Origin of the sequence: Massilia psychrophila (genome assembly GCF_002760665.1) — a bacterium.
GTDB lineage: Bacteria > Pseudomonadota > Gammaproteobacteria > Burkholderiales > Burkholderiaceae_D > JAFCUW01.
The window spans coordinates 1-57,671 of the sequence record NZ_PDOB01000017.1 but is presented as its reverse complement, the minus strand read 5'-3'; the positions used below and the strand labels follow the sequence as shown (position 1 = coordinate 57,671).

The following is a 57,671-nucleotide window of genomic DNA, read 5'->3' as shown; positions in this document are numbered from 1 at the left end:
GCCCGCACGCGCGTGTTCCGGTTCGCGCGCCCGATATCGACGGCGTAAGATCAGGGCAGGTGTCGCTGTATAGGGGGTAGTCGATCTGCAAACGCTTCACACAACGCGCTGCATGACAAACTGCAAGATCGTCGATCTCGATAGAGGGGCGCTGCGGGAGAAAGGCAAGCCGCCCGGCTCCCGGCTATTACCGGGTGGTCTCGCTGTCGATCGGCGCCGACGCGTAGGTCGCAGTCCTGAAAGTCGGCCGGTACAGGTGGTCGTGCTGACCAATGCCGGCCTGATGTACAACTTGAACCTTGAAGGCACGAAGATCATGCCGGCCGATTTGTAGCCGGCTTGTCCAAACGCGTGGCCGTGCAGGGTACGCCGCGCTTTTGGTTACACTTGATCGTAACGCCTTATCGTTACACCTTATGCGTGCGCTAGCTTCAGCGCCGCTTCGAGGTCGGCAATCAGATCGCCCGCGTCCTCGATACCGACCGACAGGCGCAGCAGGTCGCTCGGTGCCGGCGTGCCCGGGCCCTCGACGCTGGCGCGGTGTTCGATCAGGCTCTCGACACCGCCGAGCGAGGTCGCGCGCTTCCACAATTGCACCTTGGCGGCAGTCGCGATCGCCGCCGCTTCGCCGCTGCGCTCGTTTGTTCCCTTGACCCGGATCGACAGCATGCCGCCGAAGCCGCCCTGCATCTGGGCGGCGGCGACAGAGTGGCCGGCGAACGATGGCAGCCCCGGATAGAGCACCTCGGCAACGTGCGGGTGGGTGTCGAAATACTCGGCGATGCGCTGGGCCGACGCGCAGGCGGTGCGCACGCGCGGAAACAGCGTGCGCATGCCGCGCGTCAGCAGCCAGGCTTCGAACGGGCCCAGCACGCCGCCGAGCTGGGCCCGGATGGCGCGAATGCGCTGCCAGGTTGGCGAGTCGGCGCGCACCGTGAGGCTGCCCGCGATGACGTCCGAGTGGCCGTTGAGGTATTTGGTCGCCGCATGCATGACGATGTCCGCGCCCAGGGTCAGAGGCTGGCTCAGCACCGGCGTGCCGACGGTCGAATCGACCGCCACCAGCGCGCCGGCCGCGTGGGCGATGCGACAGGTGGCGGCGATATCGGTGATGGTCCACAGCGGATTGGCCGGGGTTTCGATCCACACCAGTTTGGTTTTGCCGGGCTGGATCGCCGCCTGCAGCGCGGCGGCCGAATCCATCTCGATGAACTCGACCACCAGGCCCCAGTCGGTGGCGAAGTTTTTCAGCCAGTTGCGCAGCGACCAGTACATCACCTTCGGCGCCACCACATGGTCGCCCGGCGCCAGCGCCAGGAAGACGGCGGTCGCCGCCGCCATGCCGGAGGCGAACAACAAGCTCTGGTGTCCCGCTTCGAGCGCGGTGATGAGCGCCTCGGCCTGGTCGTAGGATGGATTCTGGTCGCGCGAATAGACGCGGCCGGAACGATACTGGTTGTCCTCGTCGCGCAGGTAGGTGGTGGCGGTGTGAATCGGCGGCGCGATTGCCCGGGTGGCTTCGTCGACCCAGCCCAACGCTTGGGCGGCGAGACTTTCCGGCTTCATGTTCTTGGCATCCATGCTGTTCCTGGTAAAAGAGATAAAAAGAGATAAAAAGAGAAAGAAGGGTGCAGGCGCGAACGGGAAACCATCGCGGCAATGCGTTTTTCGTCATTGTAATCGAGAACGTTTTTCGGCCGGCAGTCTCTGAAATCGTCCGGGCAGCAGGTCGGGCCTGCATCGCTGCAGTTTGGAGCAGACACCCCATGTTCCGTATTATCGAAGGAACACCACCGCATTCAGGTATTCTGTCAGCAATCCTATTTTCCTTCCCTTTCATGAACCATCCCGATCTCCAGGCGAAAACCTTCATCCTGCTGCTGGTCCTCGCCACCATCGCTTTCGGATGGATCCTGATGCCGTATTTCGGCGCCATCTTCTGGGGTGCCGTGCTGGCGATCCTGTTTGCGCCGTTTCACCGGCGGATGCTGAGCAAGTTAAGCAAGCGACCCGGCCTGGCCGCCCTGGCCACGCTGGCAATTTGCCTGTTGCTGGTCATTTTGCCGTTGATCCTGATCGCCATTTCGCTGGCACAGGAAGGCACGGCCCTGTATCAAAAAGTGGTCTCGGGCGATATCGATATCGCCGCCTTCCTGCAGAAAATCTTTGCCGCCTTGCCCGCATGGATGCATGACATCATGGGCCGGTTCGGCATGGACAGCATGGGCACGCTGCAGGCCAAACTGTCGGACGCGGCACTGGAGGGCAGCCGGTTCATCGCCACCAATATGCTCAACGTCGGCATGAATGCCTTCGACTTCGTCGTCAGCTTTTTCGTCATGGTGTATCTGCTGTTTTTCCTGCTCAAGGATGGCAATGTGCTGGCCAGGCGCATCCAGCGTGCCGTTCCGCTCAGCGGGGAGAACAAGCGGGAATTGTTCGAAAAGTTCACCACGGTGATACGGGCCACGGTAAAAGGCAATTTCCTCGTCGCCGCCGCGCAAGGCGCCATGGGCGGGCTGGCCTTCTGGATGCTGGGGATCCAGGCCCCGCTGCTGTGGGCGGTAGTGATGGCCTTCCTGTCGCTGCTGCCGGCGGTCGGCGCCGCACTGGTCTGGGGCCCGGTGGCGTTGTACCTGTTCGCCATCGGCGCCTTCTGGAAAGGCGCGATCCTTACCGCCTTCGGCGTGCTGGTGATCGGCATGATCGACAATGTGCTGCGCCCGGTCCTGGTCGGCAAGGACATCAAGATGCCCGATTACCTCGTGCTCATCTCCACCATCGGCGGCATGGCCATTTTCGGACTGAATGGCTTTGTCATCGGACCGGTGGTGGCCGCCTTGTTCATCGCGCTGTGGGACATTTTTTCGTCCCAGAAAAGCAACTCCAGCGCAAGCTGACGCAGGTGGCGGCGGCGCCTGCAATGCCCGGGCCGACTGTTAGCTGCTATCTGCTATCTGCTAGCTGCTGGCCGCGGTTGCCGCGACGGTGCCGACCGATGCCTTCGCGGTGGACATTTTGCCGGACCTTTCTGGTGCCGGCGGCAGTCCAATGCCATGAAGCCGGTCCGCACGAGGCGGTCGGCGCGCGCCGCGCCGACGCATTTCTCTGCGTGTTTTCTACTTGTCGAAAGGCATGTCCATGTTCACCCCTCACCCCGCCCGTTCTCCCGTTGCCAACGCCGGTTACCAGCGCGTCTTCAAGCCCGGCAAACTGACGCTGGGAATGTTTTTCCCGATCGAAGCGTTCGACAGCGACATGCCGTCCATGCACAACCAGGTCGCGCTCGCCCAGCAGGCCGAGCGCGCGGGATTTGCCAGCCTGGCGTTTCGCGACGTGCCCTTGCGCGACCCGCATTTCGGCGATTCGGGCCAGGTATTCGACGTCTGGACATATCTTGGCTACATTGCCGGCCAGACCCGCGAGATCGCCTTGCTGACAGCGTCGGTGGTGCTGCCGTTGCGCCATCCGATCCATGTCGCCAAGGCCGCCGCCAGCGTCGACCAGTTGTGCGGCGGGCGATTCCTGATGGGCGTGGCATCCGGCGACAGGCCGGTCGAATTCCCCGCCTTCGGCGTCGATTTCGACACCCGCGGCGCCACCTTCCGCGAAACCATGGAATTGCTCAAGATATATTGGGGAAATTATTTCCCGCACGTCGAGAGCCGCTTCGGTCACTTGGCCGGCGCCGACGTGATTCCTAAACCGCTCGCTTCGCATGTGCCTTTGCTGGTGACCGGGCACAGCCAGCAAGACCTCGGCTGGATCGCCGCCAATGCCGACGGCTGGATAACCTACCCGCGCGCCCTTGCCAGCCAGGAGCAGGTCGTCAGGCATTGGCGCGAAGCGGTGGCGGCGCTGGCGCCGGGCCAATACAAGCCGCTGGTGCAGTCGTATTTCATCGACCTGGCCGACGATCCGCATGCGCCGCAGACACCGATCCACCTCGGTCACCGCCAGGGCAGGCATGCGTTGAGCGCGTATCTGCGCGCCTTGACGGCGATCGGGGTCGACCACTTGGTGCTCAACCTGAAATACGGCAAGCGCCCGGCGGTCGAAGTGCTGCAGGAACTGGCCGAATTCGTCGTTGCCGAATTCGCCTGACGTCTGTCTGCTGTCGCCGCACGAACGAACGCAATCGACCCGCGATCGCCATGGTGGTGGTGGCGGCAGGGCGCATGGGCGTGATTGGCGCTTGCGTTCCGAAAAAATAGTTTCTTACCGAATATTCTGGAACCCCTTGCCGCGACATTGTTTTTTCAGCGGATATAAATATGTCTTCCTGTGTGATTTCGCATGAACTGAGTACACCGGGTATTGGTCAAATAGCCAGCAACGGCCCGCGGTTGGCAATACGGGCCGTTCCCCCAAGAGCGACTTACACCAAAAAGGAATACAGACATGAACAAAAACATTTTCGCCGTGGCTGCGCTGGCCGCCTGTGCAGGCGCTGCATCGGCTCAGAGCGGCGTCACGATCTACGGCACCGTCGATGCCGGCTTGGTGCGTGAAACCGGCGGCGCCGCCGGCGACGTCAGCAAACTGACCAGCGGCGTCGGCACCTACTCGCGCCTCGGCTTTCGTGGCGTCGAAGACCTGGGCGGCGGCATGTCCGCCATCTTCACGCTCGAATCGGGCTTCCGGGTCGACACCGGCGAGCAAGCCGAGAGCGGCAACCTGTTCAGCCGTCAGGCCTATCTTGGTCTCAAGAGCCCGATCGGAACCCTGACCCTGGGTCGCCAGAACACGCCGTATCACAACACGCTGGTGCAGGTAGGCGATCCGTTCGGCACTGGCTTCGCCGGCACGTCGCGTAACCAGTTCCCCGATTGGGGTACCAACGTTCGCGCCAGCAACGTGCTGATGTACTCGGCGCCGGAAACCATGGGCTTTTCCGGCGACATCATGTACAGCCCGGGCGAACAGGCCGGCAGCGCAACGGCGGGCCGCCAGATGGGCGCCTCGGTCAGCTTTGCGCGCGGCCCGCTGAACGTCCGCTTCGCGTACAACAACAAGAACTCGACGTCTCCAAACCCGGTTCTGAGCGGGGTTGGCACCAACAGGCTGGTCGCTGCCAACTATGACTTTGGCGTGGTCAAGGCCTACGTCGCTTATGGCGTGGACAAAGGCAACAGCAGCGCGCCGCTGGGCAACAACAACAATCCGTTCGGCGCAGCGGTGGCGCCGTTAGCCTCGACCGATGGCAACGAAGTACTGCTTGGACTGACCGCGCCGATCGGCACGGGCAGCCTGATCGCATCGGTGATGCGCAAGAACGACAAGACGTCTTTCAACCAGGATTCGCGCGCCTGGGGTATCGGCTACCTGTATCCGGTGTCGAAGCGTACCCACCTGTACACGGCTTACGGTTCGATTAACAACAAGAACGGGGCAGGCTACACGGTGGCAAACAACACCGAGCCGGGCACGGGCGATCGCGCCTTCAACCTGGGGGTGCGGCACTCGTTTTAAGCGGGCAAGTTGCACCGGCACCAGCATCATCGGCAGAACGGATGACGATGATGCTGGCGCCGGGCGTCATCACGGTGTGTGGCATCGGCACCTCCGCGTCCAATGCTGGCGCGCCACCGCGTGCGTAACTGACGCAATGTGCCGGATCGTGCCGTTGCACGGCGCCAATCCGCGTCCCTGTGCAATTCGCTCGGCAGCAGATCGGGCTTGACCGGGTAGCGGCCAAGGCTCGTCAGGGACGGCTGCATCAGGTGCTTACGCATCACAGGCGTAGCTCAAAAATCGAGTGATGTCCGATCACTTTATTGGTGTGTACCGGATTTCCTTCAATGCAAACAGCCATTGCTTGCACTGCGCCCGCGTGCTGACCGTACTGTAGTCTTGTTGCACGATAAGCAATGACTAGTCAGGATCATGGGATGACCAGCGCGACCGTGACGCGGGCGGGCGCGGCCTGCAAACGGTCGACCTGCGCGTCAGCAGCCACGCCGTGAGCGCAATCGAAGCGGCGCTGCCTGGTCTGCCCGGAAAATTGTTGGGCATGTCGACCTTGTCGCATTGCCGGGCGGTGACCAGCAACGCGACAAGGTCGACATGCTTGGCTACCTGTTCTACCTGTTCTACCTGTTCTACCTGGGCGAGCGTGGCGCCACGGACCTGGAGTACGCCACCGATCCAGGCAATCCCGACGACCGGCTGCGGCTGCGCCACGACAAGGCGATGACGCCGCAAGCGCTGGCGGCCACATTCAAACAAGGAGAAACAGCATGAGCAAAGTCGGATTCATTGGTCTGGGCATCATGGGCGCGCCGATGGCGGCCCACATCCTCAAGGGCGGCCACGCACTGTACGTGCACGACATCAAGCCGCTGCCAGCCGACTTGGCCGGGCAGGGCGCCGTCACCTGCGGATCAGGCAGGGAAGTGGCGCAGCAGGCCGACATCGTCATCATCATGGTGCCGGACACCCCGCACGTGGCGGCGGTGCTGTTCGACGACGGCGGCGTGGCGCAGGGACTCACAAGCGGCAAGATCGTCGTCGACATGAGCTCGATCTCGCCGATCGAGACCAAGCAGTTCGCCTTCAAAATCAATGCGCTCGGCTGCGATTACCTCGACGCCCCAGTGTCGGGCGGCGAAGTGGGCGCGCGCGCCGCCAGCCTGACCATCATGGTGGGTGGCCCGGAACGGGCGTTCGCGCTGGTCAAGCCGCTGTTCGAGCTGATGGGGAAAAACATCACCCTGGTGGGCGGCAACGGCGACGGCCAGACCACCAAGGTGGCCAACCAGATCATCGTCGCGCTCATCATCGAGGCGGTCGGCGAAGCGCTGCTGTTCGCTGCGCGCATGGGCGCCGACCCGGCCAAGGTGCGCCAGGCGCTGATGGGCGGGTTTGCCGCCTCGCGCATTCTCGAAGTGCACGGCGAGCGCATGATCAACCGCACCTTCGAGCCAGGCTTTCGGATTGAACTGCACCAGAAGGACCTGAACCTTGCGCTCTCGAGCGCGCGGGCGATGGGGCTGTCGCTGCCCAATACCGCCACCGCCCAGGAATTGTTTAACAGCTGCACGGCGCACGGCGGCAAAGCATGGGATCATTCGGCCTTGGTGCGCGCCCTCGAGATGATGGCCAATTACGAAATCGGCGCGCCCGTTCCTCAATGATTTTTCGGAGTTGTGCATGAGCGATCCACGTATTGAACCCGGCGTTGAACCGCGTCAGCTGCTGCGAGCCATGTTCGACGCCGCTGTCGAAGCGGCGCAGTCCTCCCACTGCCTGCCGCCGCACCTGCCGCCGCCGCCGCGCGGGCGCACCCTGGTGGTCGGCGCCGGCAAGGCCTCGGCAGAAATGGCCCGCGTTCTCGAGCAGAACTGGGCCGGCGAACTATCCGGGCTGGTGGTCACACGCTACGGCTACGCGGTGCCGTGCGCGCGCATCGAGATCGTCGAGGCGGCCCATCCGGTACCGGACCAGGCAGGGCTGGCGGCGGCGCGCCGCATCCTCGGCCTGGTCGCCGGTTTAAGCGCCGACGACCTGGTGATCTGCCTCATTTCCGGCGGCGGCTCGTCGCTGCTGGTGCTGCCGGACGACGACTTGCAGCTGGCCGACAAGCAGGAGATCAACAAGGCACTGCTCAAAAGCGGCGCCACCATCGGCGAGATGAACTGCGTGCGGCGCCACCTGTCTGCCATCAAGGGCGGCCGGCTGGCGGCGGCATGTTTTCCGGCCAAAGTCGTCACCTTGCTCATTTCCGACGTGCCGGGCGACGATCCGGCCGACATCGCCAGCGGGCCGACCACGTTTGACCGCACCAGCTGCGCCGACGCGCTGGCGATCCTGCGCCGTTACGCCATCGCGGTGCCGGACAAGGTCACCGCGCTGTTGGAAAGCGGGCGCGGCGAATCGGTCAAGCCGGGCGATGCGCGCCTGGCCAACAGCGAAACGCGGATGATCGCCACGCCGCAGATGGCGCTCGAAGCGGCGGCAGCAACGGCGCGCGCGGCCGGCGTGCCGGCGTATATTCTGGGCGACAGCATCGAAGGCGAGGCGCGCGACGTCGGCATCGTCATGGCAGGCGTCGCATTGCAGGTGGCGCGCCACCATCAGCCGTTCACGCCGCCTTGCATCTTGCTGTCGGGCGGCGAAACCACCGTCACCGTGCGCGGCGCTGGCCGCGGCGGGCGCAACGTCGAGTTCCTGCTCTCGCTTGGCGTGGCCTTGAACGGCCAGCCCGGCATTTACGCAATCGCCTGCGACACCGACGGCGTCGATGGACAGGAAGAAATTGCCGGCGCTTATCTCGCACCCGATACGCTGGCGCGCGCATGGGAGAAGGGCATCAAGCCACGCGAGCGCCTGGCCGACAACGACGGCCATGGCTTTTTCCAGGCACTGGGTGACTCGGTCATCTGCGGGCCGACCCTGACCAACGTTAACGACTTCCGGGCGATCTATATTTCGGGCTGACCTACTTTAGCTGCGCTACATCAGGCCCTCGGCTGGACTGTCTGGCAGCTTGGCGCTGGCGCTCGCGCCGTTCGATTGGTACGATGTTGCTCTGCGCGCTACACTGTTGTCGCTCCGGTACAGGTTTTTACCGGAACCAAACGAAACGAAACGAAACTGAAGGAGGCTGGCATGCAAGACAATATGCGCCAGGCGCCGTTTGGCCAGATGCCGGACGGCGCCACCGTTAACCAGTTCACCTTGACCAATGTGCATGGCATGGTGGCGAAGATCATCGATTTCGGCGCCATCGTCACCGAACTGCACGTGCCGGGGCGCGATGGCGTTGCGGCCGATGTCGTGCTCGGCTTCGATACGCTCGAACCCTACGTGGCCGACAATGCGTACTTCGGCGCGCTGATTGGCCGCTACGGCAACCGCATCGCCGGTGCCTGTTTTGAACTCGACGGCGAAACGTTCGAGCTCGACGCCAACGACGGCGCCAACAACCTGCACGGCGGGGTGCAAGGCTTCCACAAGGTCAAGTGGACCGCTCATCCCGATGAGGAAGGGCTGACCTTGCACTACACCAGCGTCGACGGCGAGATGGGTTTCCCGGGCACGCTCGAGGTGACGGTACGCTACGAGCTGACGGACGACAATGAGCTGGTGATGCGCTGCTCCGCGCTGACCGACCGCGCCACGCCGGTCAACCTGACCCAGCACAGCTACTTCAACCTTGCCGGCGCGGGCGACATCCTGACGCACGAACTGATGATCCGGGCCGACATGTTCACCCCGGTCGACAGTGCGCTGATCCCGACTGGGGTGCTGGCGCCGGTGGCCGGCACGCCGTTCGACTTCCGTTCCGCGCGTCCGATCGGCGAGTGCATCGCGTACAGTGACAGTGACAGTGACAGTGACAGTGGCGGCGACGGCGACGGCGATGACGAGGGCAAACAGCAGCTGCGCCATGGCGAGGGCTACGACCACAATTTCGTGCTCGACAAGCTGCCTGCCCGCATGGGCCTGGCCGCGCGGGTGCGCGATCCGGGTTCCGGCCGGGTGCTCGAACTGTTCACCGAGGAGCCTGGCGTGCAGTTTTACAGCGGCAATTTTCTCGACGGCAGCCTGGCCGGCAAGGGCCGCAGTTACCCGCACCGCAGCGGTTTTTGCCTCGAGCCCCAGCATTTTCCGAATTCGCCCAACCAGCCCGATTTTCCCGACACCATCCTGCGCCCGGGCGAGCGCTACATGACCGAATCGCGCTTCAAATTTTCCGTGGAGACCACCGCATGATGCAATTGGCCGTCGATGCCAGGAACGAACTGGGCGAGTGCGCCCTGTGGTGCGAGCGCACCGAACGCTTGCTGTGGACCGACATTCCGGCCTCGACCTTGTGGGCGCACACGCCAGCCCTTGACACCACGTGCAGCTGGCCGCTGCCCGAACGGCTGGCATCGTTCGCGCTGACGCCCGATGACGACCGCCTGCTGCTTGGGCTGGCCAGCGGGCTGGCCTTCTTCACCTTGTCGACAGGAGAAATCGAGCGTATCTGCGACGTCGAGCCGACACTGGCGGGCACCCGCATCAACGATGGCCGCTGCGACCGCCAGGGCAGGTTTGTGTTCGGCATGTTCAACCAGGACAGCGAGCCGCGCGAGGCGGTCGGCAGCTTCTACCGGCTCAACCGCGACCTGACGCTCGAGCGGCTGCCGCTCGGCAAGGTGGCGATTGCCAACAGCATTTGTTTCAGTCCCGATGGCGCCACCATGTATTACTGCGATTCGCAGGCCGCGGTGATCCGCAGCTGCGACTATGGCGACAACATCGGCGAACAGCGCGTGTTCGCCGACCTGAGCGGCGAACAGGGCGCACCGGACGGCTCGACGGTCGACGCCGAAGGTTACCTGTGGAATGCGCGCTGGGGCGCCGGCCGGCTGGTGCGCTACAGCCCGGACGGCAACGTTGAACGGGTCATCATGCTGGCCGCGTCGCAGCCAACCTGCCTGGCCTTCGGCGGCCCCTTGCTCGACACCGTGTATGCCACCAGCGCGCGCCAGTGGCTCTCCAGCGCCGAGGTGGCGAACGCGCCCAAGTCCGGCGGCGTCTTCAGGTTCGCCACCGACGTCGTCGGCCTGGCCGAACCGCGCTTCCAGGGCTGAGTTCCAGGTGGCGACAGCGCCGGCGTCAGACCCCATTTGAAGTCCTGTGCCGTTCGGCCGGATTGCCCAGGCGGGCGTATCGCTCGCTGCGCATCGGTGCACTGGATGTTTGCGCCGCCGGTCACAACGCCGAGCGCATCCTCTCCAGGTACTGCGTGGTGTCCGAAAGAGTGTTGTGGCCGGCGCCGCGAATGACGACCAGCGATGCCGTATCCGGCGCGAACGCGGCGTAGAGGCGCGCCGTGCTGGCGGCGGGAATGATGTCGTCGATCTCGGCCTGCAGGATCAGCGTCGGCACCCGGATCGCCTGGGCGTAGCGCCAGGAGACGAATTTGTCGGTCAGCAGCCAGCGCACCGGGAAATACGGAAACTGCCGCGCCGCGATTGCCTCGATGCTGTCGTACGGCGTGACCAGCACGAGCCGGCTGGCAGAGCGCACCGTGGCGAGCCGGATTGCCACCCCGCTACCGAGGCTGCGCCCGACCAGCGCGATGTCGGCATGCTCGCCGCGTACCTTGTCGAACAAGGCCGTGGCATCAGCGTGCAGCAGCTTCTCGGACGGCTTGCCGGTACTGCCGCCAAAGCCGCGATAATGCATCAGGTACAGCGCGTGGTCCGGGAAAGCGCTCGAAAACGAGGCCAGGTTCGCCGACACATCCTCCGCATTCCCGCCAAAATAGATCAGCGCCTTGGCACCGGCGTGCGGCCTGACCGTGATGGCAAGTTGCGCGTCCTCGACCGCCAGGCGCATGGTGCTGGCGGCGTCGCCGAACGACTTCGGCTGGGGAAAATAGATCAGCGAGCGCTGGAAGGCGAACAAGGCGAGGCAGAGCGCCGCGTAGCAAACGAGGGCGCTCGAGATGAGCAGGATGGCGATTCGCAAGGACGCTTCCTTTTTCGGTTCACGCAGCTCACAAGAACGGACCTGGCATTTTCAAGAACCACACCAGAACCCCATTATTACGCATTCCCGGCCGCGGTGCTGTTACCCTCGGGGCCCGGACCCCATCCCCGGTCTGCCCGCAGGGCCGGCGCCAGGCCCATCGCCGTAGTTCTGTCCAGGCCCGCGCCAGCCCGGTTCGGCTGCGGCCGGCCCGCCGAAGCGGTACGTCAGGCCGAGGTAGGCAATGCGCCCGGCCGAGCGGCGGATGCTGGTCTCTTTCAGCAGGTCGGTATCGGTGATGGTCTCGTTCTTGTTGCCGTTGAAGACGTCGGTGACGTTGAGCACCAGGCTCAGTGCCGGCGTGATTGCGTGGCGCAGGCTGACATTGGTGGTGACGTTCGGCTGGCGGTAACCCTGGCCACTCAGGGTCTTGCCCTGGCCGTTGATGGCTACCTGCAGCTGGTCTTCGCTTGATATCTGGTAACTGATGCGCGCCCGGCCGCTCAGTGACACCGCGTGGCGCGTTGTTTCGCCGCTAGTCAAGCTGCCGAAAATGCGCTGCTCGACGTAGGCCAGGTTGCCGCTGGTGTTGAGCGACAGTTTCGGCAGCAGTTTGCCGGAGAGCGTGAATTCGAGCCCGCCGGACTGGTTGCTGCCGGCGTTGTCCTTGGTGGTGAGGATCACGGTGTCGCTGATGAAGCTCTTGCGCTCCGAGATCAGGCCAGTGTCCTTGCGGTAGTAGCCGCGCAGATTGGTGTCGAGGGCACCCAGGCGCGACTCGTAGCCCAGCTCGAACGCGTCGGTGCTGGTCGGCTTCAGGTTGGGATTGCCCGACGAGACGTTGAATTCGTCGCGGTAGACGACAAAGGGATTGAGCTCGCCCGCGCCCGGCCGGCGGATCCGGTGCGCATAGCTCAGGCGAATGTTGGTCTGGTCCGATATCCGGTAGGTGACGAACATGCTGGGAATGGTGTTGACGTAGCGGTTGCTCGCGTCAGGCTGGCCGTTCAGCTGCAAAAAGTCCATCCTGGTCAACTCGGTGCGCAGGCCGGCAAGGACGCTCCAGTGTTGGTCGAGGCGGAACTGGTACGAGGCGTACAGCGCCACGCTGGTCTCGTCGAGTTCGAAGCGGTTGCTGCGCGCCGTGTTCACGGTTTCGCCCAGCGTTGCGATGTCGATGTCGGTATAGCGCGTATCGAAGCTGTTCTTGTGGCTGGCCAGCTTGTAGCCAAGCTTGACGAAGGCCTGGTCGACCGGACGCTCATAGTCGCCAGTAAAGTCGACGAGCCGGTTCCCGGTCAGGCTTTGCTGACGGCTCGCGTTGTCCAGGGCGCGCGGCGGGCGGATCGCGTACGCGTTCGAATAGGCGCTGGCGCTGTCATTGAGCATCGATGACACGCGCACATCGAATTTTGCCACCTCGCCGGGCAGTTCTCCCTTATGGTCGAAGCGCGCGCCGAGGGCGCCGCTGTCGCTGTAGCCGGAACCGCGGGTGGTGCGCAGGTAGTCGCTATTGGTGACGTCGTTTGCGCCGAAGCTGACGTAGCGGTCTTGCGAACGGCTGTCGTTGGAGAGGCGCGACAACGTCACGTTGGCGCCGAGCGTATCCCTGGTGCCGAGGTTCCAGGTCAGCGCCGTATTGACGCTGGCGGCGTCGCGCAGGCCGCTCGAACTGCCGTCCTGCGCGCTGCGGTTGGCAATCTTGGTGACGGGGTCGGCCCGCACGCGGTCGATGTCCCAGCTTGAATCGCGGCCGTCGCGGCGCACGCTGGCGCCGCCCTGGATGCCGAAGGCGCCGCTGTTGTAGCTGCCTGATACGCCCGAGTTGTAGCGGCCGGCCGTGCCGCCGCTGGCGTTGACGGCGCCAAACCCGCCCGGCTTGCGGTTGCGCCGCATGACCAGGTTCAGGATCGGCCCGCCACCGGCCTCGTTGCCGAACTGCGCGCCGGGATTGTTGATCACCTCGACCGATTCGATGTCTTCGGCCGGCATCGCGTTCAAGGTGGCGCCGCGGTTATCGCCCTGCATCATGGCCGACGGCTTGCCGTCGACGTAGACCTGAACACGGGTGCTGCCGCGCAGCGTCAGCGTGCCGTCCGGGTCGACCGCCACCGACGGCACGTTACCCAGTGCGTCGGCGGCCGAACCGTTGGTGGCACTGACGTCGTTCTTGACGTCGTAGACCTGGCGGTCGATACGATTGGTGGGGCGATTGCCGGTTACCGTGACGGTGGCATCGATGGCGGACTCCGGCGCGTCGGTTTTTTTGACCGGCGGCTTGGCGACAACGACCGGCGCCGCGCCGGTTTGCGCCAGCGCCGGCTGGGCCAGGCCAGCGAGCGCGCCGAGGATGGCGCCGGACAGCGCGCTGCGGGTGAGCAGCAAGGGCAAACGGGGAGAAATCGTCATTGTAGAGTCGGGAAGTGGCGCCAAGCTGGCAGGATAGGCAAATCTTGCCACCAAGTACAGCGACTAAATGTTTCGCGCTTGTAACAAACCGAAATGGTCGCGCTGGTGAGTACGTCGATACGCGCTAAAACGACACTGCTGCAAGCTGTTTCCGACCGCCATGCCCATCCAGGCTGCTGATGCCTGGCATGCGGCCTCTTTGCGCGCTACGCTAAACACCGGTATCGGCAGGACTGGCCAAAAGGTGTCGTTAACCCTTTATAATGATTCCTCACGGCAGCCGGTGTCAGCGCCTTCTGGTTTTCATACGCACCCTTCTGCTACCCGACGAGACGTTGACCTGGGGCGCCCATGCTTTCCGCGGATTTCGACTATGAAACGGCACTGATCGCTTGCTCCCGCGGGAACAAGCGGGCGCTGCAAAGCATCTACGAGCAGGAGAGCTCACGCATGCTCGGCATTGCGCTGCGTATCGTACGGCAGCGGCAGGCCGCCGAGGACGTGCTGCACGACGCCTTCCTCAACATATGGACCAAGGCCGGCAGTTTCGACGCCGCGCGTGGCTCCGGCCGCGGCTGGATCTACAGCATCGTGCGCAACCAGGCGCTCAATGCGATTCGCAGCGGCGAGCGCGAAGTGCATGTTGGCGTAGACGCGATGACCGATATCGAGTCAGCCGAATCGATGCGCCTGGCAGCGGAGCATACCGACGCATTCGAATTGCACACCGACCTGGGGCGCCTGCACGACTGCCTGTCGAACCTTGACGTCGCCAAGCGCAACAGCATCCTCTTCGCCTACGTCGACGGCTGTTCGCACGCCGAAATTTCGCAGCGTCTCGCTTCGCCGCTCGGCACCGTCAAGGCGTGGATCAAGCGCGGCTTGCAGGCGCTCCGGGAGTGCATGACATGACCGGGCCGGTGCCGGACGATCCGGATGATCCGCTAGACTCGATTGACCCAAACGATGTGGCGGGCGAGTACGTGCTGGGCACCTTGTCGGCCAGGGAGCGCCTGCGTTTTGAGGAAGCGCTGCGACGCGACACGTCCTTGCGCGACGCCGTACTGGCCTGGCATGAGCGCTTGCTGCCGCTGACGACGCTGGTGGCGCCGGTTGCGCCGCCGCCGGAACTGTGGCGGCGCATTGAAAGCGCGCTGGCGCCGGTGGCTGCCGGGGCTGCCCCCGTCGCCATCGCCGGCTGGTGGGACAGCCTGAAGCTGTGGCGCGGCCTCGCCGCCGGCGGCCTCGCGGCGGCCATCATGGCAGTGGCAATGACGCCGCGCTTGGCAGCGCCGCCGGCGCAGAAATTCATGGTCGTACTGGCCGCGCCGCAGAACATGCGGCCGGGCTGGATCATCCAGAGCACGGACTCGCGCCACCTGCGTTTGCTGCCCTTGGGCCCCACCGAACTGCCGCAGGGGAAATCGCTGCAGTTCTGGACCAAGGCCGATGGATGGACCGGGCCGGTTTCGCTTGGCCTCGTGACGCCGGGGCAGCCATTGGAGGTGTCATTGGGAAAACTGCCGCCGCTGCAGCCGAACCAGCTGTTCGAAATAACCCTCGAACCGCCGGCCGGCTCGCCGATCGGACGGCCGACCGGCCCGATCCTGTTCATCGGCCGCGCGGTAGCGATCTGACCCCACGGGCTTACTCGACCTGCACGCTCACTTGATCGTGATGGCGATATCGCGCAAGCCGGTACCGCTGCCTACCAGTGACGTCGCCGGCGTTGCCGCGCCATTGACCGGCGTGGCGGCGCCGGTGACCAGGTTGATGCGGTAGAGCGAACTCGGGCCGCCTGCCGTCGTGCGCAGCGCTGCCAACGCCAGGCCGTTGGCGCCGCCGGCGATATCGAGCCCGACGTCGCCGGCCGCGTTCACGCCGAGCGGGCCGACCGCGGTCAGTGTGCCTTCGTTGGGCGGATTTTGCACTGACAGCGTGTCGGCGAAGGTGTCGATGTCCATCAGCATGGTCGTCGTCGTACCGGCAAAGCTGTTGGTGTAGGCGGCGCCGGTCACAACCGGCGCCGTGCCTGCCATGTTGATGGGGCCGTCGGTGGTGGTCGCACCGGTATCGACGTTGATGCGCAGGCTCTGGCCGGTATCGCTGATCACGCGCAACCGGTCCGCGACGGGATTGAAGTCGACCGCAAACGCGGTGCCGATAATGCCCGCATACGGCAGCGTGGTGTCGGCGGGGTCGAGCGCCAGCGTCGCTTTTGCCGTTGCCGCGCCGGTGGCCGGATCGATCGTGTAGATTTTCCCGGCCGACGACAGGCCATACATCAGCCGGTCCTTGGGACGCACGTCAATGCCCAGCAGCGTTTCGCCCGCGGCCAGGCCGGTGACGGTGACGGTGCTGGTGAGGGTATTGGGCGACAGCGGCGCAAAACTGACCAGGCGGTTGTCGTCGGTCAGGCCAACGACAACCGGCGTCTTGACCGGGCGCAGCGCGATGCCGCGGATGTCTTCGGCGACGCCGATGGCACCGATCGCGGTGGCGGCGTTGCTGGCGGCGGTAAGGTTGATGCTGTACAGGTTGCGCGCGCCACCCACGGTGAACACGGCGTAACCGGTATTGGTCACCGCATCGATATCGAAGCCGCCGACGCTGCTCGCATCGACGCCCAGCGTGACCGGCAAACTCAAGGTGCCGTTGTTGGGTGGATTCTGGGTGAACAGGGTGTCGGTGACGGCGTCGATGGCGAACAGCGTTGTCGTCGCGGTCGTGGCGAACGAGTTGGTGTAGGCCGAACCGGTGACGGCAGCGGTGGCGGCGCCGCCGTTGATCGGCCCATCGGTGGTCACCGCGCCGGTATCGACGTTGATGCGCAAATTTAACCCGGTGTCGCTAACCACGCGCAGGCGGTCGGCCACCGGATTGAAATCGACGCCGAACTGCGCGCCGGCCAGGCTGGTGTAGGGCGCGGTGGTGTCGGCCGCATCGGCCGCGAACGTCGACTTGAGCGTGGCGACAGCGGTGGTGGTGTTGATGCTGTACACGCGGCCGGTGCTGCCTACGCCGTAGAGCACGCCGTCAGCGGGGCGGAAGTCGATGCCGACCAGGCTTTCGCCGGAAGCCAGGCCGGTGACCGCGACGTTGGTGCGCACGGTTGCCGCGCTGTCGCGGTTGAACGAGATGAGCTTGTTGCTTGCAGTGATAGCGAAAACATCTCCCGGCTCGACGGCCGACTCTGGTGGCGGCTTGACGTCGTCATCGTGGTCGCCGCCACAGCCGGCAAGGGCGAAGGTGATGGCAGCTGAAATGGCAAGTTTGGTGAAATGCGGTGTGTTCATGGTGCGCGCTCCTGGCAGGTTGGTGGTGAGTGAGTGATAAGTGCTCGAGGGCAACTGATGTCGGCTTGTTCTTGCATCGCCTACTGTAGAACCGAAGGGATGCGTGAACATTGAAAACGACAGAAGTTGACGCTTGTACTACACGCCAGCCAGGTGTTTGGATGCAGTCACGTGAAAATTTTTTTTGGGTTGATACAGTGCGTTGCCGCCGCGAATCGAAGGCAAGTTCAGGCAAGCGACTTTTGTGAGCGAAGTACTTCGCAAAGCATACCGCAGCGTGCAGCGAGCCGCGGTGTGCGCAGCTGGCGTTGGCTGGGCATGAGGCAGGCAGGACACCGGGGTTTGCCCGTCAAGCCTGACGCTACCTGGCCACCGGCTGGCCGGTCAGCACGCCCTCGGACTGCTCCAGGCTGGCGAATGTCGTCGCTGTGCGCACTGCCGCGCACCTTGCCCTGCATTTCGATGTAGCGCTGCATCAGGATGGCGTCGCAAGAAAAGCGTTGCCGTGCGGACTGAAGCGCAGTTCGGTGTAGCGGTCCGCCATTTCCGCCGTCATCAAGACCGTCACGCCCATATCGGTGATCGACGTCACCAGGCGGTACAGCGACTCGCGGAAGTCTTCGCGAAACACCGACGCCAGCGCCATCTCGAAGCCCGACAGGGAATCGATCACCACCCGCTTGGCCTTCATGCGCACGATCATGGCGACCAGGTCATGCAATATCTCGTCGAGCGACAGGTCGAGCGTGCGGGGCGCGCGTCGTCAGGCGCGACGCCAGCAGCCTGAAGGCGTCGGACAACGCCATCGGCGGGTGCGGCGCCAGCCACGCGAAGCGGACAGCGGCCTGGTTCAGGGTGCGCGAATACAGCGAGGAGAAGCCGCGCTCGCCAATGATCCCGGTCAATTCGGCCGCCAGGCTTTCCCACCGGACGACGCTGGCATCGGCGTGTTCCTGCGGCAGCGGGCGCACGGCGCGCTCGATCATCTGGTGCCGCTGTTGGTCGGCAATCGCCATGACTAGTATTTCTTTGGCCGCAAGGCGGTGGCCGCATCGCGCTGCCGGCTGGGAGGGTCGCGCAATTGGGTTGCATGCGTGCCGATGATGCGCGTCAGCAGCACCAGGCTCAGCGGTTTGACCAGGTAATGATCGAATCCTGCCTCGCTGGCCCGGTCCATCTGGCCGGCCGTGTTGTAGCCGGTGGTGGCGATAAAGCACGGATAGGGCGCGTCGAGGGCGGCGCGCATGGCGCTGACGACCTGGAAACCGTCCATCCCCGGCAGGCCGATGTCGCACAACACGACATCGAACGCATGGTTCAGGCCGGCGCGCAGTCCGCTCGGGCCATCGAAACAACTGGTAACCGTATGGCCGTCGGCTGCAAGCAGCATGGTCATGACATCGTTGGCGTCGATGTTGTCTTCGATGAGCAGGATATTGCATGGAAGCGTCGGCGACATGGATGCCGCCGCGCTACTGTCGTGTGTCGCTTCAAGCGAAGGCGACAGTGGCAGCGTGATGATGAAGCTGCTGCCCTTGCCGGAGCCTTCGCTGACCACCCTGGCGCTGCCGCCATGTAACTGGGTGATCGAGCGTACCAGCGACAGGCCGATACCAAGGCCGCCCTGGGCGCGCTCGAGCGAGCGGTAGCCCTGCGTGAACAAGTCGAAAACGAAGGGCTGCAGCTCGGCTGCGATGCCGGCGCCGTCGTCGCTGACAGTGACCTCCACCGTATCGCCGACCCGTTCGGCGGTGACATCGATATGACCGTATTCTTGGGTAAATTTGCTGGCATTGATCAGCAGGTTCGAAAAAACCTGCGCCAGCCTGATCAGGTCGCCCTGGATCGTCAATGGCGTCGAAGGCAGCCGCACTTGCAGGCGCTGGTAGCGCTTGTCGATGCCGGGCTGGCTGGTTTCGACCGCATTATCGATGACGTTGCGCAGCAGCACCGGCGCTAGCTGCAAGGTGATCTTGCCGCTGGCGACGCGCGACGCGTCGAGCAGGTCATCGACCAGGCGCTCCATGTGGGCGATCTGGCGCGAATAAACGGCATGCACCCTGGCGATGTTCGGATGCAGCCCGGCGTGGCCGGCCAGCAGGTCGCTGGCCATCGCCATCGGCTGCAGCGGGTTACGCAACTCGTGTGCGAGCATCGACAAAAATTCGATCTGGCGCAGATGGGCGGCTTCCGCGGTCGCCTGCAAGTCGCGCGCGTCGAAAGTAGCCAGCACGAGATGTTGGTTGGCAGCCTGTAGCCGCTGGACCAGCACTGCGACGGCTTCCGAGCGGTCTTTCTCGCGTGCCTGCTCAAGGATGGTGCCCCGCAGTTCGCTGATGGTGCTGCGCAACGACGCTATTTCGTCTTCGTACTGTGCCTGCGGCAAAGCGGGCATTGCCGTGCCGTCGTTGCCGCTTGGCGATTTGGCGCGTAGTGCAAGATCATCGTTTGGCATGTGGGGTTCAATCATTGGCGATCGCTCGGTGGCAGTGTCTTGCGCCGGCGCCACCTTGGACAACGTCGGCCACATGCACCAGCTCGCTTGCTGCACACGGGGAAACTTAAATATTTCCAATACAATACTACCTTTCGCCGTTGGCAGCCGCTCTGTTCGCGGGCGCCTGGCTGGCGGCCCGCTCACTACCCACTACCCACTACCCACTACCCGCTACGCACCGTTCACCACAGGAGAACCGACCATGCATGCCAACGCGCTGTTTCACCTTGCTTTTCCGGTCCGCGATATCGACGAAGCGCGCCGGTTTTACGGCGGCCTGATCGGCTGCCGGGAAGGCCGCAGCTCGGCCAACTGGGTCGACTTCGATTTTTACGGCCACCAGCTGGTTGCCCACCTGGCGCCAGCAGAATGCGGCCACAGCGCCACCAGCAGCGTCGACGGCCACCAAGTGCCGGCCCGCCATTTCGGCGCGATCATCAACCGCGAGCAATGGGAGGCGTTGGGAGACCGGCTGCGCGCGGCGGGTATCGAATTCATCATCGCGCCTTACATCCGCTTCGCCAGCGAGCCGGGCGAACAGGCGACCATGTTTTTCCTCGACCCGTCCGGCAACGCGCTCGAATTCAAGTCCTTCGCCGACCTCGGCCAATTGTTCGCGAAGTAAAATCGCGCAGCAATGACGTGCTCGCTCAGCCGCTGGCGCGCAGCTGCATCGCATGCATGCCGATGATGCGCGTGAGCGACTCCAGGCTGACCGGTTTGACCAGGTAATGGTCGAATCCCGCTTCGCTGGCCCGGTCCGGCTGGTCGCTGGCGCTGTAGCCGGTGGTGGCGATGAAGCACGGATGCGGCGCGGGGAGGGCGGCGCGCATCGCGCTGACGACCTGAAAGCCGTCCATGCGCGGCAGGCCGATGTCGCACACCACGATATCGAACGAGCCGTCGAGGCCGGCGCGCAGGCCGCTCGGGCCATCGAAACAACTGGTGACGGCATGGCCTTCGGCCGCAAGCAGCATCGTCATGACGTCGTTGGCGTCGACATTGTCTTCAATCAGCAGGATCTTGCACGGCGCCACCGGCAGCGCCAACTGAGGGGCGCTGCCGCCCTTCTCCGCTCTCCTCGGGTAGGGCAGGGGCAGCGTGATGGTAAAGCGGCTGCCCTTGCCGGTGCCTTCGCTGGCCACCCTGGCGCTGCCGCCATGCAATTGGGTGATCGAGCGTACCAGCGACAAGCCGATGCCAAGCCCCCCCTGGGCGCGCTCGAGCGAGCGATAGCCCTGGGTGAACAGGTCGAAGATGAACGGTTGCAATTCGGGCGCAATGCCGGCGCCGTCGTCGCTGATGCAGACCTCGACCGTATCGCCGACCCGCTGGGCGACGACATCGATGTGGCCGTATTCCTGGGTGAACTTGCTGGCATTGATGAGCACGTTGGCAAACGCTTGCGCCAGCCTGACCTGGTCGCCGCGAATCATCAACGGCAGCGTCGGCAGCCGCACCTGCAATTGCTGGTGGCGCCGTTCGATGCCGGCCAGGCTGGTCTCGACCGCATCTTCGATGACCTCGCTCAGCCACAGCGGCGCCATCTGCAAGTCGATCTTGCCGCAACTGACGCGCGAGGCATCGAGCAGGTCATCGACCAAGCGCGCCATGTGGGCCACCTGGCGGCTGTAGACGGCATGCGCCCTGGCGATGTCCGGGTGCAGCCCGGTGTGGCTGGCCAGCAAGTCGTTGGCCATTGCCATCGGCTGCAGCGGATTGCGTAGCTCGTGGGCCAGCATCGACAAAAATTCGACCTGGCGCAGGGCTGCCGCGACAGTGAAGTGGTCTTCGTTCGGCATCAGGCGTGTGGCAAGGCGGAATTGGTCAATTTCAATGGAACTTTACGCATGGCGACACCATACTACTTTTCGGCGTACATACTGGTGTTATTTTTTTAGTCAGGTAACGCTGCGCGCGGCAGCGTTACCGTGAACGTGGTGCCTTCGGACAGGGTCGAACTGACGGTGATTGCGCCGCCGTGGGCGTTGATGATATCGCGCGTGATGTACAGGCCGAGGCCGAGGTGATCGGCATCGTCGCCGGCACGCGCGCTGGCCGAACGCACGGCAATCCGCTTGGCCGGGTCGAACAGCGTGCGCAAGTGCGACGGCGCCATCGGCTCGCCCATGTTCTGGATCGTCAGCGTGATGGCATCGAAGCCCTGGACCGAGACCCGGATCGGCTGGTCCTTCGCGCCGTGCTGGGTGGCGTTGGCAACCAGGTTCGACAGCGCCTGGTTGATCCGCACCCGGTCCCATGTCACGTTCAGGTCGCCCGCCAGTTCGAGTTTAATATGGTGCTTCGGGTGGAAGGCGCGGATTTCTTCGACGATATGGGTGCACTGCGGGCCGAAGTCCATCGGCGCCGGCTTGATCGGCATGCCGCCGCCCAAATTGCTGGTCGAAAAATCGATGAGGTCGCTGACAATATCGTTCACCCGCCGGGTGCTGGCAGTGATGCGCTCGGCAATTTTTCGGTGTTTCGATGGCAGCGTGGCGTCGAGCAGCAGTACCTGCGCGCCCATGCCGATCGCGCCCAGCGGATTGCGCACGTCGTGCCCAAGGATCGCAAGGAACACGTTTTGCGTATCGCGCGTCAGTTGCGAGTAGCGCGCAATCGACTCGGTCAGCGACTGATCGATTGCCTCGTTAAAGCGCAGCATGTCCCGCACCGCCAGTTCGTCGGCGCCATTGACGCGGTTTTGCCATAGCCGCAGCACGCTGGCGCGCATGACGCGGTACTCGGCCATCAATTCCTCGATGCTCAATCCCGATTCGAGGCGGTCGGCGGCATGGCTTTCGGCCGCGGTGTCGTTCGCTTCCGCGGGGCCGTTGCCTTTTGATTTTTCGATGCTTTCCTGATCGCCCTGATAAGTGTCGAGGTCGGCGCAGATCACCACCAGCATTTGCTGCGCATGATCGCGCAGCTTTTGCCGGTTCGAACCCACCAGCGGGTGCAGCGTCTCGGCAAAATCTTCCCATTCCTGCAGGATGACCTCGATATTTTCACGGATAAAGGCGGACAGACGCACGGATGGGGCTCTCGGTGGCGCGGTTTGGCGTTCAGTAACAGACCAGCGCCAGCGGCGGTGGGGTATGGTCGTGAAGAGTATAGCAAACTCGCCGGATCGATCAGGCCAGTGCGCCGCAAATGTCCCGATCGGCGTCGCTTCATCATTGCTGCAGCGCGGCCATTCGCCTGCTTCCAATCAGGCAATGCTTCTTGGCGCCGATGCCGGCGCCCACTACAACAGGCAGGGGGCCGGCAGCGTGCCGACCATCGTGTTCCACGGCGACCTCGACTCGACGTCGTTTCCCAGGAAACAGGCGCTGCTGCCGGGCGCGTTTTCACGCGCGACATCTACCGCAGCAAGTCGGGCGGCAGCCGGCGCGGCACCCATACCGACGCCACCGGCCCCGACGCCAGCGAAGAGATGATGCGGTTTTTTATCCAGAGCACGTCGGCCTGGCCGGCATTTCGCGCGGGTGACCTCGACAACACTGTCCTTTCTGGTATGCTTTCAGGCTGATCAGATCAAGAAAGATTGTCATGAAATGCGCGTTGGTGGGATCCCGTTTTTTTGCCGCCTCGGTATTCGAGGCGCTGCGCCATGAAGAGGGGATCGACATCTCGTGCGTCGTCGCCCCGGCCGAGGACGACCGGCTGGCGATTGCCGCGCGCGCCGCCGGCGTGCCGCTGCACGTGCTGGAAAACCCCCGCAACGTGCCGCAGGAGGCGATCGCCGAAGGCACTGACCTGATCATCGCGGCGCATACCCACGCGCGCGTCTCCGACGGCGCGCTGGCGCGCGCGCGCCTGGGCGGCATCGGTTACCACCCGTCGCTGCTGCCGCGCCACCGCGGCATCGCCGCCGTCGAATGGACCATCCTCGAAGGCGACCCGATTGCCGGCGGCTCGATTTATCACCTGGCCGACGGCTGGGATGCCGGCGCGCTGGCGGCCCAGGACTGGTGCTTCGTGGCCAAGGGCGAAACGGCGCGCGAACTGTGGGAGCGCGCGCTGGCGCCGATGGGACTGGCGCTGATCAAACAGGTGGTGCAGCTTGCGCGCCGCGAGGGCGCGCTGCCGGCCTTCCCGCAGGATCCGCGCTTCGCCACGAAGGCCATGATGATCCGCCGCGCCGTGGTGCTGACCGCCGACGATTCTCCCACCACCACACAATTGGTGGTGTCCGTCGTCGGCCCCGATCGGCACGGCATCGTCAGCCTGCTGGCCGACCGCGCCCAGCGCTACGGCGCCAACTGGGCCGCCAGCCGCCTGACCCGGCTGGCCGGCGAATTCGCCGGCACGGTGCATTTCGAGGTGCCGCGCGAACACGCCGATGCGCTGTCGGACGCGCTGCGCCAGCTCGCGTCCAGCGGTTTGCAGGTGGTCATCGCGCGCAGCGACGCCGCCACCGTGCCGGACACGCTACGCCCTTTCGAGCTCGAACTGGTCGGCGAAGACCGGGTCGGCATCGTCAGCAGCTTGACCAAAATGCTGGCCGAGCGCGGCGTCAGCATCGAAAATATCCACACCGAAGTCAATCGCAGCGGCGTGTCCGGCAAGCAGACGTTTAAAATCAACGCGCACTTGCTGGTGCCGGCGGCGCTGGCGATCGACACCCTGCGCCGCGACCTGAGCGCGCTGGCAAGCGAAATGATGCTCGACATTGCGCTTGGCGAGCGGCCCGCGCCGGTCTGAAACAAGCCGCGCTTACTTTGCGCACGGTTTTTCGTGGCTACGCCATCCTGGCCAAGCCGAACTCAATGCAGTCTTGCTGGAGGCGCTCATGCCAGGTTTACTTCCCCATATCGATCCCGACGGTTTGCTCGAATACTCGGTGGTCTACAGCGACCGCGCGATGAATCACATGTCGCAGTCGTTCCAGGGCGTCATGCGCGACATCTCGCGTACGCTCAAGCAGGTGTACCAGGCGCAATCTGCCATCGTGGTGCCCGGCAGCGGCACCTTCGGCATGGAAGCGGTGGCGCGCCAGTTCGCCACCAACCAGCATTGCCTGGTCATCCGCAATGGCTGGTTCAGTTACCGCTGGACCCAGATTTTCGACATGGGCGCCATTCCAGCGAGCTGCACCGTGCTCAAGGCGCGCCCGGCCGAAGCAGGCCGGCAGGCGCCGTTCGCGCCGGCGCCGATTGGCGAAGTGGTGTCAGCCATCGCAGATGAGAAGCCGGCCGTGGTCTTCGCCGCCCACGTCGAAACGGCGTCCGGTATCATGCTGCCGGACGCTTACCTGCGCCTGGTGGCTGACGCGGTGCACGCCGTCGGCGGCCTGTTCGTGCTCGACTGCATTGCGTCGGGCGCGATGTGGGTCGACATGGCGGCGAGCGGCGTCGACGTCCTGATCAGCGCGCCGCAAAAAGGCTGGAGCGGTTCGCCCTGCTGCGCCTTCGTCATGCTGTCAACCGCGGCGCGCGAAAAAATCGACACCACCACCAGCACCAGTTTCGCCTGCGACCTGCGCAAGTGGCTGCAGGTGATGGAAGCCTACGAGGCGGGCAGCTTTGCCTACCACGCGACGATGCCGACGGACGCGCTGGCGGTAACACGCGACGTCATGTTGGAGACCGCCGCCTACGGCTTTGACAAGGTGCGCGCCGAGCAGGAGGAGCTGGGCAGCCGGGTGCGTGCGCTGCTTGCGGCCAAAGGCTTTCGCAGCGTCGCAGCCATTGGTTTCGAGGCGCCGGGCGTGGTGGTCTGCTACACCGACGACGACGGCATTGCTTCGACCAAAAAATTCGCTGTCGCCGGCCTGCAGACCGGCGCCGGCGTGCCGCTGCAATGCGACGAACCGGCCGATTTCAAGTCATTTCGCGTCGGCCTGTTCGGCCTCGACAAGCTGCACGACATCGAGCGCACCGTCGCCACGTTCGCCGCCGCGCTCGATCGCATCCAGTGATTTTATCAATGGCATCTTAATCCCCCCGGGGTCAGTTCCGACATTCGGACACAAGCTGGTCTGTAAGCTGGTCTACGGTTGGCCGTCGGCATCATGCCAGGCGGTATTTTTATCGTCCTGCAGATTGGCAAGGTCGCGCGCGAACATTTCGTTGAGCTCGTCGCGCGACTGCCGGGCCATCGAAATATACTGTTCCTGGTCCTTGTAGTACGGGTAGACCGCCTGCAGGCTCTTGATGTTGTGGGCCTTGAATTTCTGCGTTGCCTGGCGCGCGCGGTAGGCGCCGTAGCCGAGGTGGCGCAGCACGCTCTGGCCGAGTTGCAGCGCCGCTTCGAACGTTTCGCGCTCGATCACGGTGACGCCGCGATCCATCAGGTCGTACAGGTGGGTGACGTTGCGCGCGCGCGCCATGATCGTCAGGCCGGGAAAATTGCGGCGCACGCAATCGACCAGCGCCAGGCTATCTTCGATGCTGTCGACCGCGACCACCAGCGCGCGTGCATTGGCGGCGCCGGCGGCGTGTAGCAGCGCGACCCGGGTGGCGTCGCCATAAAACACTTTCAGGCCGAATTTGCGCACCAGCTCGACCTGCTCTGGATCATGGTCGAGCACCGTCAGCGCGACCTGGTTGGCGCGCAGCAGGCGCCCGACGATCTGGCCGAAGCGGCCGAAGCCGGCGATGATGACGTGGTCCTGCTGGGTTTCGATGGCGTCGAAGGGCTGCTGTTTGGCTTCGCGGAAGCGCGGCGCGAGAAAATGGTCGTGCACCAGCAGCAGCAAAGGCGTCGCCACCATCGACAGTGCCACCACCACCACCAGTATCGCGCTCACGTTGGCGCTGAACACCCGCGCCTTTTCTGCCGCGCCGAACACGACGAAGGCGAACTCGCCGCCTTGCGACAGCAGGAATGCGAACAGCGCTTGCTGGCTGCGCGGCACCGCGAACAGTTTGGACAGGCCGTACAGCACGCCGGCCTTGATCGCCAGAAAGCCGGCCACCAGCATCAGGATCAGCCCAGGCTGGGCGCGCAACACGCCGAAGTCGACCGACATGCCGACGGCAATGAAGAACAGCCCGAGCAGCAAGCCCTTGAACGGCTCGAGGTCGCTCTCGAGCGCGTGGCGGTATTCGGAGTCGGCCAGCAGCACGCCGGCCAGGAAGGCGCCGAGCGCCATCGACATGCCGATCCATTGCATCAGCAGCGCGATCGAAATCACCAGCAGCAGCGCAAAGGCGGTGAAGATTTCGCGCATGCCGGTGCGGGCAATGGCGCGCAGGACCGGGCGCAGCAGGTAGCGCCCGCCGGCCACCACCGCGAGCAGCACGACCGCCACCCGCAGCGCCCCTGACCAGCCTTGGCCGCTGCCCTCGACGGCGACGATGCCGAGCAGCGGCACGACGGCGATCATCGGGATCGCGGCGATGTCTTGGAACAGCAATATCGAGAACGCGGCCGCCCCGGTCGGCGTGCTTTTCAGATTGCGTTCCTCGAGCGTGGACAGGGCGATCGCGGTCGACGACAGCGACAGCCCGAGCGCGCCGATCAGCGCCACTTTCCAGTCGACCCCGAACAGCATGGCGGCGCCGGCCAGCGCGGCGGCCACAAAGCCCACCTGCGCGCTGCCCCAGCCGAAGATCGGCCGGCGCATCGACCACAGGCGTTTCGGCTCGAGTTCGAGGCCGATCATGAAGAGCAGCAGCACCACGCCGAATTCGGAGAAATGCAGGATGTCGCCGACCTCGACGACCAGGCGCAGGCCCCACGGCCCGATGGCGATGCCGGCCAACAGGTAGCCGAGCACGGCGCCCAGGCCAAACCGTTTCGCGATCGGCACCGCGACCACGGCAGCGGCCAGGTACACCAGTGCATTTTGCAGCAGGCTAGATTCCATTGTCCACTCCTGCGCTGTGGCCGAGGTTGAGGGGAGACGGCGCGGCCAGGCCTTGCAGCAGTTCGCCGAAACGCGCGACGTGGGCGTCGAGCGTGGCGGCGTCGACGGCGTGCGCGGCGTGCAAAATGTGCGGGGGAAGCCATTGCATGCCGCACAGCGCGGCGGTTTGCTCGAACGGCGCCAGGAAGTCGGCGAATGGCCGCCCATGGCGCGCGCCAACGGCATAGTCGTCGGCGCCGCTGCCGGTGCTGGCGACCAGCCAAAAGCGTTTGCCGTGCAGTGCTCCGCTGCCCGCGCCGCCGCTGCCTGTGTTACCTGCGCTGCCGCAGGCCCAGCTTTCGGTCAGCACGCAGTCGACCCATTCCTTCATCAGCGCGGGCATGCCGTACCATTGGAGCGGATGCAGGAACACCAGCACTTCGGCCTGCGCCACCAGCGCCTGCTCGCGCGCGACGTCGATGTAAAAGTCGGGATAGGTTTCGTACAGGTCGTGCAGGAACACGCCTTCACTAAGGCGCGCACAGTCGGCCAGGCGCCGGTTCACGCGCGACAGGTGGGGCGCGGCGTGGGCGTACAGCACCAGCAGCCGGTTCGGGTTCATGGCGTCACCGTATCGAGTCGATCGAATGCTCAAACCCGCGCTTAAGCCGATTCAAGCCGACGCCATTTGCCGGATGGCGTCCACCAGCAGATCAAGGTCAGAGGTGCTGGTGTACAGGTGGGGCGTGACGCGCACGCCTTCGGTGCCTTCGGTGGCGCGCACCACCGTGAAGATGCGGTGGCGCGCCATCAGGCGCTCGGCCACCTGCTCGGCTCTGATGCCGTCGATGGCGAAGGCGGCGATCGCGCACGAGCGCGCCGGCTCGAAGGGCGTCAGCACCCGCACTGCCGGCAGCGCCCGCACCCGCGTCAGCCAGTACTGCGTCAGGTAACGCAACCGCGCCTCCTTGTTGCGCGAGCCGATCGACTGGTGAAAGGCAAGCGCGTCTTCGACCGCCAGGATCGGCGCCGGCGGCACCGTGCCGACGTGGCCGAATTTGTCGATGTCGCCGGCAGCGTGGCTGGTGTCGCCGAACAGCGGCGCGATGTCGGCGATGCGCTCCTTGCGGATGTAGAGCAGGCCGACGCCGAGCGGCGCGCCGAGCCACTTGTGCAGGTTGACCCCGGCGAAGTCGGCGCCAAGGTCGGCCAGACGGTAGTCGAGATGGGCAAACGAGTGGGCGGCGTCGACCATGGTGTCGATACCGTGGCGGCGCGCCATCGCGGCAATTTTCGCCACCGGCATGATCTGGCCGGTACGGTGCAGCATGTGCGTCACCAGCACCACGCGAGTGCGCGGCGTGATGCCCGCTTCGTACAGCGCGACGATCTGCTCGTCGCTGTCGGGGTCAAGCGGCAGTTTGACGCGGGTCAGCACCAGCGACTTGCGCGCGGCGACCATCTCGAGCGTTTCGATGACGCTGTCGTAGTCGTGATCTCCCAGCAGCACGCCATCGCCGGCGTTGAACGGATAGCCCTGGATCAGGATGTTGAGCGACTCCATCAGGTTGCGTGTGATGTGCAGTTCGCCCGGGGCGGCGCCGGTGAAGCCGGCCAGTGCCGCCTTCACGCCGGCCAGCCGAGCGGGGAAGTGCATTCGCATGAACCAGGAGTTCTCCAGGTTCAGCTGCGTCTCGTAGCGCCGGAACGCTGCGTGTACGGGGTTTGCCTGGACGCCGAAAAAGCCGTTCTCGAGGTTTAGAAAATCGGCGGAAACGGTGTATTGGGCGCGCACCGCGGCCCAATACGTCTCGTCGTCGGCGGCAACCGGGGCTGGTGGATGATGCAAGGGCGGTGTCCTGATAATGAAAAGAAGGCGGGGTGGTATGCATCCACCCGTGTTCTTATTCTATCAAGATAGTAGCTTGCCCGCCGCTTGCGCTTGCGCTGGCGTTTCGGCTTCGCTGGGGGGGGCGGCAAACATCGGGCAGCAATGCCGCGTACTTTGCAGCGCACGCCGTAGAGCGTCTGTGCGTCATTCAACCGTCAGGCCAAGTGCCGCATGGCCGCTCTTGTTGATGACGGGAAAGCCGGTTATCGGGCGCCGCGTTTGCCGGTTTCTCTCTATACTAATGGGGTTTTTCCGTGGCGTGGACGTCTTGCATCTGTCGTCGCCAAACCCCAACTTCTGTCGAGAGTGCGCATGCGAACCGGGTCTGGCGTTGTCAAACAGGGCGTGTTCCATGCTTTGTCGAGCCTGGCCAGAAGCATTGGTGCGAACCTGAACGTCGTGGCGGCCTGTTTTTTGTCGGCGCTGTTTGTCAGCTTGCTTGGCTGGGCAGTGTTGCTCGGTGACGTCGCGTCGGACCGCAAAGAGGCCAGCCGCGACACCATGAACCAGGCCCGCTCGCTGGCGCTGGCCTATGCGGAGCAGGTGTCGCGCGCGGTTAATTCGTACGACCTGGCGTTGCGCCAGGTTCGCTACGGCTGGCAGCTGTCGGGTAAATCGCTGGCGCTGGACTCGGCCGAGGCGGCCGGAATGTTTCGCTACGCACCGTTTGGCAACGTCGCCGTCTTCGACAAGGACGGCCTGGTCGCCACCACCATGAAGCCGGGTCAGGTGCTGCCGACAGCGTCTGGCGAAGCATTTTTTCGCACCCACGCGGATTCAACGCTCGACCAGCTGGTGATCAGCCCGATCAATGACAGCGGCGGCAACGTGGGTGCGCTGCGCTTCTCGCGCGCGGTCAAGGCCGGTGATGGCCGTTTCGACGGCGTCGTGATGCTCAAGGTTGCCGCCGACGAACTGACCCTCAATGTCTTTATGCACCGGTTTCCGCCGCGCGCCATCGTGTTCCTGGTGCGGCTCGATGGCAAGCTGCTGGTTGCCGCCGCCGAGCCGGACACCTCCCCGCAATCGCGCCTGCCTTTGGCAACCAGCCGTGGCGGCGTCACGCTCGACAGCGGCAGCAGTTTTGGCGACGGCCGCGCGCGCTACGTCGGCTGGCACCACGTCGGCGTGTTTCCGCTGGTCGCCTTCGTCAGTGTCGACGAAGCGACGGCGATGGCGCCGTTCGATGCGGCGCGCAACGGCGCCGTTGCGCATGCCAGAATCGGCACGTTCGTCGTCTTCGGCATCGCCGCGGCGGTCATGGGCTTCATGCTGCGGCTGTCCTGGCGCAAGCGCGAGAGCCAGCGCACCGGGGAGGCCTACCGCATGGCGACCGAGGGCAGCAGCGACGGCTTTTTCATCCTTGGCAGCATGCTCGGCAGCGCCGGCGCGGTGGACGATTTCGAGATCGTCGACTGCAACGAACACGGCGCCTCGCTGTGCCGCCAGCGGCGTGAAACGCTGATCGGCCGGCGTTTTTCGAGCCTGTACCGCGACGACACGTTCGCCCGCCTGATGGATGTGCTGCGCATCGCTTTCGACACCGGCGCCTACGATGGCGAACTCGAATTTCTGCCGCGCGCCGCCACCGGATCGCGCTGGATGCAGATGAAGGCGGTGCGCTCGGACGGCAAGCTGGCCATTACCCTGCGCGATATTTCCGAATCGAAGGCGCACGTCGCCGCGCTCGAGCACCGCAGCAATCACGACGCCCTGACCGGGCTGCCGAACCGGCACTGGCTGCTGTGGTATTTGCCGCAGGCGATCGAGCGCGCGAGCGCCAACCGGCAGGCGCTGGCGCTGCTGTTCATCGACCTCGACGGTTTCAAGGCGGTCAACGATGCCATGGGCCATGCGGCCGGCGACGAACTGCTGCGCCACGTTGCGCACCGGCTGCAGGAGGCGGTGCGCCCGCACGACAACGTGGTGCGCATTGGCGGCGACGAGTTCGTCGTCATCCTCGAGAACTACCTGCGCATCGAAGACGCGGCGATCGTCGCCAAGCGCGTCATTTTCGCGTTCAAGCCGAAGTTCAAGCTGTTGGCCGGCACTGCCGTGCTGGGCACCTCGATCGGCATCAGCACCTTTCCCAGCGACGGCGAGGATGCGGCGACCTTGCTGCAAAATGCCGACGTCGCCATGTATTCGGTGAAAACCGCCGGCAAGGGTAGCTTCCGGTTTTTCGATCCGGAGTTCTACGAAGCCTTGCGCCGCGACCTCGATCTCGAACTGGAGCTGCGTCGCGCCATCGAAATCGACGAATTCGTCATTCACTACCAGCCGCGCATGGACCTGGCCAGCAGCCGCATCACCAGCATGGAAGCGCTGGTGCGCTGGGTCCATCCGACCCGCGGACTGCTCGAGCCGAAAGAATTCATTCCACTGGCCGAGCGGACTGGCATGATCAATCGCCTCGGCGAACTGGTGCTGGTCAAGGTCTGCGAGCAGCTGGCGCTATGGCTGCGCAAGGAACGGGACGTGGTGCCGGTGTCGGTCAACATCTCGCCGCGCCAGTTCAACGAGACCGACATCGCGCGCATTTTCTCGACCATCATGGCGCGCTACGGCATTCCACCGCGCCTGCTGGAAATCGAGCTGACCGAGTCGTCGATGATGGGCGGTGGCAGCCATGTGCTCGAATCGGTGTCGAAAATCCGCGGCCTCGGCATCAAGCTGCTGGTCGACGATTTCGGCACCGGTTATTCGTCGCTGGCGCAGTTGCAGCTGCTCGACTTCGACATCCTCAAGGTCGACAAAGCGTTCACCAGCCGGATTGACGATACCGAGCAGGGCACCATCCTGTTCACCGCCATCGTCACCATGGCGCACGCGCTCGGCATGCGGGTGGTGGCCGAAGGCGTCGAAACGATCAACCAATTGATGATCCTGCGCGAACTGTCGTGCGACGAAGTGCAGGGCTACTACATTTCGCTGCCGCAAAGCGCGACCGAAATGCAGAGCCGGCTGCTGTCGCCGGCGCTGTGATGCGGCGTCAAGCCCGCTGCGTTTATATATTGATTTATTTATCAAGCAATCACCACCATGCGGTTACCCGACGCTTCGACAGACACCTTGACGCCTGCACGGCCATACTCGCTGGCCCGCCTGGTGTCTGCGACCGCGCTGCTGATCCTGATCCTGTTGGCGGCCACGTCCGTCATGTTGTTCGTCAGCTTGCAGGATACCTTGCGCCAGGAAAAAACCAACCTGCGCAATCTGGCGATCGCCTTTTCCGCCCAAACTTTCAGCGTCGCCCAGGCCATCGACAATGCCATGCTGGAGGCTGAACGCGCCATCGCCGCCAATGCCCTGGCTTCGCCGTTGCCGGATGTATTCGACCGTCTTGGCGAGAACAACATGGCGCGCGAGTACCTGCTGGGGATCTACCGGTACGACACGGCAGGGCATCTGGTCGCCGGCGGCGGGCCGGGAAAAGGGGACGGCGAGGCCAGGGCGCCGGTGCCCCCCCCGGAGGGCGATACCGGCGCCGTGCCAGGTGGCTTGCGCATTACCATCAGCAATGTCGACCCGGCTACCGGGCGCGGCGTCATCCACTTCAGCCGGGCGATTGTCGACGCCGGCGGCAAGCGCCTCGGCAGCATCGTCGCCGAAGCGGATTCGAAACGCTTCGAGCGCATCTACAACTTGATCGAGCTCGGTGATGGCGGCTCCGTGACGCTGTTGACCCGCGACGGCACGATGCTGGCGCGTGCCCCTGACTTCCCGTCCAGCATCGGGCGTTCGTTGGCTTCCACCCCCTTGCTCCAGTATTACCTGCCGCACGCCGAGCGCAACGCCTTCGTTGCCGCCAGCCCGCTTGACGGCAAGCGGCGGCTGTACGGCTATGATGCAGTGAGCCGCTACCCGCTGGTACTCATCACCGCCAAGGACCAGTCCGACGCGCTGGCGTCATGGTACGAACGGCTGTGGACGGCCATGGTGTCGCTGGCGCTCATTTCGATTACGGTGATTTTGCTGGCGTGGCGGGTAGCGCGCGACGCCACGCAGCAGTTCAGCCTGATCGGCAAGCTGGCACAGAGCGAGGAGCGCGCCGAAAACAGCGCGGACTACCTGGCGACGATCTTGAACGCGGTCAGTACGCCGATCTGGGTGCTCGACGGCGCGCGCCGGATCGTCATGCTCAACGACGCGTTCAGTCGTTTCGTCGGGCGTAGCGCGCAAGAGCTGGTTGGGCAGCAAGAGAGCAACGTGCTCGACGCCGCCGGCGCGGGCCAACGCGAGCTGCGCTACCGGCGTTACCAAAGCGTGCTGGACGGCGACGCCGACGCCGAGGCGAGCGCCGAGATCGCCGAGATCCTCGATGGTGCCGGTGCGCCGCGCACTGTCATTTTGCTGTCGTCGAAACTGGAAGGCGAGGCGGGCCAGCCCCAGGTCGTCAGCGTGCTGACCGACATCACCGAGCGGCAAAACGCCGAACGGCGCCTGGCCTACATCGCCAACTTCGACCTGCTGACCGGCCTGCCGACCCAGGGCCAGTTCCGCCGCATGCTGGCGGCGGCGCTGGCTGGAGCCAAGGCGCGCCACAGCGCCATCGGCACACTGGTGGTATCGCTCGAGCGGATGCAGGAGATCACCGACCTGATGGGCCATGCGGCGAGCGAGGCCGCCATCAAGCAGGTCGGCGCCGTATTCCAGTCGCTGCTGCCGCGCGCGCAAGGCGTCGCCCGCATCAAGAGCCATGAGTTTGCCGTGGCGCTCGAAGCTGAAGCCGAAGCAGGGCGGGCGTTTTTCGCGCAGTACGCGATCGAACTGCTGGAGCGCCTGTCTGGCGCGCTGAACGTGGGGGGGCGCGAATTCTATCTGGGCCCGGTGATCGGCGTGTCGATCTTCCCGGAGGACGGCGCCGGCGCGGATGAGCTGTTCGGGCGTGCCGACAGTGCGCGCAACCGGGCCGGCCTTGACAATCACGATCGTATCCATTTTTTTTCCGTCCGCGCACAAACCGACCTCGACGAACGACTGACGGTCGAAGCCCAATTGCGCCGCGCGCTCGAGCGCAACGAATTTCGGCTGGTGTTCCAGCCGAAGGTCCAGTTCGCGTCCGGCCGCATCAATGGATTCGAAACTTTGCTGCGCTGGCGTAATCCGGTGCTGGGCGACGTCGAACCGGTGAGTTTCATCCCGATCGCCGAACGCACCGGGCTGATCATCGACATCGGCGCCTGGGTATTGCAGGAAGCCTGTCGCCACCTGCACGGGTGGCAGCAGGCGGGCGCCGCCATCAAGCTGGCCGTCAACCTGTCGCCGCGCCAGTTCCACCAAAGCGACCTGCTACCGATGATCCGCCAGTGCGTCCTGCGCTGGGCAATCGCGCCGGGCAGCCTGGAGCTGGAAATCACCGAAAGCGCTTTGATGAGCCGCGAACAGCAGGTCGACGCGCTGATGCATGAAATCCGTGCGCTCGGCATCGAACTGTCGATCGACGATTTCGGCACCGGCTATTCCAGCCTGGCCTACCTGAAGCGCTTCCCGGTGCAGCGCCTGAAGATCGACCGCGCGTTCGTGCGCGACCTCGGCAAGGACGACGATAGCGCGGCCATCGTGCGCTCGATCCTCAACCTGGCAAACGGGCTGAAACTGGGCGTTGTCGCCGAAGGGGTGGAAACCGGGGACCAACTGGCGATCCTGCGTTCGATGTCATGCGACGAGTACCAGGGATATCTGTTCAGCCGGCCGGTCGAGGCGGGCGCGGTGCAGGCGCTGTTCGAGGCCAACCGCGCCGCGTTCGCCTGAGCCTGACTTGCCCGCTACGCTTCCAACTGCGATGCGTCTTCCAACTGCTCGGCGCAGACACTGTTGCGCCCCTGCGCCTTGGCCCGGTACAAGCCGCGGTCGGCCGCCTCGACCAATGCGCGGGCGTTCTGGCCGCGCTGCGGGATCATGGAATGCACGCCGGCGCTGATGGTGAGGATGCGAAACGGGCTGGCGCCATGCGGGAATTGGGCCGCTGCAATCGCCGCGCGGATCGACTCGGCGACCGCCAGCGCGCCGCCCGGCTCGGTGTCGGGCAGCAGCATGGCGAATTCCTCGCCGCCGAAGCGGGCGGCGACATCAGCCGGGCGGCGCTGGCCGGCCAGCATCGCCCGGCTGACCATTTGCAGGGCGGCGTCGCCTTGGACGTGGCCGTGTTGATCGTTGAATTTCTTGAAGTAGTCGACGTCGAACATCACCAGCGCAAGCGGCGAGCCGTCGCGCATCGCGCGCTTGAATTCGGCGTCGAGGCTTTGGTCGAAATGGCGCCGGTTCGCCAGGCCCGTCAGGCCGTCGCTCAGCGCCAGCAACTGCAGTGCGGCGTTGTTCGCCTCGAGCGCGGTCTTGGCGTCGCGCAGTTCGCGCTGCAGCTGGCCGGTTTGAATCATCTGGCGGATCATGCGCGCGCCGAGCCACAGCAAGGCGGCGAGCAGGATCAGCGTGCCGGCGGCGCTGGCGATGGTGTCGGTGCGCCAGCGCGCCAGTACTTCCTGTTTCGACAGAGCGACCGCAATGAGCAGCGGGTACTGGCGCAGGTGGCGATAAGTATAGAGCCGCTCGACATGGTCGATGCGCGCGACTAGGATGGCGCTGCCGGTAGGCTCGCCGCTTTGCTTCCACAGCGTAAAGACAGGCCCGCCGCTGATATCGAGGCCGATGTCTTTTTCCCTGAACGGTCGGCGCACGACTAACGAGCCGGTGTCGAGAGCGAGGAAGATCGTGCCTTTTTCGCCAATGTTGAAGCTTTCGTAGAACTTCCTGAAAAAATCGATCTCGATCGTCGCCAGCGCGACCCCGGCAAAGCTGCCGTCCGGATTGTCAAGCCGCCGCGAGACCGGCAACACCCACACACCGTTGAAACGGCTGCGCAACGGATTACCGAGGCGCGGCGATAGGTCGGTATGGGTACGGTGGTAAATAAAGTACTCGCGGTCGGCGTTGTTGCCTTTCAGTGCGGTCGCTGGCAGTGAATTGAGCACCCAGTTTCCCGCGGCATCGTATAAATGCAGTCCCTGCAATGAGGGCGTGCGCTGCGTCATCGACACCAGGAATCGTTGAAAGCGCTGGCGATCGTTGCCCAGTTCGCCGGCTTGAAACCGTTCGACCACGCTTGATAAAATGGTGCCGACCAGATCGATGGAGGCTTCGGCATGGTCGGACAGCGCACGCGCCATGTTGACCGTAGAGGTGTTCGCTTCTCTCAGGTCGGTGGCGCGGGACGAATAACTGCCCCAACCCTGGACGGCCGCCAGCGACAGGCAAACCAGGGCCAAAAACATCACCGCAAGCCGCGTCGCCGAGCGGCGGTGCAATGTTGGTGAGGTGGAAGCGGCGGTTGATCTGGAAGCAGTCATCAAGAAAATGTGTTGGGTTGTGTCGCTGCGCTCGCGTGTAGCGCAGGCTATTTGGCGCGACCGAATCGAATCAAATGCTGCCGGGTGGAAAATTCAGGAAACCGATGGGAAGTACCCGAAACTGCGTCGCGCACATAGCGGGCGCACCTGTATGGTACCAAACTTCATTCCACACGGAAATATCCACGCGTGAGAAATCACGGATTCTTGCCGTTAGTGCCGGTCGGAACAACAAGACCGGAACAACCAGGTCAGAACAATGACGTTTCGACCATTGTCTTCGCTTTGATTTTTGTCCGCGGCGGCAGCGGATCGGCGGTGGCGACGAGCCGGTCGGCCGGGAAGGGACGATAGACTTCGGCCTCATTGACCAGTTTGCCTTCGAGCCAGCCGTGATAGTGCGCCGGTTCGAGCAGCACCAGCATGCGCTTTTCGTCGCCCGGTTTGTGGAAGCGGTCCATCAGCGGATGGCCGTCGGCGTTAATGGTGAGCATCGAGAACGACAGCAGCGGCAGGCCGTCGGGGCCGCTGGGGCGCCACTCCCAGATGCCGGCGATGGCCAGCGGCTGCCGAGCGGCGTGACAGATCCGCCAGCGTACCGGTTTGCCGGTCTCGTAACTGGGCTCGTAAATATTTTCCGCCGGGATGATGCAGAACTGGTTGCGTTTCCACGCGTTGCGAAACGACGGCTTGATGGCGACCGTTTCGGTGCGCGCGTTGTAGGTCTGGCGCGCCAGCTTGGTATCGGCCCAGTGCGGCACCATGCCGAACATCGCCGGCACGCACTCGGCGTGGCCGGCAAGGCCGTGCGCCTCGCGCAGGATCGGCGCCATATAGCCTGGAAACGCTTCGGCTGGAAAATTGAACAGCGCGCGCTCAACGCCGTGGTGCTGGCTGATCGCGTCGAGTCGGCTGGGGGTGTAGTTGGCGCACATGGAATTATGGTAACGCTTTTTTGCGCGCGAGTCGCGCGTGCCCTAGCTGTTTTTCGCTTCCAACACACGCGCCACCGCGGCGATGGCCCGCGCGACATCGCGCGCGTCGGTCTGCCAGTTGCACACCGAGACCCGCATGCAGCGTTTGCCGCGCCAGGTCGAGTTGCTGAACAGCGCCTCGCCGTCGGCCAGCACCGCGGCCGTGACGGCGTCGGTCCACGCGTCATGGTCGCGCTCGAGGGCGCCCGGCGCCGGGTCGAGAAAGCGCACCAGGCCCTGGTTGATGCGCGGCTCCCACATGACGGTGGCGCCCGGCAGCGCGCCGATGCCGGTCACCAGCGCATGCGCGCTATCGCAGCAGCGATCGACCAGCGCCTCGACGCCGCCGCGCCCGAGCTGGCGCAGCGCGGCGTAGGCGGCGATGCCGCGCCCGCGGCGCGACCATTCGGGATTCCAGTCGCTTTGCTCACGCACCTGTTCGTTGGTGGCGATGTAACTGGCCGCGTACGACATCGCGTTGCGGTGCGCTTGGCCGTCGGCGACAAACGCGAAGCCGCTGTCGTAGGGTACGTTGAGCCACTTGTGGCCGTCGGTGGCCCACGAGTCGGCCAGCTCGACGCCGGCCAGCAGGTGGCGGTGGCGCGCGCTGGCGTTTGCCCACAGGCCGAAGGCGCCGTCGACGTGGACCCAGGCGCCGTGGCGGTGCGCCAGCGGCACCAGTTCAGCAAAGTTGTCGTAAGCGCCGATGTTCAAATCGCCCGCTTGCAGCAGCACGATGGTCGGCGCGTCGGGCGCGTCTAGCAGCGCGCGCTCCAGCGTGGCCGCGTCGAGCTGGCCGGCGCGTGTGACCGGCAGGCCGGTGACGGCGCGGGTGCCCAGGCCAAGCAGGCGCGCCGCGCGCGTGATGCTGGCGTGGTACTGGTCGCCGCTGATGATGCGGATCGAAGGGGCGCCGCACAGGCCGTCGCGTTCGACGTCCCAGCCGCGCCGCGCCAACAGGGCGTTGCGCGCGGCGGCCAACGCGGTGACATGCGCCATCTGGCAGCCGTTGGTCAGCGCGAACGTGGCACTGCCGGGCAGGCCCAGCAAGCCCTTCAGCCATGCACCGCACACTTCTTCGATGACGGCTGCGGCCGGCCCGCACGCATACGAGGCGGCGTTCTGGTCCCAGGCGCTGGTGAGCCAGTCGGCCGCCAGCGCTGCCGGCAGCGCGCCGCCGATGACCCAGCCGAAGAACCGCCCGCCGGCGCTGCCCAGGATGCCGCCGGCGGTATCTCGCATCAGCTCGTCGATCACCTGTTCGGCCGCCATGCCGTCATCGCCGAGCGGCTTGCCAAGCCGTTCGCGCAGGGTAGCCAGGCTGGCGATGGCGCCCACCGGGCCGTGTTTGAGGTTGTCCAGGTGGGCCAGCGAATGGCGCAGCGCGTGTTCGAGGGCGGGGCGGAAAGCGGAGGGCTCATTCATGCGGAAGGTCCGAAACAAGTTGGCGCACGACTGTACTCTCCCGGCCCGGACCGGCCCGATTGTCTGCTCAGGCACGCCAGCGCCAGTTGCGAATCTCCGGCATGTCCTCGCCGTGTTCGACGATATACGCGCGGTGCGCGCGCAGCTTTTCGTGCACAAACCGGCGCACGCCGGCCACATGATCCGATAGCTGCGGCAGGCGCGACACGGCGTTGGCGAACAGGCTGAAACGATCCAGGCCGTTGAGCACGACCATGTCGAACGGCGTGGTGGTGGTGCCTTCCTCCTTGAAGCCGTGCACGTGGAGGTTGCCGTGATTGGCGCGCGAGTAAGTCAGGCGGTGGATCAGGGCCGGGTAGCCGTGGTAGGCGAAGATCACCGGCTTGTCGGCCGTGAACAAGGCGTCGAACGCTTCATCGGCCAGGCCGTGCGTGTGTTCGTCGGGCGACTGCAGCTTCATCAGGTCGACGACGTTTACCAGCCGCACGAGCAAAAGCGGGAAATGCTCGCGCAGTAGTTGGGTCGCGGCCAGCGCCTCCAGCGTCGGCACGTCGCCGGCGCACGCCATCACCAGGTCGGGATCGCCTTCGCCGGTGCCGGCCCACTCCCAGGCGCCGATGCCGGCGCGGCAGTGCAGCACGGCCGCTTCGATATCGAGCCACTGCGGGGCCGGATGCTTGCCGGCTACCACTACGTTGATGTAGTTGCGGCTGCGCAGGCAATGGTCGGTCACCGACAGCAAGGTATTGGCATCCGGCGGCAGGTAGACCCGGACGATTTCCGCTTTTTTATTCATCACGTGGTCGATAAAGCCGGGATCCTGGTGGCTGGCGCCGTTGTGGTCCTGGCGCCAGACGTGCGATGTCAGCAGGTAGTTGAGCGAGGCCACGCTGTTGCGCCAAGCGACCTGGTTGGCCGACTTGAGCCACTTGGCGTGCTGGTTGAACATCGAGTCGACGATGTGAATGAACGCCTCGTAACACGAAAAAATGCCGTGGCGGCCGGTCAGCAGGTAGCCTTCGAGCCAGCCTTCGCACTGGTGCTCGCTGAGCATCTCCATCACGCGCCCGTCTTGCGCCACGTTGTCGTCGGATTCGTCGATCTCGGCCATCGAACAGCGGGCGGTGACGTCGAACACCGCGTCCCAGCGGTTCGAGGCGGTCTCGTCAGGGCTGAAGACGCGGAAGTTGTGCATGTTCAGCCGCATCACGTCGCGGATGAACAAGCCCTGGATCCGGGTCGATTCGGTGTCCACCGCGCCGGGTGCGGCCACGGCCACGGCATGCTGGCGAAAATCGGGCATCGCCAGGTCGACCAGCAGGGCGCCGCCATTGGCCACCGGGTTGGCGCTCATGCGGCGCGTGCCGGTCGGCGCCAGCTCTGCGAGGTTGGCGCGCAGCTTGCCGTGCTCGTCGAACCGCTCGTGCGGCCGATAGCTGCGCAGCCATTGCTCGAGCAGCGCGACGTGGGCCGGTTGGTTCATGTCAGCGATCGGCACCTGGTGGGCGCGAAAGCTGCCCTCGACCTGCTTGCCGTCGACCGTTGGCGGGCAGGTCCAGCCTTTGGGCGAAACCAGGATGATCATCGGCCAGCAAGGACGGCTGGTAACGCCGCGCACTCGGGCATCGTCTTGGATGCGGCGGATGCGTCCGGTCACGGCGTCGAGCGTATCGGCCATCAGCCGGTGCATGGCGGCTGGCTCATCACCCTCGACGAAAAACGGCTCGTAGCCGTAACCGCGGAACAGCGCCGCCAGTTCGTGGCGCGGGATGCGGGCCAGCACCGTCGGCCCGGCGATCTTGTAGCCGTTCAGGTGCAGGATCGGCAGCACGGCGCCATCAAGCGCCGGATTGAGGAACTTGTTGGAGTGCCAGGCGGTGGCCAGCGGCCCGGTTTCGGCCTCGCCATCGCCGACCACGCAGGCGACCAGCAGGTCGGGGTTGTCGAAGGCGGCCCCAAAAGCGTGCGACAACGAGTAACCCAATTCGCCGCCCTCATGGATCGACCCCGGCGTTTCCGGCGCCACGTGGCTGGGTATGCCGCCAGGAAAGGAAAATTGGGTGAACAGGCGCCGCATGCCGCTTTCGTCCTGGCCAACTTCCGGATAGGTTTCGCTGTAGGTGCCTTCCAGATACGCATTGGCCACCATGCCGGGACCGCCGTGGCCGGGGCCGGCCACGTACAGTACCGACAGGTCGTGCGCCTTGATGACCCGGTTCAGGTGGACGTAAATGAAATTGAGGCCCGGCGTGGTGCCCCAGTGGCCGAGCAGGCGCGCTTTGACGTGGCGGCGCTGCAGCGGCTCGCGCAGCAGCGCATTGTCTTGCAGGTAGATCTGGCCGACCGACAGGTAGTTGGCGGCCTGCCAGTACGCGTGCATGTTGTCCAACAGGGATTGATCGCTCATGGCAGCACTGCGCCGCCTGCCTGGCGTGCCTGAAGCAACTGGCCGACCTGGCGGGCGATCATGCGCTGTTCGTCGGTATGGATCACGCGCACGCTGACGGCGCTGTCGTCCGGCGAAATCACGGCCGCATCGTTCGCATTGCGGGCGGGGTCGAGGACGATGCCGAGAAAGCCGAGGCCGTCGCAGATGCGCGCACGCACTTGCGCCGCGTGTTCGCCGACGCCGCCCGAAAACACCAGCGTATCGATCCCTGCCAGGGCGCCGGCCATGGCGCACACCGTCTTGCGCGCCTGGTAACAAAACAGCGCAACGGCCTCCGCCGCCCGCACGTCGTCCTTTTCGGCCGCCAGCAGCACCTGCATGTCGCCGCTGGTCTCCGAGATTCCCAGCAGGCCGGAATCGTGGTTGACCATGTGGTTGAACTGTTTCGGCGAAAGCTGCTCCGTACGCTCCAGGTACCAGGCCAGGCCCGGATCGAGGTCGCCCGAGCGGCTCGACATCGGCAGTCCCCCGGCCGGCGTCATGCCCATGCTGGTGTCGACGCTTTTGCCGTCCAGCACCGCCGTGATGCTGGCGCCGCCGCCGAGGTGGGCGAGGATGACCCGCCCATGCGCTGCCGGCCGCCCGGCCAGCCGTTCGAGCTCGTCGACCAGGAAGGCGCACGACAAGCCATGGAAACCGTAACGCCGCACGCCAATGGCCTCGTAGCGGCGCGGGATCGCCACCATCCGCGCCAGGCGCGGCATGGCGTGGTGGAATGCGGTGTCGAAGCAGGCGACCTGTGGGGCGGCGGGAAATTTCTGCGCCAGCGTGTCGATCATCAGCAATTCGAGCGGCAAGTGCTGCGGGTCGAACGGAGTCAGCTTGTGCAAGTCCTGGCGGATAGCCGCATCGAGCAGCTGCGGCACCCAGTAGCCGGGACCGCCGTGCACGACGCGGTGGCCGATCGCCGCCAGCGCCCCCGGCGCGACATGCTCGACCAGCCAGTCGGTCAGCACCTGGGCCGCGTTGTAGCGCTCGGGAATGCCGAAGCGGCGCGCGAAAGAGTGCTCGGGATTGGCGGCGGCGACCCGAAAGCAGCCATTGCCGCCGCCGATGCCGTCGACGCAGCCCTCGAACACGGGGGCGCGCTCCTGGTCAAGATGAAACAAAGCGAACTTGATGTTGGTGGAACCGGCGTTAAGCGCCAGGATGTGGTCGGGAGGGGAAGTTGGCATCGGGGCTCCTGGTAAGCTTGAAAGTGTATTGACGCACTTGTGAAAATACCTTGATGTAGATCAAAGTCGCCGAGCGCCTGGCGCTTCTATGATCAGGACCGCGATCAACCTAAACCGGAGGCAACATGGACCAGATGTTCAAGGATTTTGTCCTGCACGTCATCGACAACGCCAACGACCTGACCCTGGCGACCGTGCGCCTGGACGGCTATCCGCAGGCGACGACGGTCAGCTTTGCCCATGACGGGCTGAACCTGTATGTCGGCATCGGCAAGCACAGCCAGAAGGCCAACAACGTCCGCCATAACAACAAGGTGTCGCTGACTATTAACCTGCCGTACGACGACTGGCGCGAGATCAAGGGCCTGTCGATGAGCGCGCTGGCCGAGGTGATCGAAGACGGCGCCGGGGTCGACGCGGCAAAGGCACGTCTGCTGGCGCGTTTTCCGCAGGTTGCCCAATGGACCGATTCCGCGATGCCCGGAGAAATGGCCTTCCTTAAAATCGTGCCGCAGGTGATCTCGGTACTGGACTACTCGAAGGGATTCGGACACACCGAGCAGGAGCTGGCTTAGCAATTGCGCTTACGCAGCGCGCTCGCGCGGCGGTGCGACCAGGCGCAAGGGACGCCGGGAAATGTGGAATACCAGTGGCGGTTTCATCCATGCGGTTTCGCCATCCATCGCCACCTTCACTTGCCGGCGTTGCTTGCGTGCCAGCGGCTCTACGATCAGGCGGGCGCAATTAAATTGCGTAATTTTTTCTGAACCGGAAAGTCGCCCGACCATTGCACGCAGGGCCAGTACAAGGTGATGCAGCACCGGTGCCGGCGGCATGACGAGTACCGCCAATTGTTGCGCCTCTTCCCCGGCCTCGAGCAACCCCACATCTTGAAGTTGCAGCGCGTTGTTGCCAACAAACAGGGTGCAGGCATGCAGGACGTCGGCATCGTGTTTTCCTTCCCCGCCGGAATGCTCGATGCGCAGCAGCATATCGGTCTGCCGTTGCACCAGCGATACCATGGCTGCCCATAGTGCCACCAGGCGGCTGCGGCCATAGCGCCGCTTCATTTCTTCGCGGTCTTCCAGCAGTTGCGGGTACAAGCCGATGCTGGCGTTGACGAGAAAGACCTGGTCGTTGAGCTGCCCAAGCTGTACCAGGCGCTCATCTCCGGCCTGCGCGCTTGCCATCAGTGCTTCTATCGCCGCAAGCGGGTCCTGGGGCAAATTGTTGTCGCGCGCAAAATAGTTAAACGTTCCCATTGGCAATACGCCGAATGCCAAACCCGCGGCAACAACACGCTGCGCCACCGTGCGGATAGTGCCGTCGCCGCCTGCGGCCACGACAATGCCATCGCACTCGCCAGCGCGACGTACCGCCTCGTCAATCCGGTCAGGCAGGAGCCGCGGATGCGGGCACGACAGAAACTCATGCGGCTGGTCGTGCTCCTGCATCAGGCTTTCCAGCTGTTGTTTGGTGGCGGACGCATTGTGCGCGCCGGAACCTGCGTTCATGACAATGAAGAACGGTCGCCGCAGGTTCGGGCGGTTGGCTTCATGAATACTGGAGGGTAGTGTCATTGCGGGTGTCGTTCCGGCAGTTCAATCATCACTTGGCAAATCGCCGCCGTTATTATCCCATCAAGTTTAAATCAGTCCCGTTCGATTCCATCGAGCCTGTCAGGCTGGCGAAAACGCGCATCTCGCGTCTTGCCTCGTTTAATTTGATGCGCGCAGCATCCACACGCCGCGCAGCAGGACACGCTGCACGCCGCGTTATGCGCCATGGCAATTTGAGGATTGGGCACTGGAGGGAGCCAAACATATATACTCGGTACTCGATTTATCATGACGCACGCCGGCGAGCACGCAATGAGACTGACTACCTACACCGATTACGCGCTGCGCAGCCTGATTTTCCTCGGCATGAACCGCGACCGGCTGGTGACGATCCAGGACATCGCCGACCTGCATGCGATCTCGAAAAATCACCTGATGAAGGTGGTGCACCAGCTCGGCGTGACCGGCATGGTCGAAACCTTGCGCGGGCGCAACGGCGGGCTGCGGCTGGGGCGCGAACCGGCGGACATCAACATCGGCGACGTGGTGCGCCGTACCGAGACCGATTTCCACATGGCCGAATGCTTCGATCCCGACAACGTCGGCTGCGCCTATTCGACCTCGTGCACGCTCAAGGGCGTGCTCGGCGCGGCCACCGCGGCTTACCTGAACGTGCTCGACGGCGTGACGCTGGCCGACATGCTGGTCGGCGTCAAGCCGCAGCCGGGCCACTCGAGCCCGGTCGTCTTCGCACCGCGCGCACCAAGGGCCGGCTAGCGCTCAGCGTCCGAACAGCCGGCCCATGCGTCCGACCGCTTCTTCGATGCGCGACAGCTTCGTCGCATACGACAGCCGCACGTGCCTGGCCGGCGCCGCCAAGCCGAAGTCGGCGCCCGGCACGATGGCCACACCGGTTTTGCCCAGCACGTCTAGGCAGAATGCCGCACTGTCGCCGCTATCGTTGTGGGCGACCGCGCTGATGTCGGCGTAGACATAGAAGGCGCCGTCCGGCATCACCGGCACGGTGAAGCCGATGGCGCGCAGCGCCGGCACCAGGAAATCGCGGCGGCGCTTGAATTCGTGGCGCCGCTCCTCATACAGGGCGATCGAGTCGGGATGGAAGCACGCCAGCGCCGCATGCTGGGCAATCGTCGACGGGCAGATGAACAGGTTCTGCGCCAGCTTTTCGAATGCCGGCACGAGCGCCTGCGGCACCACCAGCCAGCCGAGCCGCCAGCCGGTCATGTTGAAGTACTTCGAAAAGCTGTTGACGGTGATGACGTCGGCATCGAAGTGCAGCGCGCTGACGGGCGGATGATCGTACGACAGGCCCTGGTAGATTTCGTCGATGATGGCAAAACCGCCGCGTTTGCGCACTGCCGCCAGCATCTGCTGCATCTGCGGGCCGGTCATCGAGGTGCCGGTAGGATTGGATGGCGAGGCGACGATGACGCCGCGAGTGCGATCGCTCCAGCGCGCCTCCACATCGTCATGCGTGAGCTGGTAGCGCTGCGCCGCGTTCGACGGCACCAATACCGGCTTGCCGCCGAAGGCGGCGACGAAGTGGCGGTTGCATGGATAGCAGGGGTCGGGCATCAGCACTTCGTCGCCAACGTCGACCAGCGCGGCGCACGCCAGCAGCAGTCCGGCCGAGGCGCCCGCGGTGACGATGATGCGGCGTGGGTCGACGTCGACCCCGTAGGCGCTGGCGTAGTGGCTGGCTATCGCCTCGCGCAACGCGGGCAGGCCGAGCGCGTCGGTGTATTGGGTGGCGCCGGCGCGGATCGCATCGATCGCCGCCTGCTGCACCAGTTCGGTGGCGGTAAAATCCGGTTCGCCCACGCTCATGCTGATGACGTCAGTGCCGCAGCGCGCCAGCGCGCTGGCCGCCTTGACTACTTCCATCACGTGGAACGGTTCGATCGAATGGACGCGCTGCGCCACTTGCAGCGCGCGCGAAGCCTGGTGTGCTGGAGTGCCCGGTGGGTTTGTCGACATGCTGTTATTCAATCGGTGCTGGTAGGGCCTGCCATCTTATACGAATCCGTGCGGGCCGAACCGCTCAAGGGCCAGTTGGGCGGCGAACTGAATCAGCCGGCCTATGCTGACCCGAAGATGGATCTGAGTGCGCTGGCGCCCTGCGACGTCAAAAGCGAGCCCAGTGCGCCGCAGTTGACGACGACCGTCAACCAGAATGCCGTGCGAAAAGATTGCTTCTTCGATTTGTGGCGCAGTACCTGTTGCGCTACCAGGGCGCCTGGCCAGCCGCCAACGAGGCCCAACGCGTGCAAGGTACTTTCTCGGGTTCTCCTATGATTGTTCCGGGCCGCGGATTTATCGACCGCGTAGGCAATGAACGTGATAACGCTGGCGCCAAGGTAAACGCCGAGGACCAGAAGGGGCAATTCTCCAGCGAGGACAAAAACAGCCATCAGGCTGAGAAAACCGGTTGCGGCGACCAGCGCGCCGGTTCGGGTATGAGGGCGGGCTTGACGTGAGGCCCCGTCACGCACGAGAGCGACATTTTCGGCACGGGGCTGGCCATTTTTATTGATGGTCAGTTGATAGGTGACGATGTCGTTTTCGGCAGGGCGAATCCCTCTGATGGCAAACGATTTTATGTGCGCAAAGACTGCCGGTCCGCCGCCGTTCTGGGCAATAAAACCGAATCCTTGATCAGCCTTCCAGGAAGTTATTTTTCCCTGGTACCGGGGCGTTTTCTGGATTCTCATCGTGGGTTTATTCATTTTGTGATGCGCCAGTGTAATCGGAGTCTTTTTTATCAACAACTATTCATTTGACCATTCGCACTGCGTTCACGGCAGGGCGCCAACGGGGCGCTGCGAACCATCAGTTTCCCTTTGACGGTGTCGCTCAGGGTGCTACCCGGTTTGACAACCGGGCTGCATCCGCGTAGACTAAATCGGTTACGGTCTACAGTTGTATATGAAAATTTCCCGCACATTACGTCTACTGACAGCCATTGTCGCGATCTTCGGTATGCTGTTCATGCAGCTTGCCGCGGCATCGTACGTGTGCCCGGGAACGTCGCCTGAAAATCAACACCACGCCGCTTCGGCTACGCCAATGCCAGCAGACATGGCACACTGCGACGGTATCGATCCGGCGCAGCCGACGCTTTGCCACGTGCATGTGCATGGTGAGAGCGTCAAACATTCGCTCGACAAGACGCCGGTGCCCGATGTGCCGCCGTTCGTGCCTGTCGTGCTGGTGTTGGACCTGGAGTTTTTCGACCTTGTTGCTCCTGCTGTTGCCCGCCAGGCCCGCCCGCCGATCGCTTTGGCGCGTACCTGCGCCCCGCCGATTGCCATCCGCAATTGCTGCTTCAGAATCTGATGTTCCAGGCTGCCTGATTCGTCATCGTGTCGCCCTTGCCGGCGAGCGCGATGTTGTCCGTCGCACCCTGGAGGTTCCATGTCATCCCCAATCTTCGCGCAGGGTCACCTGCGCTCGAACTGTTTTCGCCTCGTATCTCACACCACGCTGATAGTGTCGGTCTTCGCCAGCTTTGGCGAGGCGATCGCCGCCCCGCCGCCGCTCACATTTGGGCAGGCCCAGCAACAAGCGGTCGCCCGTTCGCGCCAGCTGACGGCCCAGGACCTGGCGATCGCCGGGTCGCGCGAGATGGCTGTCGCGGCTGGCCAGCGGCCTGACCCCATGTTAAAGGCAGGCATCGACAATGTGCCGGTCAGCGGTGCCGACCGCTATAGCCTGGGCGGCGACTTCATGACCATGCGCCGGCTCGGCATTTCGCAAGAGCTCACGCGCGCCGACAAGCTGCAGTGGCGCGCCGCGCGGTTCGAGCGCGAGGCGCAAAAGACCGAGGCGCAGAAAGATGTCGTCCTCGCGGCGATCCAGCGCGATACGGCCATCGCCTGGCTGGAGCGCTATTACACCGAGCAGATGGCGCTGCTGGTCGCCCAGCAAGCGGACCAGGCGCGCCGGGAAATCGACGCTGCCGAGGCAGCCTACCGGGGCGGGCGCGGCACACGGGCCGATATTCTCGCGGCGCGCTCCGCGCTGCTGATGCTTGGCGACCGTGCCAGTGAAATCGATCGCCGTGTCGACGTCGCCCGGGTCATGCTCGCGCGCTGGACCGGTGCAAGCGGCGACCAGGTTTTGGAAGGAGTACCGGAACTCGACAAAATCCGTCTCGATAGCGCCACGCTCGACACGGCCCTCGCGCATCATCCGCAGGTCGCGGTACTGAACCGGCAGCAGGAGGTGGCGCGGGCGGACGCCAATCTGGCGCGCGCAAACCAGCGCGCCGACTGGAGCGTGGAAGTGGCGTTCCAGCAGCGCGGTTCTGCTTACTCGAACATGGTCTCGGTCGGCGTATCCGTGCCGCTGCAGTGGGATCGCGCGCATCGGCAAGACAGGGAGCTGGCCGCCAGGCTCGCCACGGTAGACCAGGTGGCGGCCGAACGCGACGAGCTGCTGCGCGAGCACGTCGCCGAAACGCGCGCCACGGTCGTCGAATGGGAAAGCGGAAAAGAACGCGTTGGCCGCTACGAGCGTGAATTGATACCGCTCTCCGGCGTTCGCACGGGCGCGGTCCTGGCAAGCTACCGCGGCGGAAAAGCGACGCTGACCGACGTACTCGCAGCCAGGCGCAACGAGACCGAGGTGCGCCTGCAAGCGGTCCAATTGCGGATGGATACCGCGCGGCTATGGGCGAAACTCAATTACCTGTTTCCCGAGCGCGCAAACGAAGGACATCGCACCATGATCAGCAAGGAATCGAAATGACGAACAACAAGGTTCTGGCGTTGATCGCCGCAATCGCCATGGTGACCGCGGCCGCTGGCTACGGCGCTTACCGCTTCGGTCTGGAGCAGGGTATGAAGGGGTCGAAGGGGGCGAAGGGGGCGCTTGCGATGCCGCAGCCGCTTTACTGGCACGACCCGATGGTCCCCGGCCAGCGGTTCGACAAACCGGGCAAATCGCCTTTCATGGACATGCAACTGGTTCCGGTGTATGGCAGCAGCGGCGGCGACGCGGTTGACGGCGCTGTATCGATCAGCCCGCGAGTCCAGCAGAACCTGGGGATGCGTACGGCCCTTGTGACGAGCGGCAAGTTGTCCGCCGGCGTTGTCGCGGTCGGAAACGTGGCCTACAACGAACGCGATGTGGCGCTGGTGCAGGCGCGCAGTAACGGGTTTGTCGAGCGCCTTTACGTGCGCGCGCCGCTTGATCCGGTAAAAAAAGGACAGAGCCTGGCCGAGTTGTACGTGCCCGACTGGATCGCCGCACAGGAGGAATTTTTGGCGGTGCGTGGCATGGCGGGAAGCGGCATGGCGCCGCTGGTCGACGGCGCGCGCCAGCGCATGCGCCTGGCCGGCATGACGGACCAGCAGGTGCGCCTGGTCGAATCGAGCGGCAAGGTGCATGCGCGCCTGACGATTTTTGCGCCCGTCGGCGGCGTCATCGCCGAGCTTGGCGCGCGCGAGGGGATGACCGTGACGGCGGGAGCGCAACTGTTCCGCATCAACGGCACCCGCTCCGTCTGGATCAATGCCGAGCTGCCGGAAAACGTGGCGGCGAAGGTGCGTGCGGGCGATGCTGTCGAAGCGCGGACGCCGGCGCTGCCGGGGAGCGTCTTTACGGGCAAGGTCGGCGCCATCGTGCCTGAAATAGACGCCGCGACGCGCACCCTGAAAGCACGCATCGAGATGGCCAACCCGAACGGCAAACTGGTGCCTGGCATGTTCGCCACGCTGACGTTTGCCCCAAGCGACGGCGGCATGGACGTCTTGCTGGTGCCGTCCGAGGCGGTCATACAGACCGGTACGCGCAGCGTCGTCATGCTTGCCCGGGAAGGCGGCAGGTTCATGCCTGTCGACGTCGAGACCGGCAGCGAAAACAACGGCCAGACCGAGATCCGCAAAGGCCTGGTCCTCGGGCAAAAAGTCGTCGTATCCGGTCAGTTCCTGATCGACTCCGAGGCCAGCTTGAAGGGAACCGCGCACCGTAGCACCGAAGCGCCGCACACCGCCAATCCGGCCCCGCTGCATCATGGCGAGGGCCGGGTCGAGCGTATCGGCAAAGACGAGGTCACCATTTCGCATGGCCCGATTGCTTCCCTGCAGTGGGGGCCGATGACGATGCCGTTCAAGCTGCCCGCGGGCTTGGCCGGCAAGGTCAGCGTGGGCGAGCGCGTCGCCTTCGATGTCATACGGCGCAACGACGGCAGCTTCGAGATCGCCGCGATGACCCCGATTGCCGCCATCAACATGCCATCAACGCCAGCGGGAGCGAAGCGATGATCGCAAAATTGATCCGCTGGTCGATCGCGAACCGCATCCTGGTACTGCTGGCGAGCGTGTTTGTGACGGCGTGGGGTATCTGGTCGCTGTCGAAAACGCCACTCGACGCGCTGCCCGACCTGTCGGACGTGCAGGTCATCATCCGCACCACCTATCCGGGGCAGTCGCCCCAGATTGTCGAGAACCAGGTCACCTATCCGCTGACGACGACGATGCTGTCGGTGCCGGGCGCCAAAACCGTACGCGGCTATTCTTTTTTTGGCGATTCGTTTGTGTACGTCCTGTTCGCAGATGGTACCGATCCATACTGGGCAAGGTCGCGCGTGCTCGAGTACCTGAGCCAGGTCCAGGCGCGCCTGCCGGTGCAGGCCAAGACAGCGCTCGGTCCCGACGCCACGGGCGTGGGCTGGATTTACCAATACGCGTTGGTCGACCGTAGCGGCAAGCTCGATTTGTCGCAGCTGCGCGCCTTGCAAGACTGGTTCCTGAAATTCGAGCTGAAGGCGGTTCCCGATGTGTCGGAGGTGGCCAGTATCGGCGGCATGGTCCGGCAGTACCAGATCGTGCTCGATCCCGACAAGTTACGCGCCTATTCCATCACGCACGGCAAGGTGATCGAGGCGGTGCAGCGCGCCAACCAGGAAGCCGGGGGGGCGGTGATCGAGCTCGGCGAGGCCGAGTACATGGTGCGCGCGTCCGGCTACCTGCAGTCCCTGAGCGACTTTCGCAGCATACCGCTGACGAGTACGGACGCCGGAGTATCGGTGCGCCTGGGCGACGTGGCGCGCGTGCAGATCGGGCCGGAGATGCGGCGCGGCATAGCCGACCTGAACGGGGAGGGCGAAGTGGCGGGCGGCGTGATCATCATGCGCTCCGGCAAGAACGCGCTGCGCACGATCGACGCCGTCAAGGCCAAGCTGGCCATGCTCAAGCCGGGCCTGCCGGCCGGCGTGGAAATCGTCCCCGTGTACGACCGTTCCAAGCTGATTAAGCGCGCGGTCAATCATCTTCAAACCAAGCTGATCGAGGAATTCATCGTCGTTGCCATCGTCTGCGCGCTGTTCCTGTTTCACCTCCGCTCGGCGCTGGTCGCCATCGTGTCGCTGCCGCTTGGCATACTGATCGCCTACATCGTCATGTCCTATCAAGGCGTCAACGCCAACATCATGTCCCTGGGCGGCATCGCGATCGCCATCGGCGCCATGGTCGATGCGGCGGTGGTGATGATCGAAAACGCCCATAAGCACATCGAAGCATGGAACCGCGCCAATCCCGGCAAAAAGCTGGCCGGCGAGATGCAGTGGCGCGTCATCGGCGACGCCGCCGTCGAAGTTGGCCCGGCACTGTTCTTTTCGCTGCTGATCATCGTGCTGTCCTTCATTCCGGTATTTACGCTCGAAGCGCAGGAGGGGCGCCTGTTCGCGCCGCTGGCGTTTACCAAGACGTACGCGATGGCGGCGGCGGCGGGCCTGGCGGTCACGCTGATCCCGGTCTTGATGGGCTACCTGATCCGCGGACGGATTCCCGCCGAACAAAGCAATCCGCTCAACCGCTGGCTGATCGCGCTTTACCGCCCTGTGCTGGAAATCGTGCTGCGCCGGCCGAAGGCAACCCTGGTGCTGGCCGCACTGTTCGCCCTTGCGACGATCTGGCCCATGGCGCGCCTGGGCGGCGAATTCATGCCGCCGATGGACGAGGGCGATTTGCTGTACATGCCGTCCGCCTTGCCGGGCTTAGGGAGCGGCAAGGTCGCCGAGCTGCTGCAGCAGACGGACCGCCTGATCAAAACCGTGCCGGAGGTGGAAAGCGTGTTCGGCAAGGCCGGCCGCGCCGAGTCGGCGACCGATCCGGCGCCGCTGGAAATGTTCGAGACAACCATCCAATTCAAGCCGCGCGACCAGTGGCGGGCAGGCATGACGACCGACAAACTGGTCGAGGAGCTCGACCGCGTCGTCAAGGTGCCGGGGCTGTCGAACATCTGGGTGCCGCCGATCCGCAACCGCATCGACATGCTGGCGACCGGGATCAAGAGTCCGGTCGGAGTAAAGGTCGCCGGCGCCAGTTTGCAGGAGATCGACCGCATCACGGGCGAGATCGAGCGGGTGGTCAAACGGCTGCCGGGCGTGTCGTCCGCGCTGGCCGAGAGGCTCAATGGCGGGCGCTACATCGATGTCAAGATCGACCGCGATGCGGCGGCCCGCTATGGCATGAACATCGCCGACGTGCAGAGCGTCGTTTCGAGCGCGATCGGCGGCGACAACATCGGCGAGACGGTAGAAGGGCTGCAGCGTTTTCCGATCAATGTCCGCTATCCGCGCGAGATACGCGACTCGGTGGAAAAGCTGCGCGACTTGCCGGTACTGACCGGGCGCGGCGCCCAGATACGGCTCGGTGACGTCGCGGCGATCAGGATCAATGATGGTCCGCCTATGCTCAAAAGCGAGAACGCGCGCCTGTCGGGCTGGGTCTACGTCGACATCCGTGGGCGCGACCTGAGCTCGGCCGTGCACGCCATGCAGCAGGCAGTGGCCAGCGAAGTGAAACTGCCCCCCGGCTATTCCGTGTCCTGGTCCGGGCAGTTCGAATACCTGGAACGGGCGACGGCAAAACTGAAGGTCGTCGTTCCGGCGACCTTGCTCATCATCTTCGTGCTGCTGTACCTGACGTTCAAACGCATCGACGAGGCGGCGCTGATCATGGCCACGCTGCCTTTCGCCCTGGCGGGCGGCGTCTGGCTGTTGTGGGCGCTGGGCCACAACCTGTCGGTGGCGAGCGGCGTTGGCTTCATTGCGCTGGCCGGCGTGTCGGCCGAATTCGGCGTGATCATGCTGCTGTACCTGAAGCATGCCTGGGAGGCCAAACTCGCACGAGGGCCGGTAAAAGGCAGGCCATGCGAGGCCGATTTGCTGGACGCCATCCGGGAAGGCGCCGTGCTGCGGGTGCGGCCGAAGGCGATGACGGTAGCGGTGATCATCGCCGGCCTGGTGCCGATCATGATCGGCTCGGGCACAGGTTCCGAAGTCATGCAGCGCATCGCCGCCCCGATGGTGGGCGGGATGATCACCGCGCCGCTGCTGTCGATGTTCGTGGTGCCCGCGCTTTACCTGTTGATGCGCCGCAGGCAGCTTCGCGCAACGCTTGCCCTGACAGACGTTGACGGTCAAACCGGTAAGAGTCCCGGGTTAGTAGACCTGCCGCTTGACGCACCTTGACTTGCTGCCGGTGAGGGTGCAAGTGTTGCGCACCCTGCCTTCGGTATCCCACACTTTTACCGCCCACTGCTCAGCGTCGGTGCGTTCCATCGTCATGTAGCCGAAGCCGTCGACCCAGGAACTGAGGGTCTCGACCATTGCACCGGGGGCCGGCTGGGCGGTTTCCGGCAGCGTCTCCGGCAACGGTACGATGTCTTCGAGGGTACCGGAAAAACCGCTGATGAACTGGGTGGGATGAGCGCTCGAAAAACTGACCTGTTGCCACAAGTGGACGTGGCCGGACAGCACCGCCTTGACCGCTTTCGGCATCAGGCCCGGGTCGATGGTGCCGAAGGCGTCCTGCAAACCCTTGTCGCCGTTTAACAACGACACCGCGCCGGACTTGTCGCGGGTCGCGCCGAAACCGAGGATCGGATGGTGGAAGACGGCGATGTTGTATGGCGCCTGGCGCGACAGCGCTTCCATCTTGCGGTAGCTGTCGGCAAATTTCGCCATGCGCGCGTCAAGCGGCGCCAGTTCCTTGTAGGTGGTGCTGGAGGTGTCGAACACGATCAACTGGGCGCCATCGCCAAGCGCGACCGGGTACGGGTCGCTGAAGTCGCCAATGCCGTCGTTGGCGGCCTCGTTGCAGTCGCGCCCGTTCTGCAAGGGGCGTGGGTCGAGGAAACGCAGGAACCCCTGGCCTCCGCGCGCGCACGATTCGTGGTTACCGCGCGCCATGACCCACGGCGCCGCCTTCAGCAGGCTTGACGCGGGGGTGAAAAAGTCGGCGTCCCAGGTGTCCCAGCCATAGCCCCAGGGGCTGCCGGCGCAACCCGGGCGGTCGGCCGGGCAGGCGTTTTCGCGGTAGTGGTAGTCGCCCACGTGCACCACCAGGTCCGGCTTCCAGGCAGCGGCGAGGGCGGCGATGCGGGCGAACGGGTAAGCGTCAGGGCGGTTGCAATCCTGGTAGTCGCCGGTGTTTTTGAGCCGGCAGCCGGTGTCGCCGATGACGACAATGCGTTCGGGACTGGCGCGCGGCAGCGGCAGCGATTGCCCGCCCACCGAGGCCCGCGCGGTGCCCGCCGGGATCCGCGCTTCGCAGGCGAGCACGGGAAACGCGCTTGGCTTGGAGTCCTTTGGCAGCGACACGGTCGGCCGCTGGGCGATGGTTGCAGCAGGCGAGCGTACCGACATGACGACGTCAACCCCATCCATGCGGATCGTTGGGCAGGCGGCGCCCGCGGTCAGCACCCGCGCCACGCCGGCACCGTCTTCGCCCATCACGACGAACGACGACAGTGTCGGCTGCGGGGCCAGCGCGGCGCAGCCGGACAGCGTGGCGAAGGCGGCGAGCAGGGCGCCACGGACAGATACTGAAAACAGTGGGGGCATGGCGGATCAGTATAAGGCCACCTCGAATAACCGGACTTTTCCGTAGTAAGGCCGGCAGTCAAGATCGGCTGCGTGACGCGCGTTCGATTTTACTGCTGATTTAAGTAACTCTTATCAGTCGACTGGCTGCTTCGGCAAGCCTTACCACGCGGTTGGCGGCGCGGTTTGACGCTGCTTGCGCGTTTAGAACGCTTTGATGCCTCGTTCTTTCAAATAGACGAGTCGCTGCAAGTTGTAGCTGGCAGTTTTGAGGTGCAGCGAGAAGGTGGCGCCCACGATTCCCATGCAACGCACGAGTTTTCCACCCATGTGACGCATGGCGCCGAAGACGTGTTCGATGCGAGCACTTGGTGTGGCGATACGGCGGTTGCGCTGTTTTTGTGTCTCGGAGATCGGCTTGTTGGCACTTCCTTTGCGCTGGATTTGTAAGCGCTATCCAGCCGCTGTGAGCGTCGCTTCAGGCTCGGCGCTCGGGTAACCTCAGTCGGCATAGACGTCGCGGCTGGTGTTGTTCGGATCGAGCAGATTTTCAAACACGACGCTGTCGGACACGGCGGCGTTGGAGATGATCACTTTACGCGCGAGCTTGTGGCGCTTGTCGATGCTTGCGTGAAGCTTGTAGCCGAAGTGGCTCTTGCCATGCTTCTTCGTCCACTTGGCGTCGACGTCTTTTTGGGCTCGCTTGTGCGCCTTCCAGGCAATCGGCACGGTGCCTTCCTTGACTGTGTCGGCTTCCTCGCGCTTGTTGCGCTGCACCGGTGCCTGTACCAGCGAAGCGTCGATGAGTGGATCGCCCAGCTTCGAACGTCGGTTGCCACGTTCTTCTTCGGCAAACAGGCTGGGCTTGGGCATCATCATCGGTCGGGCTCCTCGTTCAGGTCGGTATCAGAATTTTACCGACTTCGTCGCAGATGCGGCGGGGGGTAGAGGTTGCCTTAATTGTTGAGATCGCCCCTGATTGCCGACCCGGTGGCAATCGCTTTAAGTGAATTGCCGAAAGCGAAGACGGAAGCCGCGAGTAGTCCAAAATCTTTCAGCAAAAATTGGCCGGGCATCACAGAAAGACCAGGAAACCCTATGCTTGGCTCGAATACACCCGGCGTGGAAGCCATGAGCGTCAATGTTATGACAAAGAGACCTGCAGACAGGAACGCGCCTAGTGCGGACAGCTTCGGGGACAGGAAGCGGGCAAGTATCAGTACGCCAATGGAAATCTCCAGTACGCCGAGCAAAGAGGAGAAGGTACGCACCGAGAAAATTCCATAAAGCCATCCGAGTACCGGACTGTTTGAGACAAGCGGTACCAGTCCTTGTGCTTCATAACTGGTGAACTTCATGCCGCCGAACCAGAAATAAATGACAGCCAATGCAATGAAAATGCTTTTGACGCCCACCGCTTCCAGTCTCGCACTGAGCACTTCGGCAGATTGGGAACGCGGCAGGACTGCTCGTGTATTAATGGAGGAATTTGTGTCGCGGGACATAATAGTTTTCCTTATAAAACTAGGGATGCGCTGAATTAATCAATGTTCCCTAGGAGATATCTTAAACTAGGTGCGGAGGATACCATCGGTTTCTGGAGCTAGAGCTAGAGATTTGATTATAGAGCCTTGTGCGGTAGTGCCGCTCGCAGGGATCTGTGCGGGGGGGCAGGAGGCAACTTCTGGCCCAATGTCGTTTCGAGTGGAACTTGACAGGTCGCATTTTTCCCGCCCAGGCCCGTTGCTCATTGGCACGCCGCCGCAGCAACGGCGTTTTCGGTGTAGTCAAGGGCGGGCGACGCCCGGCGCAGCGAGCCCTTGACGGCGTCGAAAATGCCCTTACGCTCAAGGGCTTAGGGTCGGATGCGGGTTTTGCATCCAGCCCACGAGCCCGTCCGGCGGCAAGGACTTCCCCGCCCTCGGGGGCGGGGTTAGGGGGGAATTCACACGATTTGGCAGCACCACGCTTCCGCTGCAGTACAAAGTTCCACTCGAAACGGCATAGATGTCTAGACTCGTGGGATCATGTACCCATCCGTAGCTGGCCTCTTCAGCTTCATTGTCCGCGCCGGCTCGCGGCAGCTTAATCCTAACCCGCCCGCGCGGGCCGGACTGCTCTGCGCGGATCAGCCGTTGGTCGCCGAGCCATAAGGAATAGCGCTTGGTGCCTGCGCGCACCCGGAATGTGTCAATCGCTTTGAGACAATGAAATTGATGAGTTTAGTGTCTAATTCTCTGTATTCCCTCCGCTTTCCGGTGCCGATTTTGGCATGTTAATGCCGGCCACAGTTGGCAATGCGGGCGGGCGTGGCTGCCGATGTTTGAATCGGTTGGGATGGCGTGTAAAGGCGTCTTGCAGAACGATTGCGCGCTGATCGTAGATCGCGGTAGCAACGCCTGCGTGCATGGCCGCCGGCGTCACGTAGCCGATGCCGGAGTGGCGATGTTCGTTGTTATACCAGGCGAAGAACGTTTGGCAGAAGGATCGTGCCTCCTCGATCGACTGGAACCGGGCCGGGAAGCCGGGTCGGTATT

The 57,671-nt window shown here is 64.2% G+C and carries 47 protein-coding genes and 1 pseudogene; 23 read left to right on the top strand and 25 right to left on the bottom strand.

From position 1 onward, the window contains the following. Positions 1-112: 112 nt before the first annotated feature. Positions 113-334, top strand: coding sequence for a hypothetical protein (locus CR103_RS23405; protein ID WP_229443033.1), 222 nt, complete (start codon positions 113-115; stop codon positions 332-334). 80 nt (positions 335-414) lie between these two features. Here CR103_RS23405 and CR103_RS12295 read toward each other — a convergent pair whose 3' ends face one another. Both CR103_RS12295 and CR103_RS23015 read right to left on the bottom strand, forming a co-directional pair. Then, positions 415-1,581 (bottom strand): trans-sulfuration enzyme family protein, encoded by a 1,167-nt coding sequence (locus tag CR103_RS12295; protein ID WP_099916277.1) that lies wholly within the window; start codon positions 1,579-1,581, stop codon positions 415-417. Further along, on the bottom strand, positions 1,563-1,763 hold the full coding sequence (locus CR103_RS23015) for a hypothetical protein (protein ID WP_218968479.1): 201 nt from the start codon (positions 1,761-1,763) through the stop codon (positions 1,563-1,565). Before CR103_RS23015 ends, CR103_RS12295 begins: the two co-directional genes overlap by 19 nt. Positions 1,764-1,838: 75 nt before the next feature. Between CR103_RS23015 and CR103_RS12290 the strand changes: the two genes are divergently transcribed. The 8 genes and pseudogenes from CR103_RS12290 to CR103_RS12255 all read left to right on the top strand — a co-directional run bounded on the left by CR103_RS12290 (position 1,839) and on the right by CR103_RS12255 (position 10,583). Then, on the top strand, positions 1,839-2,900 hold the full coding sequence (locus CR103_RS12290) for an AI-2E family transporter (protein ID WP_099916276.1): 1,062 nt from the start codon (positions 1,839-1,841) through the stop codon (positions 2,898-2,900). Positions 2,901-3,141: 241 nt separating this feature from the next. Next, positions 3,142-4,104 carry an LLM class oxidoreductase gene (locus CR103_RS12285; RefSeq protein WP_099916308.1) on the top strand — a complete coding sequence of 321 codons (963 nt, stop codon included), beginning with the start codon at positions 3,142-3,144 and terminating at the stop codon, positions 4,102-4,104. Positions 4,105-4,401: 297 nt separating this feature from the next. After that, the gene (locus CR103_RS12280; RefSeq protein WP_099916275.1) at positions 4,402-5,472 is read left to right on the top strand and encodes a porin; all 1,071 of its coding nucleotides are present in this window, start codon (positions 4,402-4,404) and stop codon (positions 5,470-5,472) included. A gap of 430 nt (positions 5,473-5,902) precedes the next feature. Then, positions 5,903-6,210: pseudogene (gene gudD, locus CR103_RS23400) on the top strand (glucarate dehydratase); the annotation flags it as partial. 29 nt (positions 6,211-6,239) lie between these two features. Continuing rightward, positions 6,240-7,136, top strand: a complete 897-nt coding sequence (gene glxR, locus CR103_RS12270; protein WP_099916273.1) for a 2-hydroxy-3-oxopropionate reductase — start codon at positions 6,240-6,242, stop codon at positions 7,134-7,136. Between the two features lie 16 nt (positions 7,137-7,152). Further along, on the top strand, positions 7,153-8,439 hold the full coding sequence (locus CR103_RS12265; protein ID WP_099916272.1) for a glycerate kinase type-2 family protein: 1,287 nt from the start codon (positions 7,153-7,155) through the stop codon (positions 8,437-8,439). A gap of 171 nt (positions 8,440-8,610) precedes the next feature. Further along, positions 8,611-9,717 carry an aldose epimerase family protein gene (locus tag CR103_RS12260; protein WP_099916271.1) on the top strand — a complete coding sequence of 369 codons (1,107 nt, stop codon included), beginning with the start codon at positions 8,611-8,613 and terminating at the stop codon, positions 9,715-9,717. After that, positions 9,714-10,583: an SMP-30/gluconolactonase/LRE family protein gene (locus CR103_RS12255; protein WP_099916270.1), complete on the top strand. Its 870-nt coding sequence runs from the start codon at positions 9,714-9,716 to the stop codon at positions 10,581-10,583. The genes CR103_RS12260 and CR103_RS12255 overlap by 4 nt, the downstream gene beginning before the upstream one ends. A gap of 121 nt (positions 10,584-10,704) precedes the next feature. Here the strand turns inward: CR103_RS12255 and CR103_RS12250 are convergent, their stop codons facing one another. After that, positions 10,705-11,466: an alpha/beta hydrolase gene (locus CR103_RS12250; RefSeq protein WP_099916269.1), complete on the bottom strand. Its 762-nt coding sequence runs from the start codon at positions 11,464-11,466 to the stop codon at positions 10,705-10,707. Between the two features lie 102 nt (positions 11,467-11,568). Further along, positions 11,569-13,875 carry a TonB-dependent receptor domain-containing protein gene (locus CR103_RS12245; RefSeq protein WP_099916268.1) on the bottom strand — a complete coding sequence of 769 codons (2,307 nt, stop codon included), beginning with the start codon at positions 13,873-13,875 and terminating at the stop codon, positions 11,569-11,571. 351 nt (positions 13,876-14,226) lie between these two features. Here CR103_RS12245 and CR103_RS12240 point away from each other — a divergent pair, with 351 nt between their 5' ends. Both CR103_RS12240 and CR103_RS12235 read left to right on the top strand, forming a co-directional pair. Then, positions 14,227-14,787, top strand: a complete 561-nt coding sequence (locus CR103_RS12240; RefSeq protein WP_099916267.1) for a sigma-70 family RNA polymerase sigma factor — start codon at positions 14,227-14,229, stop codon at positions 14,785-14,787. Beyond that, complete coding sequence (locus tag CR103_RS12235; protein WP_099916266.1) at positions 14,784-15,512, top strand: anti-sigma factor; 729 nt, start codon at positions 14,784-14,786, stop codon at positions 15,510-15,512. The genes CR103_RS12240 and CR103_RS12235 overlap by 4 nt, the downstream gene beginning before the upstream one ends. Before the next feature lie 27 nt (positions 15,513-15,539). Here CR103_RS12235 and CR103_RS12230 read toward each other — a convergent pair whose 3' ends face one another. From CR103_RS12230 to CR103_RS12215, 4 genes are all read right to left on the bottom strand, one after another. Next, positions 15,540-17,171 carry a DUF4394 domain-containing protein gene (locus tag CR103_RS12230; protein WP_099916265.1) on the bottom strand — a complete coding sequence of 544 codons (1,632 nt, stop codon included), beginning with the start codon at positions 17,169-17,171 and terminating at the stop codon, positions 15,540-15,542. A gap of 475 nt (positions 17,172-17,646) precedes the next feature. Next, on the bottom strand, positions 17,647-17,892 hold the full coding sequence (locus tag CR103_RS12225; RefSeq protein WP_229443032.1) for an RAD55 family ATPase: 246 nt from the start codon (positions 17,890-17,892) through the stop codon (positions 17,647-17,649). Further along, on the bottom strand, positions 17,885-18,187 hold the full coding sequence (locus CR103_RS12220; protein WP_099916264.1) for a hypothetical protein: 303 nt from the start codon (positions 18,185-18,187) through the stop codon (positions 17,885-17,887). Before CR103_RS12220 ends, CR103_RS12225 begins: the two co-directional genes overlap by 8 nt. Positions 18,188-18,189: 2 nt before the next feature. Next, a complete protein-coding gene (locus tag CR103_RS12215; protein WP_229443031.1) occupies positions 18,190-19,626 on the bottom strand; it encodes a hybrid sensor histidine kinase/response regulator in 1,437 nt (478 codons plus the stop codon). Positions 19,627-19,870: 244 nt separating this feature from the next. Here CR103_RS12215 and CR103_RS12210 point away from each other — a divergent pair, with 244 nt between their 5' ends. Continuing rightward, positions 19,871-20,293: a VOC family protein gene (locus CR103_RS12210; protein WP_099916263.1), complete on the top strand. Its 423-nt coding sequence runs from the start codon at positions 19,871-19,873 to the stop codon at positions 20,291-20,293. Between the two features lie 25 nt (positions 20,294-20,318). Here the strand turns inward: CR103_RS12210 and CR103_RS12205 are convergent, their stop codons facing one another. Both CR103_RS12205 and CR103_RS12200 read right to left on the bottom strand, forming a co-directional pair. Then, positions 20,319-21,470, bottom strand: coding sequence for a hybrid sensor histidine kinase/response regulator (locus CR103_RS12205; protein WP_099916262.1), 1,152 nt, complete (start codon positions 21,468-21,470; stop codon positions 20,319-20,321). 95 nt (positions 21,471-21,565) lie between these two features. After that, positions 21,566-22,702, bottom strand: coding sequence for a sensor histidine kinase (locus CR103_RS12200; RefSeq protein ID WP_099916261.1), 1,137 nt, complete (start codon positions 22,700-22,702; stop codon positions 21,566-21,568). 518 nt (positions 22,703-23,220) lie between these two features. Between CR103_RS12200 and CR103_RS12190 the strand changes: the two genes are divergently transcribed. Beyond that, positions 23,221-24,375, top strand: a complete 1,155-nt coding sequence (locus CR103_RS12190; RefSeq protein ID WP_099916259.1) for a formyltransferase family protein — start codon at positions 23,221-23,223, stop codon at positions 24,373-24,375. Between the two features lie 88 nt (positions 24,376-24,463). After that, the gene (locus tag CR103_RS12185; RefSeq protein WP_099916306.1) at positions 24,464-25,591 is read left to right on the top strand and encodes an aminotransferase class V-fold PLP-dependent enzyme; all 1,128 of its coding nucleotides are present in this window, start codon (positions 24,464-24,466) and stop codon (positions 25,589-25,591) included. 72 nt (positions 25,592-25,663) lie between these two features. Here CR103_RS12185 and kefC read toward each other — a convergent pair whose 3' ends face one another. From kefC to CR103_RS12170, 3 genes are read right to left on the bottom strand one after another with little or no spacing between them, the layout of a single operon-like run. Continuing rightward, a complete protein-coding gene (kefC, locus tag CR103_RS12180) occupies positions 25,664-27,484 on the bottom strand; it encodes a glutathione-regulated potassium-efflux system protein KefC (RefSeq protein ID WP_099916258.1) in 1,821 nt (606 codons plus the stop codon). Beyond that, positions 27,474-28,085, bottom strand: a complete 612-nt coding sequence (gene kefF / locus CR103_RS12175) for a glutathione-regulated potassium-efflux system oxidoreductase KefF (RefSeq protein ID WP_099916257.1) — start codon at positions 28,083-28,085, stop codon at positions 27,474-27,476. The genes kefC and kefF overlap by 11 nt, the downstream gene beginning before the upstream one ends. A 51-nt stretch (positions 28,086-28,136) precedes the next feature. After that, positions 28,137-29,312 carry an aminotransferase class V-fold PLP-dependent enzyme gene (locus CR103_RS12170; RefSeq protein WP_099916256.1) on the bottom strand — a complete coding sequence of 392 codons (1,176 nt, stop codon included), beginning with the start codon at positions 29,310-29,312 and terminating at the stop codon, positions 28,137-28,139. 354 nt (positions 29,313-29,666) lie between these two features. Here CR103_RS12170 and CR103_RS12165 point away from each other — a divergent pair, with 354 nt between their 5' ends. Together CR103_RS12165 and CR103_RS12160 are read left to right on the top strand one after the other, a co-directional pair. Beyond that, positions 29,667-32,339, top strand: coding sequence for a bifunctional diguanylate cyclase/phosphodiesterase (locus CR103_RS12165; protein WP_180279364.1), 2,673 nt, complete (start codon positions 29,667-29,669; stop codon positions 32,337-32,339). 57 nt (positions 32,340-32,396) lie between these two features. Beyond that, positions 32,397-35,108 carry a bifunctional diguanylate cyclase/phosphodiesterase gene (locus CR103_RS12160; RefSeq protein WP_099916254.1) on the top strand — a complete coding sequence of 904 codons (2,712 nt, stop codon included), beginning with the start codon at positions 32,397-32,399 and terminating at the stop codon, positions 35,106-35,108. A 14-nt stretch (positions 35,109-35,122) separates the two neighbouring features. On the opposite strand, the gene CR103_RS12155 is transcribed toward CR103_RS12160, so the two are convergent. From CR103_RS12155 to CR103_RS12135, 5 genes are all read right to left on the bottom strand, one after another. Further along, complete coding sequence (locus tag CR103_RS12155; RefSeq protein WP_218968478.1) at positions 35,123-36,625, bottom strand: sensor domain-containing diguanylate cyclase; 1,503 nt, start codon at positions 36,623-36,625, stop codon at positions 35,123-35,125. Positions 36,626-36,951: 326 nt separating this feature from the next. Then, entirely contained in the window at positions 36,952-37,635 is a 684-nt protein-coding gene (locus tag CR103_RS12150; protein WP_099916252.1) for an SOS response-associated peptidase, read from the bottom strand. Positions 37,636-37,677: 42 nt separating this feature from the next. Continuing rightward, a complete protein-coding gene (locus CR103_RS12145) occupies positions 37,678-39,099 on the bottom strand; it encodes a pyridoxal phosphate-dependent decarboxylase family protein (RefSeq protein WP_099916251.1) in 1,422 nt (473 codons plus the stop codon). 67 nt (positions 39,100-39,166) lie between these two features. Next, on the bottom strand, positions 39,167-41,506 hold the full coding sequence (locus tag CR103_RS12140; protein ID WP_099916250.1) for a phosphoketolase family protein: 2,340 nt from the start codon (positions 41,504-41,506) through the stop codon (positions 39,167-39,169). Next, the gene (locus CR103_RS12135) at positions 41,503-42,723 is read right to left on the bottom strand and encodes an acetate/propionate family kinase (protein ID WP_099916249.1); all 1,221 of its coding nucleotides are present in this window, start codon (positions 42,721-42,723) and stop codon (positions 41,503-41,505) included. The genes CR103_RS12140 and CR103_RS12135 overlap by 4 nt, the downstream gene beginning before the upstream one ends. A gap of 125 nt (positions 42,724-42,848) precedes the next feature. Here CR103_RS12135 and CR103_RS12130 point away from each other — a divergent pair, with 125 nt between their 5' ends. Next, positions 42,849-43,298: a pyridoxamine 5'-phosphate oxidase family protein gene (locus CR103_RS12130; RefSeq protein ID WP_099916248.1), complete on the top strand. Its 450-nt coding sequence runs from the start codon at positions 42,849-42,851 to the stop codon at positions 43,296-43,298. Positions 43,299-43,307: 9 nt separating this feature from the next. On the opposite strand, the gene CR103_RS12125 is transcribed toward CR103_RS12130, so the two are convergent. After that, positions 43,308-44,303, bottom strand: a complete 996-nt coding sequence (locus CR103_RS12125) for a diacylglycerol/lipid kinase family protein (RefSeq protein WP_099916247.1) — start codon at positions 44,301-44,303, stop codon at positions 43,308-43,310. Positions 44,304-44,594: 291 nt separating this feature from the next. Between CR103_RS12125 and CR103_RS12120 the strand changes: the two genes are divergently transcribed. After that, positions 44,595-45,059: an RrF2 family transcriptional regulator gene (locus tag CR103_RS12120; protein WP_099916305.1), complete on the top strand. Its 465-nt coding sequence runs from the start codon at positions 44,595-44,597 to the stop codon at positions 45,057-45,059. Between the two features lie 3 nt (positions 45,060-45,062). On the opposite strand, the gene CR103_RS12115 is transcribed toward CR103_RS12120, so the two are convergent. Together CR103_RS12115 and CR103_RS12110 are read right to left on the bottom strand one after the other, a co-directional pair. After that, entirely contained in the window at positions 45,063-46,280 is a 1,218-nt protein-coding gene (locus CR103_RS12115; RefSeq protein ID WP_099916246.1) for a pyridoxal phosphate-dependent aminotransferase, read from the bottom strand. A gap of 101 nt (positions 46,281-46,381) precedes the next feature. After that, positions 46,382-47,014 carry a DUF1294 domain-containing protein gene (locus tag CR103_RS12110; protein ID WP_099916304.1) on the bottom strand — a complete coding sequence of 211 codons (633 nt, stop codon included), beginning with the start codon at positions 47,012-47,014 and terminating at the stop codon, positions 46,382-46,384. 214 nt (positions 47,015-47,228) lie between these two features. Between CR103_RS12110 and CR103_RS12105 the strand changes: the two genes are divergently transcribed. The 4 genes from CR103_RS12105 (at position 47,229) to CR103_RS12090 (ending at position 53,781) form a co-directional block, all read left to right on the top strand. Further along, a complete protein-coding gene (locus CR103_RS12105) occupies positions 47,229-47,639 on the top strand; it encodes a hypothetical protein (RefSeq protein ID WP_143752586.1) in 411 nt (136 codons plus the stop codon). Positions 47,640-47,717: 78 nt separating this feature from the next. Continuing rightward, positions 47,718-49,052: a TolC family protein gene (locus CR103_RS12100; RefSeq protein ID WP_099916244.1), complete on the top strand. Its 1,335-nt coding sequence runs from the start codon at positions 47,718-47,720 to the stop codon at positions 49,050-49,052. Beyond that, on the top strand, positions 49,049-50,569 hold the full coding sequence (locus tag CR103_RS12095; RefSeq protein WP_099916243.1) for an efflux RND transporter periplasmic adaptor subunit: 1,521 nt from the start codon (positions 49,049-49,051) through the stop codon (positions 50,567-50,569). The genes CR103_RS12100 and CR103_RS12095 overlap by 4 nt, the downstream gene beginning before the upstream one ends. Next, complete coding sequence (locus CR103_RS12090; protein WP_229443030.1) at positions 50,566-53,781, top strand: efflux RND transporter permease subunit; 3,216 nt, start codon at positions 50,566-50,568, stop codon at positions 53,779-53,781. Before CR103_RS12095 ends, CR103_RS12090 begins: the two co-directional genes overlap by 4 nt. Here CR103_RS12090 and CR103_RS12085 read toward each other — a convergent pair. After that, a complete protein-coding gene (locus CR103_RS12085) occupies positions 53,752-55,155 on the bottom strand; it encodes a metallophosphoesterase family protein (RefSeq protein ID WP_099916242.1) in 1,404 nt (467 codons plus the stop codon). The two genes, CR103_RS12090 and CR103_RS12085, sit on opposite strands and share 30 nt — an antisense overlap. Before the next feature lie 165 nt (positions 55,156-55,320). Here CR103_RS12085 and CR103_RS24120 point away from each other — a divergent pair, with 165 nt between their 5' ends. After that, positions 55,321-55,584, top strand: a complete 264-nt coding sequence (locus tag CR103_RS24120; protein ID WP_370659438.1) for a hypothetical protein — start codon at positions 55,321-55,323, stop codon at positions 55,582-55,584. A 51-nt stretch (positions 55,585-55,635) separates the two neighbouring features. On the opposite strand, the gene CR103_RS24115 is transcribed toward CR103_RS24120, so the two are convergent. The 3 genes from CR103_RS24115 to CR103_RS24110 form a co-directional block, all read right to left on the bottom strand. Beyond that, a complete protein-coding gene (locus CR103_RS24115; protein WP_099916241.1) occupies positions 55,636-56,013 on the bottom strand; it encodes a transposase in 378 nt (125 codons plus the stop codon). Positions 56,014-56,090: 77 nt separating this feature from the next. Next, the gene (locus tag CR103_RS12075) at positions 56,091-56,639 is read right to left on the bottom strand and encodes a YkgB family protein (RefSeq protein ID WP_099916240.1); all 549 of its coding nucleotides are present in this window, start codon (positions 56,637-56,639) and stop codon (positions 56,091-56,093) included. A gap of 724 nt (positions 56,640-57,363) precedes the next feature. Next, positions 57,364-57,671 (bottom strand): integrase core domain-containing protein (locus CR103_RS24110; protein WP_143752585.1); only part of this gene is annotated, 308 nt, incomplete at its 5' end.

What these genes read in the sequence shown, in the direction of transcription:
- CR103_RS23405 (WP_229443033.1), top strand. Translation starts at nt 113, where the DNA reads ATGACAAACTGCAAGATCGTCGATCTCGATAGAGGGGCGCTGCGGGAG.
- CR103_RS12295 (WP_099916277.1), bottom strand. Translation starts at nt 1,581, where the DNA reads ATGGATGCCAAGAACATGAAGCCGGAAAGTCTCGCCGCCCAAGCGTTG.
- CR103_RS12290 (WP_099916276.1), top strand. Translation starts at nt 1,839, where the DNA reads ATGAACCATCCCGATCTCCAGGCGAAAACCTTCATCCTGCTGCTGGTC.
- CR103_RS12285 (WP_099916308.1), top strand. Translation starts at nt 3,142, where the DNA reads ATGTTCACCCCTCACCCCGCCCGTTCTCCCGTTGCCAACGCCGGTTAC.
- CR103_RS12280 (WP_099916275.1), top strand. Translation starts at nt 4,402, where the DNA reads ATGAACAAAAACATTTTCGCCGTGGCTGCGCTGGCCGCCTGTGCAGGC.
- glxR (WP_099916273.1), top strand. Translation starts at nt 6,240, where the DNA reads ATGAGCAAAGTCGGATTCATTGGTCTGGGCATCATGGGCGCGCCGATG.
- CR103_RS12265 (WP_099916272.1), top strand. Translation starts at nt 7,153, where the DNA reads ATGAGCGATCCACGTATTGAACCCGGCGTTGAACCGCGTCAGCTGCTG.
- CR103_RS12260 (WP_099916271.1), top strand. Translation starts at nt 8,611, where the DNA reads ATGCAAGACAATATGCGCCAGGCGCCGTTTGGCCAGATGCCGGACGGC.
- CR103_RS12255 (WP_099916270.1), top strand. Translation starts at nt 9,714, where the DNA reads ATGATGCAATTGGCCGTCGATGCCAGGAACGAACTGGGCGAGTGCGCC.
- CR103_RS12245 (WP_099916268.1), bottom strand. Translation starts at nt 13,875, where the DNA reads ATGACGATTTCTCCCCGTTTGCCCTTGCTGCTCACCCGCAGCGCGCTG.
- CR103_RS12240 (WP_099916267.1), top strand. Translation starts at nt 14,227, where the DNA reads ATGCTTTCCGCGGATTTCGACTATGAAACGGCACTGATCGCTTGCTCC.
- CR103_RS12235 (WP_099916266.1), top strand. Translation starts at nt 14,784, where the DNA reads ATGACCGGGCCGGTGCCGGACGATCCGGATGATCCGCTAGACTCGATT.
- CR103_RS12230 (WP_099916265.1), bottom strand. Translation starts at nt 17,171, where the DNA reads ATGAACACACCGCATTTCACCAAACTTGCCATTTCAGCTGCCATCACC.
- CR103_RS12220 (WP_099916264.1), bottom strand. Translation starts at nt 18,187, where the DNA reads ATGGCGATTGCCGACCAACAGCGGCACCAGATGATCGAGCGCGCCGTG.
- CR103_RS12215 (WP_229443031.1), bottom strand. Translation starts at nt 19,626, where the DNA reads ATGCCAAACGATGATCTTGCACTACGCGCCAAATCGCCAAGCGGCAAC.
- CR103_RS12210 (WP_099916263.1), top strand. Translation starts at nt 19,871, where the DNA reads ATGCATGCCAACGCGCTGTTTCACCTTGCTTTTCCGGTCCGCGATATC.
- CR103_RS12205 (WP_099916262.1), bottom strand. Translation starts at nt 21,470, where the DNA reads ATGCCGAACGAAGACCACTTCACTGTCGCGGCAGCCCTGCGCCAGGTC.
- CR103_RS12190 (WP_099916259.1), top strand. Translation starts at nt 23,221, where the DNA reads ATGAAATGCGCGTTGGTGGGATCCCGTTTTTTTGCCGCCTCGGTATTC.
- CR103_RS12185 (WP_099916306.1), top strand. Translation starts at nt 24,464, where the DNA reads ATGCCAGGTTTACTTCCCCATATCGATCCCGACGGTTTGCTCGAATAC.
- kefC (WP_099916258.1), bottom strand. Translation starts at nt 27,484, where the DNA reads ATGGAATCTAGCCTGCTGCAAAATGCACTGGTGTACCTGGCCGCTGCC.
- kefF (WP_099916257.1), bottom strand. Translation starts at nt 28,085, where the DNA reads ATGAACCCGAACCGGCTGCTGGTGCTGTACGCCCACGCCGCGCCCCAC.
- CR103_RS12165 (WP_180279364.1), top strand. Translation starts at nt 29,667, where the DNA reads ATGCGAACCGGGTCTGGCGTTGTCAAACAGGGCGTGTTCCATGCTTTG.
- CR103_RS12160 (WP_099916254.1), top strand. Translation starts at nt 32,397, where the DNA reads ATGCGGTTACCCGACGCTTCGACAGACACCTTGACGCCTGCACGGCCA.
- CR103_RS12155 (WP_218968478.1), bottom strand. Translation starts at nt 36,625, where the DNA reads ATGTTTTTGGCCCTGGTTTGCCTGTCGCTGGCGGCCGTCCAGGGTTGG.
- CR103_RS12150 (WP_099916252.1), bottom strand. Translation starts at nt 37,635, where the DNA reads ATGTGCGCCAACTACACCCCCAGCCGACTCGACGCGATCAGCCAGCAC.
- CR103_RS12145 (WP_099916251.1), bottom strand. Translation starts at nt 39,099, where the DNA reads ATGAATGAGCCCTCCGCTTTCCGCCCCGCCCTCGAACACGCGCTGCGC.
- CR103_RS12140 (WP_099916250.1), bottom strand. Translation starts at nt 41,506, where the DNA reads ATGAGCGATCAATCCCTGTTGGACAACATGCACGCGTACTGGCAGGCC.
- CR103_RS12135 (WP_099916249.1), bottom strand. Translation starts at nt 42,723, where the DNA reads ATGCCAACTTCCCCTCCCGACCACATCCTGGCGCTTAACGCCGGTTCC.
- CR103_RS12130 (WP_099916248.1), top strand. Translation starts at nt 42,849, where the DNA reads ATGGACCAGATGTTCAAGGATTTTGTCCTGCACGTCATCGACAACGCC.
- CR103_RS12125 (WP_099916247.1), bottom strand. Translation starts at nt 44,303, where the DNA reads ATGACACTACCCTCCAGTATTCATGAAGCCAACCGCCCGAACCTGCGG.
- CR103_RS12120 (WP_099916305.1), top strand. Translation starts at nt 44,595, where the DNA reads ATGAGACTGACTACCTACACCGATTACGCGCTGCGCAGCCTGATTTTC.
- CR103_RS12115 (WP_099916246.1), bottom strand. Translation starts at nt 46,280, where the DNA reads ATGTCGACAAACCCACCGGGCACTCCAGCACACCAGGCTTCGCGCGCG.
- CR103_RS12110 (WP_099916304.1), bottom strand. Translation starts at nt 47,014, where the DNA reads ATGAGAATCCAGAAAACGCCCCGGTACCAGGGAAAAATAACTTCCTGG.
- CR103_RS12105 (WP_143752586.1), top strand. Translation starts at nt 47,229, where the DNA reads ATGAAAATTTCCCGCACATTACGTCTACTGACAGCCATTGTCGCGATC.
- CR103_RS12100 (WP_099916244.1), top strand. Translation starts at nt 47,718, where the DNA reads ATGTCATCCCCAATCTTCGCGCAGGGTCACCTGCGCTCGAACTGTTTT.
- CR103_RS12095 (WP_099916243.1), top strand. Translation starts at nt 49,049, where the DNA reads ATGACGAACAACAAGGTTCTGGCGTTGATCGCCGCAATCGCCATGGTG.
- CR103_RS12090 (WP_229443030.1), top strand. Translation starts at nt 50,566, where the DNA reads ATGATCGCAAAATTGATCCGCTGGTCGATCGCGAACCGCATCCTGGTA.
- CR103_RS12085 (WP_099916242.1), bottom strand. Translation starts at nt 55,155, where the DNA reads ATGCCCCCACTGTTTTCAGTATCTGTCCGTGGCGCCCTGCTCGCCGCC.
- CR103_RS24115 (WP_099916241.1), bottom strand. Translation starts at nt 56,013, where the DNA reads ATGATGATGCCCAAGCCCAGCCTGTTTGCCGAAGAAGAACGTGGCAAC.
- CR103_RS12075 (WP_099916240.1), bottom strand. Translation starts at nt 56,639, where the DNA reads ATGTCCCGCGACACAAATTCCTCCATTAATACACGAGCAGTCCTGCCG.